Annotated in this window: 42 protein-coding genes; 18 read left to right on the top strand and 24 right to left on the bottom strand. The window is 43.3% G+C overall.

The window, feature by feature from the left end:
• Positions 1-282: 282 nt before the first annotated feature.
• From JMY08_RS11335 to JMY08_RS11315, 5 genes are all read left to right on the top strand, one after another.
• Positions 283-852 (top strand): L,D-transpeptidase family protein, encoded by a 570-nt coding sequence (locus JMY08_RS11335; RefSeq protein WP_201593416.1) that lies wholly within the window; start codon positions 283-285, stop codon positions 850-852.
• Positions 853-1,182: 330 nt separating this feature from the next.
• A complete protein-coding gene (gene clpB / locus JMY08_RS11330) occupies positions 1,183-3,780 on the top strand; it encodes an ATP-dependent chaperone ClpB (RefSeq protein WP_201593415.1) in 2,598 nt (865 codons plus the stop codon).
• Between the two features lie 209 nt (positions 3,781-3,989).
• Positions 3,990-5,255: a PQQ-dependent sugar dehydrogenase gene (locus JMY08_RS11325; RefSeq protein WP_201593422.1), complete on the top strand. Its 1,266-nt coding sequence runs from the start codon at positions 3,990-3,992 to the stop codon at positions 5,253-5,255.
• Between the two features lie 167 nt (positions 5,256-5,422).
• A complete protein-coding gene (locus tag JMY08_RS11320; RefSeq protein WP_189581353.1) occupies positions 5,423-7,066 on the top strand; it encodes a BCCT family transporter in 1,644 nt (547 codons plus the stop codon).
• 233 nt (positions 7,067-7,299) lie between these two features.
• Positions 7,300-8,955: a BCCT family transporter gene (locus JMY08_RS11315; protein WP_201593414.1), complete on the top strand. Its 1,656-nt coding sequence runs from the start codon at positions 7,300-7,302 to the stop codon at positions 8,953-8,955.
• Positions 8,956-9,300: 345 nt separating this feature from the next.
• Here JMY08_RS11315 and JMY08_RS11310 read toward each other — a convergent pair whose 3' ends face one another.
• Complete coding sequence (locus JMY08_RS11310) at positions 9,301-9,801, bottom strand: lactoylglutathione lyase family protein (RefSeq protein WP_010198723.1); 501 nt, start codon at positions 9,799-9,801, stop codon at positions 9,301-9,303.
• Positions 9,802-9,908: 107 nt separating this feature from the next.
• Between JMY08_RS11310 and JMY08_RS11305 the strand changes: the two genes are divergently transcribed.
• Positions 9,909-10,778 carry a LysR family transcriptional regulator gene (locus tag JMY08_RS11305; RefSeq protein WP_201593413.1) on the top strand — a complete coding sequence of 290 codons (870 nt, stop codon included), beginning with the start codon at positions 9,909-9,911 and terminating at the stop codon, positions 10,776-10,778.
• 64 nt (positions 10,779-10,842) lie between these two features.
• On the opposite strand, the gene JMY08_RS11300 is transcribed toward JMY08_RS11305, so the two are convergent.
• Positions 10,843-11,067, bottom strand: a complete 225-nt coding sequence (locus JMY08_RS11300) for a hypothetical protein (protein WP_201593412.1) — start codon at positions 11,065-11,067, stop codon at positions 10,843-10,845.
• Between the two features lie 246 nt (positions 11,068-11,313).
• On the bottom strand, positions 11,314-12,177 hold the full coding sequence (locus tag JMY08_RS11295) for a DMT family transporter (RefSeq protein ID WP_201593410.1): 864 nt from the start codon (positions 12,175-12,177) through the stop codon (positions 11,314-11,316).
• Between the two features lie 340 nt (positions 12,178-12,517).
• On the opposite strand from JMY08_RS11295, the gene JMY08_RS11290 reads away from it, so the two are divergent.
• Positions 12,518-13,897, top strand: a complete 1,380-nt coding sequence (locus JMY08_RS11290; protein ID WP_201593409.1) for a PLP-dependent aminotransferase family protein — start codon at positions 12,518-12,520, stop codon at positions 13,895-13,897.
• Positions 13,898-13,996: 99 nt separating this feature from the next.
• On the opposite strand, the gene rplI is transcribed toward JMY08_RS11290, so the two are convergent.
• The 5 genes from rplI to ppsA form a co-directional block, all read right to left on the bottom strand.
• Positions 13,997-14,506, bottom strand: coding sequence for a 50S ribosomal protein L9 (gene rplI, locus JMY08_RS11285; RefSeq protein ID WP_010198811.1), 510 nt, complete (start codon positions 14,504-14,506; stop codon positions 13,997-13,999).
• Between the two features lie 20 nt (positions 14,507-14,526).
• Positions 14,527-14,757 carry a 30S ribosomal protein S18 gene (rpsR, locus tag JMY08_RS11280; RefSeq protein ID WP_010198808.1) on the bottom strand — a complete coding sequence of 77 codons (231 nt, stop codon included), beginning with the start codon at positions 14,755-14,757 and terminating at the stop codon, positions 14,527-14,529.
• A 16-nt stretch (positions 14,758-14,773) separates the two neighbouring features.
• Positions 14,774-15,178, bottom strand: a complete 405-nt coding sequence (gene rpsF, locus JMY08_RS11275; RefSeq protein ID WP_010198801.1) for a 30S ribosomal protein S6 — start codon at positions 15,176-15,178, stop codon at positions 14,774-14,776.
• A gap of 303 nt (positions 15,179-15,481) precedes the next feature.
• Positions 15,482-16,471, bottom strand: a complete 990-nt coding sequence (locus JMY08_RS11270) for an RDD family protein (RefSeq protein ID WP_201593408.1) — start codon at positions 16,469-16,471, stop codon at positions 15,482-15,484.
• 127 nt (positions 16,472-16,598) lie between these two features.
• The gene (gene ppsA / locus JMY08_RS11265) at positions 16,599-18,983 is read right to left on the bottom strand and encodes a phosphoenolpyruvate synthase (protein WP_189581369.1); all 2,385 of its coding nucleotides are present in this window, start codon (positions 18,981-18,983) and stop codon (positions 16,599-16,601) included.
• 805 nt (positions 18,984-19,788) lie between these two features.
• Between ppsA and JMY08_RS11260 the strand changes: the two genes are divergently transcribed.
• The 3 genes from JMY08_RS11260 (at position 19,789) to sthA (ending at position 22,917) form a co-directional block, all read left to right on the top strand.
• A complete protein-coding gene (locus JMY08_RS11260) occupies positions 19,789-20,685 on the top strand; it encodes a pyruvate, water dikinase regulatory protein (RefSeq protein WP_227669839.1) in 897 nt (298 codons plus the stop codon).
• Between the two features lie 102 nt (positions 20,686-20,787).
• Entirely contained in the window at positions 20,788-21,195 is a 408-nt protein-coding gene (locus JMY08_RS11255; RefSeq protein ID WP_010198794.1) for a hypothetical protein, read from the top strand.
• A gap of 78 nt (positions 21,196-21,273) precedes the next feature.
• Positions 21,274-22,917, top strand: a complete 1,644-nt coding sequence (gene sthA, locus JMY08_RS11250; protein WP_227669838.1) for a Si-specific NAD(P)(+) transhydrogenase — start codon at positions 21,274-21,276, stop codon at positions 22,915-22,917.
• 198 nt (positions 22,918-23,115) lie between these two features.
• On the opposite strand, the gene JMY08_RS11245 is transcribed toward sthA, so the two are convergent.
• On the bottom strand, positions 23,116-24,324 hold the full coding sequence (locus JMY08_RS11245; RefSeq protein WP_201593407.1) for a transglycosylase SLT domain-containing protein: 1,209 nt from the start codon (positions 24,322-24,324) through the stop codon (positions 23,116-23,118).
• A 1,011-nt stretch (positions 24,325-25,335) separates the two neighbouring features.
• Complete coding sequence (locus JMY08_RS11240) at positions 25,336-26,157, bottom strand: Nif3-like dinuclear metal center hexameric protein (protein ID WP_201593406.1); 822 nt, start codon at positions 26,155-26,157, stop codon at positions 25,336-25,338.
• A 355-nt stretch (positions 26,158-26,512) separates the two neighbouring features.
• Between JMY08_RS11240 and JMY08_RS11235 the strand changes: the two genes are divergently transcribed.
• The gene (locus tag JMY08_RS11235; RefSeq protein ID WP_201593405.1) at positions 26,513-27,853 is read left to right on the top strand and encodes a S1C family serine protease; all 1,341 of its coding nucleotides are present in this window, start codon (positions 26,513-26,515) and stop codon (positions 27,851-27,853) included.
• Between the two features lie 120 nt (positions 27,854-27,973).
• Here the strand turns inward: JMY08_RS11235 and yfaE are convergent, their stop codons facing one another.
• From yfaE to JMY08_RS11170, 13 genes are all read right to left on the bottom strand, one after another.
• The gene (yfaE, locus tag JMY08_RS11230; protein ID WP_201593404.1) at positions 27,974-28,240 is read right to left on the bottom strand and encodes a class I ribonucleotide reductase maintenance protein YfaE; all 267 of its coding nucleotides are present in this window, start codon (positions 28,238-28,240) and stop codon (positions 27,974-27,976) included.
• 197 nt (positions 28,241-28,437) lie between these two features.
• On the bottom strand, positions 28,438-29,571 hold the full coding sequence (nrdB, locus tag JMY08_RS11225) for a class Ia ribonucleoside-diphosphate reductase subunit beta (RefSeq protein ID WP_010198779.1): 1,134 nt from the start codon (positions 29,569-29,571) through the stop codon (positions 28,438-28,440).
• A gap of 67 nt (positions 29,572-29,638) precedes the next feature.
• Entirely contained in the window at positions 29,639-30,022 is a 384-nt protein-coding gene (locus tag JMY08_RS11220; RefSeq protein WP_201593402.1) for a hypothetical protein, read from the bottom strand.
• Between the two features lie 94 nt (positions 30,023-30,116).
• Positions 30,117-30,404 carry a type II toxin-antitoxin system RelE family toxin gene (locus JMY08_RS11215; protein ID WP_010198775.1) on the bottom strand — a complete coding sequence of 96 codons (288 nt, stop codon included), beginning with the start codon at positions 30,402-30,404 and terminating at the stop codon, positions 30,117-30,119.
• Positions 30,394-30,645, bottom strand: coding sequence for a type II toxin-antitoxin system Phd/YefM family antitoxin (locus tag JMY08_RS11210; protein WP_020443322.1), 252 nt, complete (start codon positions 30,643-30,645; stop codon positions 30,394-30,396). The genes JMY08_RS11215 and JMY08_RS11210 overlap by 11 nt, the downstream gene beginning before the upstream one ends.
• Before the next feature lie 94 nt (positions 30,646-30,739).
• Entirely contained in the window at positions 30,740-30,994 is a 255-nt protein-coding gene (locus JMY08_RS11205; RefSeq protein ID WP_201593400.1) for a hypothetical protein, read from the bottom strand.
• Between the two features lie 197 nt (positions 30,995-31,191).
• Entirely contained in the window at positions 31,192-32,139 is a 948-nt protein-coding gene (locus tag JMY08_RS11200; RefSeq protein ID WP_201593398.1) for a DUF2971 domain-containing protein, read from the bottom strand.
• Between the two features lie 103 nt (positions 32,140-32,242).
• Positions 32,243-34,519 carry a class 1a ribonucleoside-diphosphate reductase subunit alpha gene (gene nrdA, locus JMY08_RS11195; RefSeq protein WP_201593397.1) on the bottom strand — a complete coding sequence of 759 codons (2,277 nt, stop codon included), beginning with the start codon at positions 34,517-34,519 and terminating at the stop codon, positions 32,243-32,245.
• A gap of 512 nt (positions 34,520-35,031) precedes the next feature.
• Positions 35,032-35,352, bottom strand: coding sequence for a YbeD family protein (locus JMY08_RS11190; RefSeq protein WP_051000722.1), 321 nt, complete (start codon positions 35,350-35,352; stop codon positions 35,032-35,034).
• A 357-nt stretch (positions 35,353-35,709) separates the two neighbouring features.
• Entirely contained in the window at positions 35,710-36,408 is a 699-nt protein-coding gene (locus tag JMY08_RS11185; protein WP_201593396.1) for a class I SAM-dependent DNA methyltransferase, read from the bottom strand.
• A 170-nt stretch (positions 36,409-36,578) separates the two neighbouring features.
• Positions 36,579-37,226, bottom strand: coding sequence for a thiaminase II (gene tenA / locus JMY08_RS11180; RefSeq protein ID WP_201593395.1), 648 nt, complete (start codon positions 37,224-37,226; stop codon positions 36,579-36,581).
• A 129-nt stretch (positions 37,227-37,355) separates the two neighbouring features.
• Entirely contained in the window at positions 37,356-38,282 is a 927-nt protein-coding gene (locus JMY08_RS11175) for a bestrophin family protein (RefSeq protein ID WP_201593394.1), read from the bottom strand.
• 129 nt (positions 38,283-38,411) lie between these two features.
• Positions 38,412-39,317 carry a LysR family transcriptional regulator gene (locus tag JMY08_RS11170; RefSeq protein WP_201593393.1) on the bottom strand — a complete coding sequence of 302 codons (906 nt, stop codon included), beginning with the start codon at positions 39,315-39,317 and terminating at the stop codon, positions 38,412-38,414.
• A gap of 100 nt (positions 39,318-39,417) precedes the next feature.
• Here JMY08_RS11170 and JMY08_RS11165 point away from each other — a divergent pair, with 100 nt between their 5' ends.
• The 3 genes from JMY08_RS11165 to JMY08_RS11155 all read left to right on the top strand — a co-directional run bounded on the left by JMY08_RS11165 (position 39,418) and on the right by JMY08_RS11155 (position 41,700).
• The gene (locus tag JMY08_RS11165) at positions 39,418-40,443 is read left to right on the top strand and encodes a zinc-binding alcohol dehydrogenase family protein (RefSeq protein WP_201593419.1); all 1,026 of its coding nucleotides are present in this window, start codon (positions 39,418-39,420) and stop codon (positions 40,441-40,443) included.
• A 96-nt stretch (positions 40,444-40,539) separates the two neighbouring features.
• Complete coding sequence (locus JMY08_RS11160; protein ID WP_201593392.1) at positions 40,540-41,361, top strand: PhzF family phenazine biosynthesis protein; 822 nt, start codon at positions 40,540-40,542, stop codon at positions 41,359-41,361.
• A 6-nt stretch (positions 41,362-41,367) separates the two neighbouring features.
• Positions 41,368-41,700 (top strand): YnfA family protein, encoded by a 333-nt coding sequence (locus JMY08_RS11155; protein WP_201593390.1) that lies wholly within the window; start codon positions 41,368-41,370, stop codon positions 41,698-41,700.
• 261 nt (positions 41,701-41,961) lie between these two features.
• On the opposite strand, the gene JMY08_RS14140 is transcribed toward JMY08_RS11155, so the two are convergent.
• Positions 41,962-42,084 (bottom strand): hypothetical protein, encoded by a 123-nt coding sequence (locus JMY08_RS14140; RefSeq protein ID WP_264623036.1) that lies wholly within the window; start codon positions 42,082-42,084, stop codon positions 41,962-41,964.
• Positions 42,085-42,500: 416 nt separating this feature from the next.
• Here JMY08_RS14140 and JMY08_RS11150 point away from each other — a divergent pair, with 416 nt between their 5' ends.
• The 4 genes from JMY08_RS11150 to miaA all read left to right on the top strand — a co-directional run bounded on the left by JMY08_RS11150 (position 42,501) and on the right by miaA (position 46,877).
• On the top strand, positions 42,501-43,124 hold the full coding sequence (locus JMY08_RS11150) for a 6-pyruvoyl trahydropterin synthase family protein (protein ID WP_194618758.1): 624 nt from the start codon (positions 42,501-42,503) through the stop codon (positions 43,122-43,124).
• Positions 43,117-43,686, top strand: a complete 570-nt coding sequence (gene tsaE, locus JMY08_RS11145) for a tRNA (adenosine(37)-N6)-threonylcarbamoyltransferase complex ATPase subunit type 1 TsaE (RefSeq protein ID WP_201593388.1) — start codon at positions 43,117-43,119, stop codon at positions 43,684-43,686. Before JMY08_RS11150 ends, tsaE begins: the two co-directional genes overlap by 8 nt.
• 87 nt (positions 43,687-43,773) lie before the next feature.
• Entirely contained in the window at positions 43,774-45,636 is a 1,863-nt protein-coding gene (gene mutL, locus JMY08_RS11140) for a DNA mismatch repair endonuclease MutL (protein WP_227679665.1), read from the top strand.
• A gap of 50 nt (positions 45,637-45,686) precedes the next feature.
• On the top strand, positions 45,687-46,877 hold the full coding sequence (gene miaA, locus JMY08_RS11135; RefSeq protein ID WP_201593387.1) for a tRNA (adenosine(37)-N6)-dimethylallyltransferase MiaA: 1,191 nt from the start codon (positions 45,687-45,689) through the stop codon (positions 46,875-46,877).
• Positions 46,878-47,228 lie beyond the last annotated feature (351 nt).

The following is a 47,228-nucleotide window of genomic DNA, read 5'->3' as shown; positions in this document are numbered from 1 at the left end:
TATTGGCAAAAAATAGCCCTGCCCTGAAAGGCTGATGCTAAAATCACCCCAAACGTTGTTGTAAACCTAGCTAAGGTTTCGACATTATCGTCGGTTTACGCCTAGTTTGATGTGATTTTAGCGATCAGCAGTCCTAATATTTGAATGTTCAACAGACCCTAGTTTCTTATAAAAAATAAGATTTTTGCGATATGATTCACGAAGTTTTCACAAAAATTGGCATGGTGCTTTGATATATTATGACTCACTGTTATTGAGCGTTGGTTATAAGGATTAAAGCCTATGTCATTTTTTCTTCCACATGCTAGCAAGCGTGCAAATTGGCTACTGATTGCAATAGGAATTAGCCTTGCTGCTATTATTAGCACTAGTGCCATTGCTGCGGTTAAGCATATTGTAGAAAAAAAGCAACCCATTGCTAATAACGTTATTATCGATAAAGTCTTTGTCGATAAATCTGAACGCCGTTTGCAATTATTGAGCGGCGATGATGTGATTCGTACTTATCATATTGCATTGGGCGACAGTCCAGTAGGTCACAAGCAGCAACAAGGCGATGAACGTACACCCATAGGCAACTATACTTTAGATTATAAAAATGAAAACTCTATTGCCCATCGCTCCATTCATATTAGTTATCCAAATGCGGCTGATAAAGCGCAAGCCAAATCACTTGGTGTCAATCCGGGCGGTGATATTATGATTCATGGTCAGATGAATGGCTTTGGTCATTTAGCATGGCTCAATCAAAAACGCGACTGGACAGATGGTTGTATTGCCGTGACCGATGATGAGATGGATGGAATCATGGCTGCAGTCAAGGTAGGTACCACGATTGAAATCGTAGAGTAGAGTGATTGAATTTTCGATGACACGGTTTAATTCTATATCAATCAGATAGGGTGTCAGACTCGCTTATTTTGTTCTTTGTTGTACTTTTACTCTCCTTCTGCTCGCTTTTTTATAGCACTGCTTTCCTCTTCATACCTTTTAATTCCTCTTAAAAATATACTTAAATGATATTAATCAATAGTCAAAGCTAAATATCATTGCTTATAGTAAGGTTTTATTCGATAATTGGCTTGAAATAAGAACATATATACCTTATATAAATGACAGATAACAGTAGTCGCTAGACTATAAAGCATCTGCTGTAAATACTAATTATAAAGGGATGTGAATATGAGATTTGAGAAATTTACCCAAAAACTGCAATCCACTATTCAAGAAGCACAAAGCCTAGCCCTAGGTCGCGATCATACAGGTATCGATCCTGTGCATCTGCTTGCCATATTGCTGCAAGATGAATCTAATTTGTCTATCTGCCAACAAGCAGGTGCGTCTATTCCAGCGTTAAAGAACGGTGTCGCAAAGGCATTGGACAATCAAGCGACCATTTCGGAGCCGACAGGTGACGTTAACTTAAACCCAAATTCAGTCAAAATCTTGAACTTGGCCGATCGGCAAGCGCAAAAAGAAGGTGATGATTTTATCGCCACCGAATGGGTAATGTTGGCACTGGCTGAACAAGGCGATACCAAAAAGATATTTGAGAGTGCTGGCGTGACGGCAAACAAACTAAAAGTCGTGATTGAGCAGCTACGCGGTGATGATACGGTGAATAACCAAAATGCTGAAGATCAGCGTGATGCACTCAATAAATATACGATTAATCTGACGGAACAAGCAGAGCTTGGCAAGCTAGACCCAGTGATTGGCCGTGACGAAGAGATTCGTCGTACCATTCAGGTGCTGTCACGCCGTACTAAAAATAACCCTGTGCTTATCGGTGAGCCGGGTGTCGGTAAGACGGCTATCGTCGAAGGCTTGGCGCAAAAAATTATTAATGGTGATGTGCCAGAAGGTCTACGTCGCAAAGAAGTGCTGTCGTTAGACTTAGGGGCGCTAATCGCTGGCGCAAAATTCCGCGGTGAGTTTGAAGAGCGTCTAAAAAGCGTATTGAGCGATTTAGCCAAGCAAGAAGGCAACGTCATTTTATTCATCGATGAGCTGCATACCATGGTCGGTGCCGGTAAATCTGAAGGTGCGATGGACGCAGGCAACATGCTAAAACCAGCATTGGCACGCGGTGAGCTACATTGTGTCGGAGCGACGACACTAGATGAGTATCGCAAATACATCGAAAAAGATGCGGCACTTGAGCGTCGTTTCCAAAAAGTGTTGGTCGATGAGCCAACGGTCGAAGACACCATTGCAATTTTGCGAGGTCTCAAAGAGCGCTATGAGCTGCATCACGGGGTCGATATTCAAGACAGCGCCATTATTGCTGCTGCGCGGATGAGTCACCGTTATATTACTGATCGCAAGTTGCCAGACAAGGCGATTGACTTAATCGACGAAGCCGCGAGTCGCTTGCGGATGGAGATGGACAGCAAGCCTGAATCGTTAGGTAAGCTTGATAGCCGTTTGATTCAGCTAAAAATGCAGCGTGAAGTGCTCAAAAACGAAGAAGATGCAGGTGCGCAAGCAGAGCGTAAAGCACTCAATGCACAAATTGAAGAGCTAGAAAAAGAATACGCTGATCTCAATGAAATTTGGCAAGCAGAAAAAGCATTGGTCAAAGGTAGTCAGCAGCTAAAAGACGAGCTGGATAAAGCCCGTATTGCGTATGACAAAGCCAGTCGTGAAGGCGATTATGAGACCATGAGCAAGCTGCAATACGAAACCATTCCACAGCTAGAGCGCCGTATCACTGAGTCTGACTTGGCAGAACAAAAAGAGCAGACAGGCGAAGGTAGTGGGGTAAAACTGCTACGTAATAAAGTCACGGATAATGAGATTGCGGAAGTGGTTGCGGCTGCGACAGGCATTCCAGTCAACAAAATGATGCAGGGCGAGCGTGAAAAAATGCTGGCAATGGAAGAGAAACTCCATGAGCGCGTGATTGGTCAAGATGAAGCAGTTGAAGCGGTAGCCAATGCGGTACGCCGTAGCCGAGCTGGCTTGTCTGATCCCAATCGTCCTTCAGGCTCGTTCTTATTCCTTGGACCTACGGGTGTCGGTAAGACTGAGCTGACCAAGTCATTGGCGAACTTCTTGTTTGACAGTGAAGACTCGATAGTGCGTATCGACATGAGTGAATACATGGAGAAACACAGTGTCAGTCGATTGGTTGGTGCGCCTCCAGGTTACGTTGGCTACGAAGAAGGCGGTGCGTTGACTGAAGCTGTTCGCCGTAAGCCTTATAGTGTGATTTTGTTTGATGAAGTCGAAAAAGCGCATCCTGATGTGTTCAATATCTTGCTACAAGTATTGGACGATGGGCGTTTGACGGATTCACAAGGTCGTGTGGTAGATTTCAAAAATACCGTGATTATCATGACCAGCAACTTGGGATCGCATAAAATCCAAGAAATGGTTGGTGAAAGCTACGAGGATATCAAAGCTGAAGTCATGGATTCTGTTGGTCAGCATTTCCGCCCAGAGTTCGTCAACCGTATCGATGAGATTGTGGTCTTCCATCCACTTGGTATGTCACAAATGGCAGGAATTGCTTCTATCCAGTTAGATCGTTTGCGTCAACGTTTACATGATCGTGAGATGGATATCGAGCTATCAGCGGATGCGATGAACAAGTTGGTCGCGGTCGGTTATGATCCTGTATATGGTGCGCGTCCGCTCAAACGTGCCATTCAGCAAGAGATTGAAAATCCATTGTCATTGAAGCTATTATCGGGTGACTTTGTCGCTGGTGATATCATCAAAGTCGATGTTGGCGCAGACGATAGATTGTCTTTTAATAAGCTAAGAATGAGCTAATCAATCTAGCATTGAAGTTTTTATGAGCTAACTATACTCTCAAACTCAACCCCTTATCTGCGAGCGTAGATAAGGGGCTTTTACGTTTAGGGGCGCGTTTTGCGCTACTATTCTTTTACTATTTAAATATCAGGACTATGCTATAAATGAATGAATGAATGAATGAATGACTAATAATATAAGTGCAAATTAGATAAAGAGGAAAAATGATGACAACCAATATTGAACGTCTAGGCAAACCTTTGACATCGCCCTTAATCATCGCGGCTCTATTATTCAGCACCTCGGCTTGCTCCAATCCTTCATCGGTAAATACCAGCAACGATGCGGCAGAATCCAAAGAGACGCAAACCTCTGAAGCCGATGTAAAAGTTAGTGATGCTCAAATCAGCGTAGACAAGCCTGACTTTACTACTGCCGAGATTGCAACCTTTGATGAGCCTTGGGCTATGGCTGCATTACCCAGCGCAGATAGCAAATCTCCTAGATTGCTGGTGACCCAAAAAACAGGTGAGCTGTTCATTGTAGATACCTCGACGGGTGCCAAAACGAGGGTCGATGGTGTTCCCGAAGTCGCTTATGGTGGCCAAGGTGGATTGGGAGACATAATAGTAGCACCAGATTTTGCTACTTCTAATACAGTTTATCTCAGCTATGTGGAAGCAGACACGGAAGGTGACAGCAATACATTTGGTGCTAAAGTCATCAAGGCAACGCTCTCAGGACTAGAGACAGATACGCCAACGTTACAAGCCATTACGCCAATCTGGGAGCAATCTCCAAAAGTAAAAGGGCAAGGACACTATAGCCATCGCTTGCTGTTTTCACCTGATGGACGCTATCTATATATCAGCTCAGGCGAGCGCCAAGAAAAAACCCCAGCTCAAGATATGAGTGTCAACTTGGGTAAAATTATACGCCTAAATGCTGACGGGTCTATCCCAGCAGATAATCCATTTTTGGACAATACGAATGACATCGCCAAGCAGTTTTGGACGATAGGTCATCGTAATGTGCTTGGCATGACATTTGATGACAGTGGACAGCTTTGGGCACATGAAATGGGGCCAAGAGGCGGCGATGAATTCAATCTCATCGAAAAAGGTAATAATTATGGCTGGCCAGTTGTGTCCAATGGACGCAATTACTCAGGTCTTGATATCCCTGATCATGACACAAAGCCTGAGTTTGCTGCACCCAAAATCACTTGGACGCCAGTCATATCTCCATCTTCCATCAGCATATACGCGGCGGGTAGTCATAATGACTTTCCTAGTTGGCAAGGCAATGCCCTGATTAGTGGTTTATCCTCTAAGGCACTTATCGTAGTCGGCTTCAATGAAGGCAACACCGCTGCTGAACGCTATCGCTACGATATGGGCGAACGTATCCGCAGTGTGCTGGCAGTAGATGGGCAAGTGTGGGCATTGGAAGATGGTAATGGGGGGCAATTACTTAGACTACTGCCTAAGTAATATCATAATAAAACCAATTTTGATTTTATATTTATGTAGTTATTCTAAAAAAAATTGTTAAGTCTTTTAGAGTAAATTAAAGGTTTTATCAAGTTTTATTTTGTAATTGATTGATAGTTAAGGCCTATTTTGTTAAGGTAATGTTCCTTGAATTTTGAGACTTGCACATGGAAGAAGTAAAAGTAGGCAGATTAGGACCTTTTCCACGGGTGAGTAAACCTGTGTTTATAACATCGACGTTGTTAATTGTCGGATTTATTATTTTTGGCGCTTTGTTTACGGAAACAGCAGGGGCGCTCTTTAGTTTTTTACAAAATTTTATTACTGACAAGTTCGGTTGGCTATTTATTATCCTAGTCAATACAGCGCTTGCCCTCTGTATTTACTTAGCAATGAGTCGCTATGGTGATATTCGGCTAGGCAATCAAACAGAGCGACCACAATACAATCTGTTTTCGTGGATTGGTATGTTGTTTTCTGCAGGTATTGGTATTGGTCTGGTCTACTGGGGTACAGCGGAGCCGTTGTATCACTTTATGGCACCACCAATGGGCGAGGCCGAAACGGTAGCAGCTGCAAAGCAAGCGATGAATATCTCATTTATGCATTGGGGATTACACGCTTGGGCCATTTATACGATTGTGGCGCTGTCTTTAGCCTATTTCCATTTCCGTCGTGGCTTGCCATTATCGATTCGATCAACCTTGTATCCTTTGCTCGGCAAAAGAATTTACGGCCGATGGGGACATACTGTCGATATCTTGGCCGTGTTTGGTACGATGTTTGGTGTGGTCACCTCGCTTGGGCTTGGGGTGATGCAGATCAATTCTGGACTCGAAAAGCTGTTTGGTACGCCTAACAGTCTTACGGTTCAGTTTGGCTTGATCGCTTTCATTACAGCGCTTGCAGCGGCTTCGGTCTTGATGGGTCTAGATAAAGGTATTAAGCGACTTAGTGATATCAATATTGGTTTCACCATCGTCTTATTGGCGTTTATGGTTATTTTAGGGCCGACACTTTTCATTTTTGATAGCTTTATTGAAAACATCGGCAACTATCTGACAGTGATTGTTCCTTTAGGTACGTGGGGCGAGTCTTATAGTGGAACGGATTGGCAGAGTGGTTGGACGATATTTTATTGGGCATGGTGGGTTAGCTGGGCACCATTTGTTGGTATCTTTATTGCCCGTATCTCTCGTGGTCGTACGATTAGAGAGTTTGTACTTGGTGTACTACTCATTCCTATGATGATTTTGTTTTTCTGGTTTACGACCTTTGGTGGCGTTGCTGTTCACATGGAGCTTGCCTCTGCTGTGTCTGGTATCAGTCCAGGATTGGTTGAAGCGGTACAAGCAGATACTGGTAGTGCGATCTTTAAATTGGTTGAGTACTATCCATTGGCAAAACCAATTACGCTACTGATTGTAGTGATGATTATGCTGTGGTTCGTAACCTCATCAGACTCAGCCAGTTTTGTCATTGACATGTTGACTGCTGGTGGCGATACCAATCCACCAAAAATACAGCGCTTGTTTTGGGCAACCACAGAAGGCGTTATCGCAGCTATCTTGCTGGCGGCTGGTGGACTGTCTGCCTTACAAGCGGCGGCTATCGTAGCAGGACTGCCATTTGCCTTAGTGATTTTCGTTATGATGTATGCATTGTTACGTGGTCTTAGTCGCGATCGCTTGATTCTATATCGAGCGCAGCAGCAATTCATCACAGATGAATCAGCAGACCATAATTCAGCGAACGAATTCGTTGATGAGCATTTGCTAAAAGGGCCACCCAAGATAGTGAAAGGTGACTAATAAGTAAAATAGTCATTTGAGCTGTTTTAATAGGAGCCCTAATTTATTCGTAAATTGGGGCTTCTTTATTGGATAAAGATATTTAAATTTATTCAGTCTAAATTCGAATTGTTGAAAATTAGTACCGAAGTGTTACCACCATTTCTATACATTTGGCAGTGTTTACAAAACGTTATATTTGATAATTCGTTCATACCTTGGTATGGTTACGCACTTTTTTTGGGGATATACCTATGGATCATGTAAAAGTTGGCCGATTAGGCCCTTTTCCGCGGGTAAGTAAACCTGTATTTTTGACTTCAGCGATTTTGATACTTGCCTTCATTATCTTTGGGGCATTATTCAACGAACAAGCAGAAGTGGTATTTAACCAAGCAAAAGCATTTGTCTCTTTACGCTTTGGCTGGTTCTTTATTGTGGTGGTCAATTTAACGTTGGTCATGAGTATTTATATGATATTTAGCCGCTATGGCGATATCAGGCTCGGTCATCAGAATGAGAGACCAGAGTACAATCTGGTTTCTTGGATTGGTATGCTGTTTTCAGCAGGTATCGGTATTGGACTGCTCTATTGGGGCACAGCCGAGCCGCTGTATCATTTCATGGCTCCACCATTAGGCGAGGCGGAAACAGTCGCCGCTGCTAAGCAGGCGATGAACATCTCGTTCCTGCATTATGGTCTACATGTATGGGCGCTCTATGGCATGGTCGCGCTATCCTTGGCTTATTTTCATTATCGAGTAGGATTACCATTGGCCATCCGCTCCACCTTGTATCCAATATTGGGCAAAAAAATCTACGGTGGTTGGGGTCATACGGTCGATACGCTTGCCGTATTTGGTACGATGTTTGGGGTAGTGACCACGTTAGGTCTTGGTGTTTTACAGATTAACTCTGGTCTTGAGACACTGTTTGGTGTGCCCAACAATATTACGGTGCAGATTATTTTGATCGGCTTTATCACTATGCTAGCAGGGTTATCCTTGTTCATGGGACTAGATAAAGGCATTAAGCGTCTCAGTGATACCAATATATTCTTCACGGTGATATTGCTAAGCTTTGTGATTATCTTTGGGCCTACTCAGTTTATCTTTAATAGTTTTGTAGAAAATATCGGTAACTATTTGCATGAAATTGTGCCACTAGGTCTGTGGACAGAGTCTTATAGTGGAGAGGAAAACTGGCAATCCTCATGGACAATATTCTATTGGGCATGGTGGATTAGTTGGTCACCATTTGTTGGAGTGTTTGTTGCCCGTATCTCTCGAGGTCGCACCATCCGTGAGTTCATATTAGGGGTGTTATTAATTCCTATCACGATTTTATTCTTGTGGTTTACTGCCTTTGGTGGTTCTGCGGTGAATATGGAGCTGATGGCAGCGGCAGATCCTAACCTTGTCAGTCCGGGTCTTATCGAAGCCGTTAAAGCAGATACCGGTAGTGCTATCTTTAAGTTAATGGAGTCTTATCCACTAACAGAGGCGGTCAACCTACTCATTGTAGTCATGATTGTACTGTGGTTTGTGACCTCATCAGATTCAGCCAGCTTTGTTATTGATATGCTGACCTCAGGTGGCGATACCAATCCACCGAAGATTCAGCGTTTGTTTTGGGCAGGTGCTGAAGGCGTTATCGCCGCTGTATTATTGGCAGCAGGTGGTTTAAGTGCACTGCAAGCGGCCTCTATTGTTTCGGGCTTTCCTTTTGCTATTGTGATTGTCGTGATGATGTATTCATTGCTACGCGGATTGAGCCGAGATCGTTTGATACTGTATCGTAATCAGCAATGGTTCACGACTGAGGAGTCAGCAGAGCACAATTCTGCTAATGAATTCCGTGATGAAGACCTACTTACAGGTCCACCAAAAATCATAGACTCTAATGATTAACACGCTTTAGATATTTGCTAAAAATCCCAGCCTTGTGCTGGGATTTTTTATGTCACTGTATTTTTATATTTTCAATAAGTGGAAAGCCATCATCTGCATTCATCTTTTGCGTAAACGATTGCTTCAGTGCTATATAGTTAAAGTATAGTCAGTGAAAAGTAATATCGATATATCAGCAGTATCGTAGCGTTTTTGAGGTATTTTGACTATAGTTTAAAGTGAGCGCAAGGCAACTGAGTGCAAGTAGATTACTGATAGACAACGCACGCAAATAAAAATAGCGTACTCAGGTTATGAGTACGCTATTGGTTTTTCAATCAGATATAAGCCAAATTTATACTGTACTTAGTATGCGCCTTCGCTATAGATAAGCTCGTAGCTATGGCTGTATATCTCGACGATGTTGCCGAACGGATCTTCCATATAAATCATGCGGTAAGGTTTTTCGCCCGGGTAGTAGTAGCGTGGTTTTTCCATACGCTTTTTGCCACCTGCTGCAACCATACGCTCAGCCAGCTCTTCAACATTTGGATCTTGAACACAGAAGTGAAAAATACCTGTTTTCCAGTATTCAAAGTTGTTTTCAGGATCTTCTTGGTTTTTAAATTCAAAAATCTCAACACCGATACGGTCACCAGTAGATAGGTGAGCGATACGGAAGCGGCCCCAACCTGAACCGAATACTTCAGTACACATTTCACCAATCGGACTATCATCTTCAACAATCTCAGTTGGTTCCATGATGGTGTACCAACCCATCACTTCAGTATAGAATTTTACGGCAGCGTCCAAATCAGGTACTGAAAGACCGATGTGCGAAAAGCTTCTTGGATAAACGTTGTTCATAGCTTGTGCTCCTGTTTGCTGTACTCTTGTTTAACGTGAGGCCAGTATACAAACGCACCGTCATTATGTAAAATTATCAAATATTATATAAATAAGTATGAAATGTAATGATGAATATCACATGGTTGCGTACTTTCTGTACGCTCGCGGAAGTTGGTCACTTTACGCGTACGGCTGAACGTCTGCATATGACGCAGTCTGGTGTGAGCCAGCACATAAGTAAGCTAGAAGAGCAGTTGGATACGAATTTGCTGATTCGACAAGGAAAGCAATTCTCATTGACCAATGCAGGTGAGCAGCTCTATAAGGAGGCAGGAGATATATTGCAGCGCTTATCCAATCTGGAGCAGCGAATTGGCGAGGATCCACCTTATGAAGGATTGGTGCGGTTGATGTCACCGGGAAGTGTTGGACTTAAGCTATACCCAAAGCTGTTGACGCTACAGCAGCAGCATCCAAAATTGGTGATTGATTATCGCTTTGCACCCAATGCTGATATCGAGCGGGCGCTTGCCAATCACGAGATCGATATTGGTTTTATGACGGATATCTCAGATGATGAGACAGTCAGTTGCCAGCCTATGGCGCAAGAAGCGTTGATACTGGTGACGCCAGCGAGCATGGTAGAGCCGAGCTGGGAGCAGCTCACTGAGCTTGGCTTTATCGATCATCCAGACGGTGCCCATCATGCAGGCATGCTACTGACTGCCAATTATGAGCAATTCCAGCATATCAATGATTTTGAGAAAAAAGGTTTTTCTAATCAAATTGGTCTAATTTTAGAGCCGGTCAGTAAGGGAATTGGCTTTACTGTTTTGCCAGCGCATGCAGTGGCAGCTTATCCAAAGCCTGAGCTTATCAACAGTCATTATCTGCCAGTTGCGGTTAGCGAGACGCTATACCTTGCGCTAAGACGACAGCATGCGCTCTCTAATAGAGTGCATACAGTCATTGAGGAAGTAAAAAAATGGCTATAAAGGTATGACAGGCGTATACAAATTTTCTTAGGCAAAGTATATAAATACGGGAATAAGGATTTTACTAAGCTATTTTATCAAACCAAGCCTTGCTGCTTTGAGCAGTCATAGAGTCGAAGCTTACATAAATCCCTTGGTCACCTAAAGTGGCATACCAATGATCATCGTTGCTACCGGTTAGCAACTGAAAATACTTATTGTTAACGATTCTACCTACAGTATAGACTTCGCCTTCTAAATAAAAGTCATTACCTTGTGTGCAGATTAATTTATCGTCAGTGCTTATCATATAGTTCTATCTCATTCATGAAAAGATAAAATGATAATAGCAACTTAACTAGTAATAATAAAGAGGCTTTGATAAGGAGTATCTTATTGTTAAGTATATGTTTTTTAGCTTATTTGTTGCTGAAACATATCATTATAAAATTGGGTGCAATAGTAAGTGATTGAGCATACAAACTTGAGCATATAGGGGTCTCTATGTTATCTGATTTTTAATAGTGAACGATTGGTTTTCATAAATAAAAGCTGCCTACACCGCAAATTTTTTCGCGCCGAGCACACAAGCTAATGCTCCCAATGTACTTATTACCATGCCAAGACTAACGGTCTCATGTAGTAATCCTGCCGCTAGCATAAGACCCATAAAAGGCTGTAGCAACTGTAATTGCCCAACAGCAGCAATACCCCCTAATGCCAATCCACGATACCAAAACAAAAATCCGATAAACATACTGAACAAAGACACATAGAATAATCCTGCCCAAGCGGTAATGTTGATGTCTGTGAATGTCTTTGGCCACGTTAGCCACGTGACGGGAAGTAGCATTGGTAATGATAAAACCAAAGCCCAACTAATCACCTGCCAGCTGCCAAGAGTGCGTGATAACCGTGCGCCTTCTGCATAACCTAGAGCACAAGCGATGACAGCGCCTAGCATTAGTAAGCCTCCCAACAAAGGCGTATGACTACTGCTCATAGCCGCGTAACCAGCGACAAAGGTGCTACCTAACAAGGCAAATAACCAAAATAAAGCGGGTGGGCGTTCATCACCGCGCCAAACGGCAAATATAGCAGTGAACAGCGGTAATATTCCTAAAAATACAATGGCGTGTGCCGAGGTGACATGCTGTAAAGCCAACGCGCTTAACAAAGGAAAGCCAATGACCACAACTAGAGCGACAACACTTAGAGCGGGTAGGTCAGCCTTGGTTGGTGGGTGCTGTTTGAATATTATTAAGACGGTGATAGCGAGCAACGCGGCTAACGTCGCACGCGTTCCAGTCAAAAATAGAGGATCAAAACCCATTACTGCTAAGCGGGTAGCTGGTAAAGAGCCTGCAAAGATAACGACACCGATAAATCCATTCATCCAACCTTGAGTTGTGTTTTTCATAAACCTACCACTGTATTTTTGATACGTTGATTAAAGCAAATGTTTGGTAGGTTATCTACGTACAATACAGTACAATTATACCGAACTGTTTGGTGTCAATAGCCCATACAGTATGAAGCGTATTTACTAAAGGTAGGCTGGTATAACTATGTTTGATCATTGAAACCAGATAAATGCTATTTTAGATTTATCTGACTTTGAGCCAACTCACGGTAGCCAAGCATAATAAATTTTTCGGCTAAGCATGACTTGGTAAAGCATAGATAATGGCATGGTAGAGAATAGAGAATAGAGAATAGAGAATAGAGAATAGAGAATAGAGAATAGAGAATAGAGAATTATGAAAATTGGATCGACTCGTATTGAGATGGTAAGAGCGGATGTAAAAGCAAAGATTGCTACTGTCATCTACATACCCGGTACACGTTTGCCTTCGGTACGCGCCGCTGCTAAAAATCACGGTTTTTCACCGTCGACAGTCGTAGAAGCTTATGAGCGGCTGCAAGCTGATGGGATTATATACTCGCGTCCAGGTGCTGGCTTTTACGTTGCCGAGTCTACGCCACCACTATCCTTGGCAGATATTGCTCCAAAGCTTGATCGAGCCGTAGATCCGTTATGGGTGTCGAGGCAATCGCTTGAAACTTCTGATAATGCTTTGAAGCCAGGATGTGGCTGGTTACCGCCTGACTGGCTATATGAAGAAGGTATGCGTCGCGGATTGCGTAGTGTGGCAAAGGGCAGTGCGAGTGTGATGAGCGAGTATGCCACGCCATTGGGATTATTAGAATTGCGCCAACTACTTACTAGGCGTATGGTAGGTTTGGGGATAAACGCGGAACCGTCGCAGGTCATGTTGACTGAGTCTGGTACACAGGCCATAGATTTGATTTGTCGTTTTTTATTGACACCAGGTGATACCGTAGTCGTAGATGATCCTTGTTACTTTAATTTTCATGCGTTATTAAAAGCACATCGGGTAAAGGTGGTAGGAGTACCTTACACCTCTACTGGGCCGGATGTTGATGTATTCGCTGCAGTATTAGATGAGCATAAGCCGCGCCTTTATATAACCAATGCTGCGATACATAACCCTACGGGCGCCACATTGTCACCAGCCACAGCCTATAAAGTGTTGCAACTGGCACAAGCCGCTGGGTTATATATCATTGAAGATGACATTTTTGCTGACTTTGAGATTACTCCAGCAACTAGGTTGGCAGCATTAGATGGTTTATCGCAAGTATTCTATATCGGTAGCTTTTCTAAAACCTTATCTGCATCATTGCGCTGCGGTTATATTGCGGCACCAACTGCTTGGGTAGAGAGTCTATTAGACTTAAAAATAGCCACAGGTTTTGGTGGTGGGCAGCTGGCAGCAGCAGTGGTTCTATCTGCACTGACAGATAGTGGTTACCGAAAACATATGAATGCTATGCATCTACGCTTGGCAAAAGCACGCTCGCAAACGTTACCACGCTTGGCTAAATTGGGTATAGCTCCCTGTCTATTACCACAAGCTGGCATGTTTCTTTGGTGTCAGCTACCTGATGGTAACAACGCGGCTGAATTAGCAAACGCTTGCTTAGCAAAGGGCGTGTTATTGGCTCCGGGTAATGTCTTTAGTCAAGCTCAGAACGCTGAGCATTTTATGCGTTTCAATGTCGCACAAGCATCAGACGCTAGGATCTATGAAGTGTTGGCTGAGTCATTGGATTAAGAGATTGAGCCGATGTGTGCGCTGAATGAATTGACATAAAAAAAGCCAGCAACACAAGGTTGCTGGCTTTTTATAGACTGAGTCTAACTATTTCAAAGATTACTCTTCAGAATAGTTGTCATTCTCGTCTGTAGCTTCTTCAGCTGTATCTTGGTCATCGCCATCTTCAGATAGGATAGTGACTAAGATGCTAGCAGTAACGTCATGATGTAGTTGAATATCAACATTATATTCGCCCACTTGACGTAGTGTGCCTTCAGGTAGCTTGATTTCAGCACGGTCTACTTCTAGACCTGAGTTAGTCAATGCTTCAGCGATATCGCGAGTACCGATAGAGCCGAATAGCTTGCCTTCGTCACCTGATTTAGCACGCATGATAACATTAACGTCAGTCAATGCATCAGCACGTTCTTGAGCAACAGCTACTTCTTTCGCTTCTTCAGCTTCAAGTTCGGCACGACGTGTTTCGAACTTTTCAATGTTAGCTTTATTAGCAGGTAGAGCTTTGCCCAATGGGATAAGAAAGTTACGTCCGTAACCTGGTTTTACATCGACAGTTTCACCGAGTTTACCAAGGTTGACGATACGCTGTAACAAAATAATTTGCATGAGTCATTCCTAGTTAACGGTTAACCCTGATGGTTATCAGTGTATGGAAGTAGCGATAAGTAACGAGCTTGCTTGATAGCAGTAGCTAGTTGACGCTGATATTTAGTAGATGTACCGGTAATGCGGCTTGGTACGATTTTACCATTATCACTGATATACTGTTTTAGCAATTCAACATCTTTATAATCGATGTGAGTGATGCCTTCAGCAGTGAAACGGCAGAATTTGCGACGGCGATAGAAACGTGCCATGAGTATTCTCCTTTAATTAGTCTTCACTGTTGTCGTTGTCGTCATTATCGTTTTCACGACTGTCTGGACGACGAGTAGTTGCTTTGCGTGCGCGTTTTTCATCGGCATTCTTGGCTAACTGCGACTCTTCAGTGACAGCGTCGTCACGGCGCATAACTAGACTACGAATGATCGCGTCGTTATAACGGAATAATTCTTCAAGTTCAGCTAAAGTCTCACCGTCAGTTTCAATGTTGAAAAGAACGTAATGAGCTTTGTGAATCTTGTTGATTGGGTAAGCCAGTTGACGACGGCCCCAATCTTCTAAACGATGGATAACACCGTTGTTGTCTTGAACTAACTTGATATAGCGTTCAACCATGCCGACCACTTGGTCGCTTTGGTCTGGGTGTACAATTAACACCAGTTCGTAATGTCGCATTATGACTCCTTACGGATTAGTAGCTATTAACCCTATGTTAATAGCAAGGAGATTTATAAGGTAAGCTGTATTCCCATCAAATATAACAAAATATAATAGGAAAAAAGCTTAGTTTATAAAGCGCCGTATTATAACAGTACGCAACGATTAACACAAAGGTTAATCGTTGCGCAGCTGCCAATAAAAACATGAAAACAATAAATTTTTCTGTATCAATGATCTGTATCAATAAAAAGCCACGATAAAAAGCTACTTTTTTGACATCATCTAAGACTTATTTTTGATAAAACGCTCAAAACGTTGCTATTTTACTTTGGGCTGTTTTACCAATTGACTGCTATCTGCTTTTACCACCAACGTTTTGGCAAGCTTGTCATGCCAGCCGATATTTTGCGGGCTTTTTGAGGCCATATAATAATGAATGGCGACAATCACAAAACCTAAAAAGCTGGTGAATGAAAACAGTAAGTTGTAGATAATGAACAATAGCAAAGTACGTGTGCCGATGAGCTTGATAAAAGAAGGCAGACGATGCGTGGTTTGATCCACGACGCGAATACCTGTAATCAGCTTGCCCAGTGATTGACCACGCATGGTGATAAATACTAACTGTAACGCAAACAAGCCAAAAACCATGACTTGCGATATCATCAATGTGCTGCTAGGAAGGCTCTCCATCAGCGTCATTGAATATTGATAAGCGGCATCCATGTCTTGGATATTTTGAAACTTGCTATAGTCTACATCCATTTTGGTTAATGCTAATCCAAGTGGAAAGATGGCTAGCAAGTACAATAAGCCATTGAGCGCAGTTGCCAATATGCGTGACATGATCGGGGCTAGTACTACATCGCCAACGACTTTATCTTTGGCTGTGATATTCTTATTAGCAGCCGTTTTATTTAATGACACATTATTATGCGGTGTGTGATGACGGTTGCTGGTCATATCTGCTTTGGCATTGTCTTTTGGACGTTCAGGCTTACCATATAGTCTGTCTAACGACACGCTTTTTCCGTCTTCAGTGCTACTGGTTTCAGTATCTTCGGGAAACACGGTGACATTATTGACAATAGAGTCATTAACCTCAGGGCTGCTAATGCTAGTAGGTCGATAAACCCCTTGATTGTTCGTCAAGTTGCCAACTCGCTGCCATTGGTCTAAGCCTTCGTGCCAAATCAAATCATCCAGTAAAACTTCACCAGACGTCAGCATAATATTGAGCTGATCCAAATTATATGGACCGGCTTGTACGTTATTTCGAGCTAAGAAAATCTGCATAATTGCCTGCATAGTTAGTCATATATTAAGTCGCTACTGTAAGACATAGTATTAGGGTCTATTCAAGATTTTTCAAATAGACCCTAATGGTTGTATCTTCAATGACTGTGTGAATTACCGCTGTGACTTAAATTACGGCTTACTTTGCTTCTTCACCAGCTAAGAAGAACCAAGTATCTAGTACTGAGTCAGGGTTCAATGACACTGAGCTGATACCTTGCTCCATGAGCCAGAACGCAAGATCTGGATGGTCTGATGGACCTTGACCACAGATACCGACATACTTACCCGCTTTGCGGCAAGCATCAATCGCCATAGACAGTAGCTTTTTAACAGCAGGGTCACGCTCATCAAATAGATGCGAGACGATACCTGAGTCACGGTCAAGACCAAGCGTTAGCTGAGTCAAATCGTTAGAGCCGATAGAGAAGCCATCGAAGTGTTCTAAGAACTCTTCTGCTAATAACGCGTTGGTTGGTAGCTCACACATCATAATGATGCGTAGGCCGTTCTCACCACGTTTTAGACCGTTTTTCTCGAGTAACTCAATAACTTGGGCGGCTTCGTCAACGGTACGGACGAATGGAATCATAATTTCGACGTTGGTCAGACCCATCTCATCACGTACGCGCTTTAGGGCTTTACACTCAAGCTCAAAGCAATCACGGAAATTATCAGAGACATAACGACTGGCACCACGGAAGCCCAACATTGGATTTTCTTCTGACGGCTCGTATAACTTACCACCAAGCAAGTTAGCGTATTCGTTTGATTTGAAATCTGACATACGAACAATAACTGGCTGATCCATAAAGGCAACCGCTAGTGTTGAGATGCCTTCGACCAATTTATCAACATAAAAGTCAACAGGTGAAGCATAACCAGCGATACGCTCTTGGATTGCTTGTGATATCTCACGTGGCAAGCTGTTCATGTTTAGCAAGGCTTTTGGATGCACACCGATCATACGGTTGATGATGAATTCAAGACGCGCAAGACCAATACCTTCGTTTGGCATTTGGGTGAAAGAGAAGGCGCGATCTGGATTACCAACGTTCATCATAATCTTGAAGGCAAGATCTGGCATAGATTCAACAGAGTTGGTCTGTATTTCAAAGTCAATTTGGCTTTCATAAATGAAACCAGTATCACCCTCGGCACAAGAAACAGTGACGTCTTGACCATCAACCAACAGTTCAGTGGCATTACCACAACCGACGATAGCCGGTACGCCAAGCTCACGGGCGATAATAGCTGCATGACAGGTACGACCACCACGGTTAGTGATGATGGCAGAGGCACGCTTCATGACTGGCTCCCAATCTGGATCGGTCATGTCTGATACGAGGACGTCGCCGTCTTGTACTTTGTCCATCTCGTTTAGGTTGCTAACGATACGTACTTTACCCGCACCAATGCGTTGACCAATTGAGCGGCCTTCACATAAGATTTTTGCATCAGTAGTATTGATGATATAGCGTTCCATGACATTGCTGTCTTGGCGGCTTTTTACGGTTTCTGGACGGGCTTGAACGATAAAGATTTCATTGGTATCGCCGTCTTTTGCCCATTCGATATCCATCGCTTGACCGTAATGCTTCTCAATGGTCATCGCTTGCTTGGCAAGTGAGGTCAGCTCTTCGGTAGATAGCGAGAACTGCATGCGATCTTGTTTTTCAACATCAACGGTTTTGACAGACTTAGTCGTACTGCCTTCATCACCGTAGATCATTTTCTTATGCTTGCTGCCTAGGTTACGGCGAATAACCGAAGGCTTGCCATTGGCGAGCAATTGCTTAGAGATATAGAATTCATCTGGGTTAACCGCACCCTGTACGACCATTTCACCTAGGCCATAGCTTGAAGTGATAAAGACCACTTGATCAAAACCACTCTCTGTATCTAGCGTGAACATCACACCAGCAGCACCGGTCTCTGAGCGTACCATGCGCTGTACAGCAGCAGACAATGCAACGCCTTCGTGCTCAAAACCTTTATGTACACGATAAGAGATTGCGCGGTCGTTATAAAGAGACGCAAATACTTCTTTAATGGCAATCAGAACGTTATCAATACCGCGAATGTTTAGGAAAGTCTCTTGCTGACCGGCAAATGAGGCATCTGGCAAATCTTCGGCAGTCGCAGAAGAACGGACAGCAACCGCGATGTCATCGCCGCCACTCATGGTTTCAAATGACTGACGCACTTCTTGCTCTAGATCGCTTGGCAGCTCTTGCTCAATAATCCACGTACGAATTTTTTTACCCGTTTCTGCAAGTTTTTTTACATCATTAACATCTAATGTTTTTAGCTCGCTGTTGATTTTGTCAAGCAAGCCAGTTTCGTTCAAAAAACGGTTAAATGCATTTGAAGTGGTGGCAAATCCGCCTGGAACACTAACACCCAAATCAGACAAATGGCTGATCATTTCACCTAATGAGGCGTTCTTACCGCCGACCATCTCAATGTCGTCTTTTCCTAGCTGATCAAGATTGATTACAAGTGCTGTAGATTGCGCTGCCATGATAACTCCAGAAAATAAGGTTATTTAGTAAAGATTATAACGGTCAATTATACCCCTATATTTGGATAATTTCGAGACCTAGAACCAAAAAATTCGTCAAAAAGATACAAATTGTCGGGTTTGCTACATAATTTACGTCAGCTGCCTGACGGTTTTACTTTTAAGACCGAGCCAAAATGTCAATGCTACCGAAATAATAGGGTGCCATAATTGTCATCAAAACCCCTAAATATGAGTAAAATCTGTCCAAAAATACTCCTAGGATTTTTACTACTATATATAGGACATAATATTGGGACTTATATAGGGTCTGTTGAACATTCAAATATTAGGACTGCTGATTGCTAAAATCGCATCAAACTAGGCGTAAACTGACGATAATGTCGAGACCTTAGCTAGGTTTACAACAACGTTTGGGGTGATTTTAGCATCAGCCTTTCAGGGCAGGGCTATTTTTTGCCAATACATGGCGAAATTGTCTACCCTAGAATGACTAGGCGTCAAAAATTTCACTGCGTATTGGCAAAAAATAGACACTGCCAGTACCACATTTGAATGTTCAACAGACCCTAGTCAATAAAACGAAATTGTGCAGGACAATATCGAAAGAAAGAGCGGGGTGTTTGTCGTCGCTTGTCGACAACATTGATTTCTATTGAGCTTCTATTATGCGTATAATGAAAAGTGAAACGCCCTGCGCGAATAATTGAATCAATCATTAAAATATGATGACTGATCAAAAGACAGTCAAAAAAATAAGCCAGTTACAGGCCAATATTAGGGTTTCAACCGAGGTATCAAAGTTATGTACTCAAGCAATCTATCTGAACAAAATAAGCCGACGATACAAAATCATGATGCGTTAAATTTAGACAATTCGCAAACCATAAGAAGTGCATTTTTTATCTCTGATGGTACGGCTATTACGGCTGAGACTCTTGGACGTGCTATTTTAAGTCAGTTTGCTTCCGTTCCTTTTGAGACGCGCGTACTGCCTTATGTCGATAGTTTAGAGCGCGCCGAAGACGCTGTTGAGCAAATTAACATGGCTTATCAACGTGATGGTGTGTTGCCTTTGGTATTCGATACCATTGTTAACTCTGAAATTCGCGAAAAAATCAACTCAGCGACCAGCTGTAACTTAGATATGTACGAGGGCTTGATTGGTCGTGTTGCCGAAGAGACCGGGGTGGAGCCAGATGGACACTCAGGTCATGCACACGATGACGTCGATTCCGAAACCTACAAGGAACGTATCGACGCGGTTCATTTTGCCTTGGACAATGACGATGGCGCACGCACACGTCATTATGACGCGGCTGATATTATTCTGGTTGGAGTCTCACGCTCGGGCAAAACCCCAACGTCATTATATCTAGCCTTACAATTCGGTATCCGTGCGGCCAACTATCCTTTGACCGAAGATGATTTGTACGACAATCAATTACCAAAAGCGTTGCGTGAGCACAAAGACAAATTGTTCGGTCTGCTCATTGATACCGATCGCTTGGTCAAAATTCGTCAAGAACGCCGTGCAGGCAGTCGTTATTCAAGCTATCAGCAATGCCAGCAAGAGCAGCGGGCGATACAAGGTATTTATATCACTCATGGTATTCCTAGCTTAGACGTCTCAGAGATGTCGGTTGAAGAAATTGCCACACGTATCTTACAGATGACGGGTCTTAAACGCCGTATTGGTTAATGCTGGTGGCTAATAAGACGTTAGCGTTGACAAAAATAATTTGTACCATTTTATATAGAACAATTTCACTCAAAACAATGCCTTTACCATATAGAGAATATTATGAGTTCATCTTATAAGTCTAGAAAGACACCTTTATTACTTACTAGCCTGTTATTAAGCGCCGCGACTTTGCTTAGTGCTTGTCAGACCTCGCCATTTGCACGTGAGCCGGTACCTGAGCCCCGTTATGTTCCAACGATTGTGTTGGGTGAAGCGCAAACGCTTACTGTCATGCCAAATCGTGTGGCGTGCGCTTCAGCGTTACCGATGCAGTGCTTGTTGGCCAAATCGAGCAAAGATGGCAGCGTGTTTCAGATTCCTTATGATTGGATCGATGACTTTAAACCGAGCCTTGGTACCGAGTATATAATTAGTGCACGTCCACAAATAGATGAAGGCAAACAAAGCTTGACAGGGCATTGGACATTGCAAAACATCCTATCACAACGTATGGTGGGCACTCCTTAGCAGCATGACCCTGACGCATCTTTGCATTGATTCATTCATAGCCTAAAGACAGACAAACAAAGAAATAAAGAGGACACAATGGGAAGCAAAAATACTAGCGATGCTACCAATGACACTGGTGAAGACATTCATACCGAAGTATCTAATAAAAAAAGCGGCGCCGCGCCAAATCCTGAACATACGGAAGACAAAAATAAAAAAGAAAAAATCGAACAAACACATGAGCAAGTCACCGACGACATCATGCACCACCCTGACTTGGTCAATCCGCTAGATGATACCCGTATTGATGTAAAGTCAGGATTTACTAGAGACTCTGAGCGTATCAAGGGTGACAAGCATCAGTTTGAATATGATGCGGTGGTGTTGGGTGCGGGTCCCGCTGGTGAAGCGGCCGCCATGAAGCTTGCTAAATCAGGCAAAAAAGTCGTGGTTATCGATCCGCGTGAGCAAGTCGGGGGCAATTCTACTCATGTCGGTACGATTCCGAGTAAAGCGTTACGCCAATCAGTATTTAACTTGATTAACTTTCGCCGTGATCCTATGTTTACCAAGGCGATGGAGTATCACCAAGTACCACTAAACAAGGTGCTTGCGAACGCTCGTAAAGTGATACGCAATCAAGTTAGCACCCATACTCGCTTTTATGAGCGCAATCAGATTGAAGTGATTCATGGCTGGGCAAGCTTTACCGATGCGCATACCATTCGTGTTGAGCTTGATGAAAATGTCTTTGAAACCGTTACCTTTAACAAAGCCATCATTACCGTTGGTAGCCGCCCTTATCGTCCTGAGATTTTAGATTTCAATCATCCGCGCGTTTTTGATTCGGATAAAATCCTGCAAATGGATTATGTGGTCAAAAAAATCATCATTTATGGTGCTGGGGTGATCGGCTGTGAGTACGCCTCTATCTTTACCGGTCTGGGCTACAAAGTCGACTTGATCAACAATCAGGGTAAGCTGCTCAGCTACTTAGATAGTGAAATCAGTGATGCGCTAGCGCATGATTTTAGACAATTTGGTGTCCTTATCCGCAATAACGAAGAGATTGATCATCTTGAGACTCATGATGACTGTGTGATTTTGCACTTAAAGAGTGGTAAAAAAATCAAGTCTGATGCGATTCTTTGGTCTAATGGTCGCTCAGGTAATACGGAAGGCTTAAACTTGGAGGCTATCGGCTTAGAGGCCAATAGTCGTGGTCAGCTAAAAGTGGATGATACCTACCGTACTGATATCGAAAATATCTATGCAGCTGGCGATGTGATTGGCTGGCCATCTCTGGCTTCTGCTGCTTATGACCAAGGTCGATGTGCAGCAGCCTTTATGGTTGGTGATAGCGACGCAGAGCCAGTTTCGAGTGTTCCTACAGGTATTTATACCATTCCAGAAATCTCCAGTATCGGTAAGACCGAGCAGGAGCTAACGGATGAGCAAGTACCTTATGAAGTGGGACAAGCCTTCTTTAAGCATCTCGCTCGCGCCCAGATCATCGGTGAGCGTACAGGGGTACTAAAGATATTATTCCACCGTGAGACGCTTGAGATATTGGGGATTCATTGCTACGGCAACCACGCCTCAGAGATTATCCATATTGGACAAGCGGTCATGAAGTGTAACAATACGCTTGAGTACTTCGTAAATACGACCTTTAATTATCCAACGATGGCAGAAGCCTATCGCGTCGCGGCGCTAAATGGTCTTAACCGCGTATTTTAAACGGTTATAAAGATTGAAATAACAATAAAAAAGCGCCTAACGATATCGCTAGGCGCTTTTTTTGTTGTGTATTCCATCCTAAAATAAATTTACTAAAAAGGTTTTTTTAACTCTATTTTAGAACGAGACTCACACAATGGGGCTGATAAAACGAGACTAAAAAACAATCACTTAAAAAATCACTCAGAAAACAATCACTTAAACAGTCTGAGTTTTAATAGTCTCAAGATAGCTTCTGATATTACTAACGTAGTGCATCGCTTGCCCATAACGGCTGTTGGACGCTCTGTTTTCAGCAAGGTAAGCATAGATATTTGCCCAGCTTTTGTCATCAATACCTTGAGCTCTCAGTTTACGTTGAATGCTTTTTACCGCATTCGGCCCCATATTATAGCCAGCAAGGGCAAACCAAATACGGTCAGTTTTGGGTACATCGGCAAAGTCTGACTTCATTTGCTCTAAGTAACGTGCGCCACCACCAATGCTTTGATAAGGGTCGACGCGATCTGAGACGCCCATGGCTTTTGCTGTATTGTTAGTCAGCATCATGAGCCCGCGTACACCTGTTGGCGATACCGCATTGGCGTCTAAATGTGACTCTTGATAACCCATGGCCACCAGCAATTCCCAGTCGTGATTGTAGTTACGCGCTTGCTCTTCAAACGAGGATTGATAATCAGGCAGTTTTTCCGTAAGCGTTCTTTGGAAGTGATCCTGACTATAAGCATCTTTTAGCAAGTTCTGATTATAAAAAGCCGCTAGCTTTTGGGTGTTTTCAAGCTTGATACTGTCGCACAAGAAGTAACTGGCTTTTTGCGATAGCGGATCATTGGCTGAATTGAAAGTCCAGCTGACCTTGGGATGTAGACCATTTTTGGTCAAGCTGGCATCATAACCGCAGCTGACATTGACGGAAGATAAATTTAGTTGGCTTTTTAGTTGGGTGCTGGCGGTCGTCAACGCCATGTCAGCATTACCTGATTTCACCGCTCTGAGAGCAGCTTTTTCACTGGCATAGGCTTTTAGATTGACGTCTACGCCTAGCTCATCAGCATAGGTACGTACCAGATCATAACCGAAGCCGTGCTGAAAACCATCCGTCGCAAAATAAGTGCTATCTCCAGGGACAGCGGCGATGGTTAAGGTATTCTCCAGCATAACTTGATCATAAGTTGGCACTTGTGAATCCATGGTAGTAAAACTCTCAGCTGGTAAAGAGAGCAGGGCAATACTAGAAACTTGTGCCAGTTTTTTGGTTCTGGCAAAACGACTTGAAGTAACAGGGTTAACGGATGTAACGAGGTTACTTTTAGTGTTCAGTAGGCGTTTAGATGGACGCAGTAAATATGAGATACGGCGTTTGGCCCCTTGCGCAGATACTTTTACACGATAAGTAATACGCTGCATGGATGTCTCCTAGTTTTAGCCATCCTTCTTACCGCAAAAACACGTACAAATATATGACCATAATATTGACATATATCGATATCGCATCTTAAATAAAGTCGCACCTTTTAATAGGAAAAATGCCACTCTATCTTGTTTGACTATAGCGCCACTAGCGTACTCTCTCTAAGAGTTAGTGGGGTAGTTTGTCGTCAGCCAGCTATCGGTGAGTTATCAAAGCGTTCTAAAATAATGTTTTTATATTAATTTTAAAAACTGGACGCACAACGACGCGAAGGATATAAATCAGATGATTCCTTCATCGATAACTAAATATGGCTAGTGGCCAAACAACTATATGTCAAACACAGGTAAGGTCATGATTAAGTCATTGAGACAAAGACATCGTGCAAAATATTGATGTAATCATTTGCTAATTAAGCAAATACATTCATCTGTTTTTACGATGCTAACTTTAATGGCTGGCTATACCTTGACTCACTAGTAATAGGATAGCTGGCTGTTAAAGTTTTTTGTCCAGCAATAAGGGTAAGTAAAATAATCAAGCTTGATAGTTTGTGTCACTTTTTATCAAACAGGTGATTTAATACCATCATCGCGACACTAAAAATAAAAAAATACCATGTTGCTAAAACATATAGTGCAAACATAGTATTTCAATGGATAGCAGTCTAAAGCCTTATCACTTATGTAGCATGATAAAGTCTCAAATGACTACCAGCATTATTTTAGTGCCATAACCGGAAGCTGTAATAAATGGGAAGTTTCATGACAAAACGTTCTTTCTTCAAGTACTAATATGCGGTTATATAGTGGATTATTCAAGTTAAGTTAAGAAAAGAGCGATAAAACTTAACAATTGGACTATAGACGGTAAGAAATGCCCTCATTATTGCTACATTGATCAAAACTTGATTAACCTACTTGATATTATGGGCTTTCTTACACTATATGTTTCAGTTACTACTGAGGTGGTTTTATGATGACTAAGTTTAATAACTAATTTAATGGTTAGGCTGGGTTATCGATGTCAATGAAAGTCACTGGTAGTCCAAATTTCTGGGCAACTATCTCACCTAGCGCTTGAATACCGCCACGTTCGGTTGCATGATGACCACAGGCAAAGTAATCAATACCAAGCTCGCGCGCGATATGCGTGGTACGTTCTGATATCTCACCAGAGATAAACGCATCGCAGCTCATCGTGGCAGCTTGTTCAATCATATCTTGCGCGCCGCCCGTACAAATACCGACACGTTTGATAAGCCTTTTATTCTCTGCCTCTTTACCAGAATTATACTCGGCCGCAATATGTAGCGGTGCACGCCCTAGTGCTTGCGTAATCTTTGCAATGAGACTATCCGCGCTTTGCGGTGTGCAAGTGGCGATGTTGCCAACAGGATGTGACTCAGCAGGATAGAGCGCACCAGTAATCGTCATATCCAACATGTCAGCGAGTCTTGCGTTGTTACCAGTGATCGGATGCGCATCAAGGGGCAAATGATAGCCAATCATAGAGATGCCATGCTGCATCAATTTGCGAACGCGTTGACCTTTCATACCAGTGAGAGGGGCAGGTTCGCCTTTCCAAAAATAACCATGATGCACCATGATGGCATCGGCATTGTCAGCGATGGCAGCGTCAATCAAGGCCTCACAAGCCGTTACACCGGTTACGATACGCTGGATCGGACGTCCACCATCTACTTGTAGGCCATTTGGCGCATAGTCTTTAAAGGTGCTGGCGGATAAGTAGTCGTCACAGAACTGTGTCAACGTCTGAGCGCTGATGCTTTGATTATTCGATTCAGCTGTCGTATGATTTGCAGTCATTATGTTTTCCTATCGTCAATAAAATATATGAAGTAAAGTGCAGTCGATCAAGTGAGCAAAAATTATGAGTTATTTGTAAGGGCTGTTTTTAGTTTAATTCTTTATCTTTTTAGTTTAATCCTTTATCAGAGTTATTTTAACATGCTGGTGTAAGCAAACAGATAAGCTGGATAACTGAAATGGTACACGATACGTTACTATTTAATAGTATTGCGGTTATAATTTATACATGTGAGTCTGCCTAGCTGATGGAGCAATTGATCACATGATTAGTGGGTCAATAGCAGCCCAGCAGTCACCATTGGCTCACTTCGTTTTTCACTGTCTGTGTGCATTAAATTTATAGAGGTTTTATATGTCGTCATCCCGGAACACCAATAACAAGGCGTCTTTATTAAAATGGTTACCTTGGGTCTTATTGCTGCTAGTATTGGCAGCGTTTATCTGGTTGTTCACGAGTATGAAGTCGACGTCGGAGGCCACGTGGGAGCCACCAAGAACCCCACCTGCGGAGCAGCAAGCGTCAGAACCAGTGGCAGATACGCCAGCGCCTATTTCTTCTTATCATAATGCGGTTGCCCGTGCCTCGCAATCCGTGGTCAATATCTATACCACCCAGACGATGGCAGAGCATCCGTATATGGATGATCCTATCCTGCGCCGGTTCTTTGAAGATCATAGCGGGCCTTCCCAAGATCAAGGATCAACCAACTTAGGTTCAGGCGTGATCGTATCAGAAGATGGTTATATCGTGACCAATGCTCATGTGATCGAAAAGGCAGATGAGATCACAGTCGCGTTTAACGATGGTCGTAAGAGCCGTGCCAGAGTCATCGGTACCGACCCTGATAGCGATTTGGCAGTGATCAAGGTCGATATGACAGGATTGACCCCACTTGGCTTCCGCGAAAATCCTATTCGCGTGGGTGATTTGGCACTGGCGATTGGTAATCCGTTTGGTGTCGGTCAGACCGTGACCCAAGGTATTATCTCAGCGACTGGACGTACGGGTCTGGGTGTCAATAAGTTCGAAGACTTCATTCAAACTGATGCAGCGATTAACCCAGGTAACTCAGGTGGTGCGCTGGTCGATGCTCGCGGTGAGTTGGTGGGCATCAATACGGTTATATTCTCGCGCTCTGGTGGCTCGATGGGCATTGGTTTTGCCATTCCAACAGCGCTAGTTGAGCAAGTAATGAATGCACTGATTAAAGATGGCAAGGTCAGTCGCGGCTGGCTAGGTATCGAGATACAATCGCAGCTACGTGATCCAACGCAGCTTGAGACCTCAACAGGCGTAGAAGTGCTAAACGTCATCGATCAAAGTCCAGCGGCAAAGAGTGGTCTACGTGTCGGCGATATCGTCCTGACCATCGACGGTGTGGAAATGACAGATGCCAATACTTTGATTCAGTACGTTGCTCGCAAAGCGCCAGATACTGAGCTTGATGCACAGATACTACGCCAAGGTAAGAATGCACAAGTAAAAATAATGCTAGAAGAGCGCCCAGCACAAGAGCCTATCGAGCGTCCTGTCGTCCTACAAGAGGGAAGCATAGGCGGAATGGAAGAGGGCGAGATGCCCGAGCGAAGCATTCAGAATGATGAAGAAGCGCCCATGATGTCAAAGGCTGAGCGTGATCGTATGCGTGAAGAGCTGATGAAGCTGTTTGAACAAGACACCGCAGCACAGTAATTTCTCATAACCATGTGCTGATTCATAATGTGTTTATGAGACAGCATATTCATTTAGCTAATAACATAAAAAAGCGCGCTATCTTATGTAGATAGCGCGCTTTTTTATGTTTGTTTTTCTCTATTTCTCAATAGGCTCATGATTGATATAAACGACCCCTCGTACACGGCAGCAGCAGGGCAGGATTTCATCTTCGTCAATCATAGCGAGTGGTTCAAACGGATAGTCAATGACGTGTGAGCTGGCGATACGTTTTATCCGGCAGCTGCCACAGTAGCCTTCCTTACATTGATAATTGACTGCATGTCCAGTGCGCAGCAGTCCATCGAGCAGACTTTCATCATCATGCAAGTAAAATTGCTTCTTACTCGTCATTACCCAAGTCATAGTTTTATCCTATCTTTTTATAATATGGTCAATCCTAAATAAAATAAGTACAATTATTATAACGTGCTACTGGAATAAATTTTACTTGCTTGCTGTGCCTACGCAGACAGAGGCTGCGCAAAACTTATCCCAGCAGCACTACACTTATTCTATGATGAATTGACTATATTAAAAGCTCAATCTTGAAAAACTATCTTCTACAACTCAAAGTCATCAAAATCGCTGTCTGATAAATCCGAGTCAATCTGACCAACCAAGTACGAGCTGATTTCTGTCTCTTGCGGCGCCACTTGCACATTGTCAGACGACAACCACGTATTGATCCATGGAATCGGGTTTGATTTAGAGTTCGGGAATACTGACGGCAAGCCAACGGCTTCCATACGCAAGTTGGTGATGAATTCGATATATTGGCAAAGAATGTCTTTGTTCAGACCAATCATTGAGCCATCTTTGAACAGATAACCTGCCCATTCTTTTTCTTGCTCGGCAGCTTTACGGAAGATCTCAATGCTTTCTTCGTAGCACTCTGCGGCAATCTCGACCATCTCAGGATCGTCACGACCATTGCGCATGAGGTTAAGCATATGCTGCGTACCCGTCAAATGCAGCGCTTCATCACGAGCAATCAGCTTGATGATTTTGGCATTACCTTCCATCAGCTTACGTTCAGCAAAGGCAAACGAGCAGGCAAATGACACATAAAAGCGAATGGCTTCTAAGACGTTGACCGCGACGATACACAGATACATCTGCTTTTTCAGTGATCTCAAATCGACAGTCACTTCCTCGCCATTGACGTTGTGCGTACCAGCACCGTACAAGCTATATAGCTGCGAGTTGCGGTACAGATCATCGTAATATTGGGCAATGTCAGAGGCACGCTCTAAGATGTGCTCATTTTGCATAATGTCATCAAAGATGATGTTTGGATCATTGACGATATTGCGAATGATATGGGTATAGCTGCGTGAGTGAATGGTCTCAGAGAATGACCATGTCTCAATCCACGTCTCAAGCTCAGGGATAGACACCAGTGGTAATAGCACGACGTTTGGGCTACGACCTTGGATAGAGTCGAGTAGGGTTTGGTATTTGAGGTTACTCAAAAAGATGTGCTGCTCATGCGAGGACAGGTTGCCAAAGTCCATACGGTCTTTTGACACATCAACTTCTTCTGGACGCCAAAAGAACGACAGTTGCTTTTCGATCAATTGCTCAAAGATTGGGTGCTTTTGTTGATCGTAACGCGCCACGTTGACCGGATTACCAAAAAACATCGGCTCTTTTAGCGCATTGTTTGGCGTTTGAGAAAAAATCGAGTAAGTCATGAGACTGCCTTTATAATTGATACGGTTATTAATTTATAGGGATTTGACTGGGTTTGATTGGATTGGATTACAAGTGCTCTAGCGATATCTGTGAGGACTCTTGTCCATCGTTCATATAGGCTTTGAATATCTCGCTCAGCTCCACATCATCTAATGCTTCCAATTCATCGATAGCACTCTTACGCAGCGCACTCAAACCCTCATCATCTGATAGTTGCTGTATTTCTTTCTGTACGTCTTTTTTGGTCGCTCTCTTTACTGGTTTTTTCGGTGCTTTTGCGGCGTCTTTCTTTAATACTTCTGGTTTTACCGCTATGCCTTCGCCTAATTGCTCACGGACGTTTGCGATGTCGACTTCCACTTGTACGATATGCGAGCCACCATCGTTTAGGTCTGAAAATACGTTTGGGATAAACAAACCACCGTCTTTGATGATTGCGGTATATTGCACATGACCTCCGTCGTTTTTATTGTTTGTGTGTTTCTATATTTCTATGATAGCGCTGGATGCCTTTTATGATAACTGTCTCAATATCTTAGCTTCATCATGGCTGGCGCGTCGCAAGATTGTCATATACTTTGTTGTTTTCTCTTTTGCCAACTGCCAATACATAAACCACCACCACATCATCTTTTACGGTGTATACCAGACGATACCCTACAGTGCGTAGCTTAATTTTATAAGTATCGGTATGTCCCGATAGTTTTGACGCAGGCACATGAGGGTTTGACAATCGCTGCTGTAATTTTTTCTTAAACTGCTGCTGAATATTTGGTGCTATCTTTTTCCACTCTTTCAATGCCAAAGGATGAAACTCAAGATTATAAGTCATCCAACGTTACCTTTATCGGTATCTGCCCATCATTCAATCGTGCGCTAACGGTTTGGCTCAATGCCATGTCGTCCATCGCTTCCATCATGCGCTCAAAGACGTCTGTCGAGACTAAGTAAGCCACGGGTTTATTGTGGTTTAAAATAGCAATGGACTCACCGTCTGACTGTTTGATCAGTGCCGATGGGTTGGCTTTTAGTTCTGAGATACTGGCTGTCTGTGTGGCAAATATTGGTTGCATGCTTCATTCTCCGCTAATATTACGCTCTAAATATAGGGCTGATTTTAGCACGAAAATTAGGTCTTATTTGTTATAGTACTAAACTTAAATATTTTTAGTAGCCAATCCCGCCTACCGCTTGTATCTGCTTGGCCGCTGGCGTGCAGTCTATCGTGTCTGACCGCATTCCTGTTGCCCCGATACTACGTCCAGCCACAGCCTGCATCGCCATCGTCGTCAGCAGGATACCGCTATAGTCGGGGCTAAAAAGCCTTGTTAGGGCGTCTTTCTTTTTTCTTAAGGACTCTTCTGATTGGACGTAATTTGTAGGGTGCGCCTCGCGCACCTTTAAACATGATTTCCATATCATCGGTGCTCTAGGCGCACCCTACGTTACGAGCAAACATAAGCTATAAAGTTGGATTTTTTTTTGCGTAGGCTGGGTTGAAAATCCAGCCTACAATAACCGCCACGATCTAAAGGTAGGTTGGTGTCGAAGGATGAGACCCAACGTATTATTCAATTAAAATCGTTGGGTGTCGCAAGCTCCACCCAACCTACGCTCGCTTAATCCATATCTTTAATTCTAAAAATTTTCTTACTGTAAGGAAAAATCGAATCTTTTTCTTTAAAATTCACATAAATTATGGGGTCTTCAGTAGTTGATATTTGTGAGAAGTCCATATCAGTTACTTCTATACAATCTGAATAAGACTCCATAAAGCTTGCTACCTTGTGGAAATAAGGTCTAAATATTTTATGATCATCCTTAATATGAGCTTCATTCGGAATTAGATGTTCATAATTAGTACTACTATTTAAACTTACTTTTTTATCAAATGTATTAACAATATCTTGTGTATGTAAGCTATAGCTTTTACCATCGTTTACTAACTGTTTGAACTTAATGTTTCTATTAGATAATAGCTTCATAAGCTTATTCTTGCTTTCGTCAGGTGTTTTTAATCCAAAAATTATGCCTCGGATAGCATCGGAACGATGATGGTTTTTACCCTGATTATCACAAACGATTCTAAATTCTTGTTCTTTATCCCAGTCCAGATGCTTTGTGCCAATCATTTTTTGTAATAGAACATCATTGCTAATATCGTCAACTCCAATATCAGGCGGAGTATCTGAGTACATCACATCCAAACATTGATAAAGACCTTTATTCCTACCTATCAAACCTTCTAAATCATACTCAATGCAAATCCCTGTATGATTCTGTGCGTAACTAGCCCATAGAGAGGAAATATTGTAAGACTTACTAAGGGAAAAAATGCCTGAATTTTTAATCATGTCTTGGATTGAATCAAATTGATTATGAAGCTCATTCTTATCTATTTGAGGAGCTATCAAGGAAGCGAAACTCATGAACGTATTATATGACTCAGTAGAATAGTAGCATTCACAAAGATCATTTAATGTTTCTTTCGAAGGTGCCCAAAAATAGTTTTCTTCCAAAGATTCACGTGTAAACTTATTCAACTCTCTATATTTGTATAAATTCAAAAGTTACCTCGCTTTATTAGGTGATAAGGTCACTACGAGTCTTAGAAATAGCGATGCAGATTAAACTAGGGTTTCATCTGCATCATTTATTTCGAGGTTGAATTTATATCTTACAAGCCCCACCTGCACAATCATCTTCCATATCCGCTTGGGCATCGTTCGCACCATCACGAGTGTTATGGTAGTACAACGTCTTCACACCCATTTTATAAGCGTTTAGCAAGTCTTTTAGCAATATCTTCATCGGTACACGGCCACCAGCATAACGAACAGGATCATAGTTGGTATTGGCAGAGATACTTTGATCGACGAACTTCTGCATGACAGCGACCAGTTTTAGGTAACCGTCATTGTTTGGCATTTGCCATAGTAGCTCGTACTGATCTTTTAGGGTCGTAATCTCAGGCACGACTTGCTTTAGGATGCCATCCTTTGACGCCTTGATAGAGACCAGACCGCGTGGGGGCTCGATACCGTTGGTCGCGTTGGCGATCTGACTAGAGGTCTCAGACGGCATCAAGGCGGTTAGGGTAGAGTTGCGTAGACCGTGCTCAGTGATCTCGCCACGTAGCGTTTCCCAATCGAGATGTAGCGGCTCTTGGCAGATTTTATCCAAGTCGGCTTTGTACGTATCAATCGGTAAGATACCTTGTGAGTACGTGGTCTCGTTGAACGCAGGGCAAGCGCCTTGCTCTTTTGCCAATTTGTTTGACGCTTTCAAGAGATAGAATTGCAATGCTTCAAACGTCTGATGGGTCAGACCAAGCGCGCTGTCATCTGAATAGCGCACGCCATTTTTAGCAAGGTAATAAGCATAGTTAATCACGCCCACACCGAGCGTACGGCGACGCATGCTGCCGTTTTGAGCGGCTTTGACTGGATAATCTTGATAGTCGAGCAGGGCATCAAGCGCACGGACGATTAGTTCGGCTGGCTCTTCGATATCGCTGACGTTTTCGACTTTACCCAAGTTGACCGCTGATAGCGTACAAAGCGCGATTTCGCCTTCTTCGTCATTGATGTTATCAAGTGGTTTGGTCGGTAGCGCGATTTCCATACATAGGTTTGACTGGCGAATCGGGGCAACCGTCGCGTCAAATGGGCTATGGGTGTTGCAATGATCGACATTTTGGATATAGATACGACCCGTACTGGCGCGCTCTTGCATCATTAGGCTGAACAAGTCTGCGGCTGGGATTTGACGGCTGCGGATAGCAGGGTCATTTTCGTACTTGGTGTATAACTCTTCGAACTTGTCTTGATCTTCAAAGAACGCATCATACAAGCCAGGCGTATCACCTGGAGAGAATAGCGAGATGTCTTGACCTTTGATGAGGCGCGTGTACATCGTTTTGTTTAACTGGACGCCGTAATCCATATGACGGACACGGTTGTCTTCGACGCCGCGGTTGTTTTTGAGTACCAGTAATGACTCAACCTCTAAATGCCATAGTGGGTAGAACAATGTCGCAGCACCGCCACGTACGCCACCTTGTGAGCAGCATTTAACTGCTGTCTGAAACAATTTATAGAATGGGATACAGCCAGTGTGCTGTGCTTCGCCGCCACGGATAGGGCTACCAAGGGCACGGATACGACCAGCGTTGATGCCGATACCAGCGCGCTGTGACACATAGCGTACGATGGCGCTAGTGGTCGCGTTGATAGAGTCTAAGCTATCACCACATTCGATCAATACGCACGAGCTAAACTGACGCGATGGCGTACGCACACCAGACATGATAGGCGTCGGTAGTGAGATTTTGAATTGTGAAGTCGCATCATAGAAACGCTTCACATAGTTCATACGCTCTGACTTTTCGTAACGGCTGAACAAGCACATACCAACCAGCATGTACAAGAACTGCGGGCTTTCAAAGACGGTTTTGCTCACGCGGTCTTGGACAAGGTATTTACCTGCCATTTGCTCAACAGCCGCATACGCAAGGTTCATATCGCGCCAGTGATCGAGATATTCTTCTAACTCGTCAAATTCAGCACGGCTATAGTCAGCTAGGATATGCTCATCATATTTACCAGCATTGGTCAGCGTTGTAACGTGATCGAATAGATGTGGCGGCGTGAATCTATTGTAAGCAATCTTACGCAGATGGAAAATAGCCAAACGAGCCGCTAGATATTGATAATCAGGCGTCGTTTCAGAGATAAGGTCAGCAGCAGATTTGATGATGGTTTCGTGAATGTCACGAGTCTTGATACCTTCATAAAACTGGATGTGCGACTTTAGCTCAACTTGTGATACAGACACGTTGTCCAAGCCGTGAGCGGCCCATTCGATTACCTTATGGATTTTATCCAAATCAATAAGTTCTAAACGTCCATCACGTTTGGTTACTTGGATTTTGTCAATATGTGTCATGCTGGCCTCTATTTTGATTGCTTATTGTGATGCTGCGCGCTGAATCGGCGGCAGACATTCTTTATAACGCTACGATGCTGGGTTGCGATAGCCAGTTTTTTTAGGCAAAAAACTACCGCTACTCATAATGATGATTAAAATCACTGAGTACTACATATAGCGTGTTTGTTAATTGGTAGGCACAATATAGCGGGAAAATTTTGAAAATACTATATTGATTTTAGACTAAAACTATGTTGCTGCGAGGTTGTGAGCTGTCCAGATTTGGGCAAAGGACGATGGGATAAGGGTTAGACGCAAATGCGCTCATCATAAATTTTTTGTAAAAATATCGTGACGATTTGATTTTTATTTTATCGGTTATTGTCGACTGATAATAGTGATCAGAGCGGCAATAATGCGGGCGCAGATTGTACACCAAACCATAAAAAATCGCCACCCGTATGTTATCAATAGTGAGTGACGATCTGGACGGAAAAGGGGTTGTTTTTTTCTAAACACCCATTACCTGTTTATACGACCATACGAACCGTTTTTGCATCATCAAGTGAGGCATAAAGCGTATTCACTTGATCGGCTGCTGTGAGATATAAATTGACACGCGCTGAATGAAAGCGACCCGTTTTAGATGGCTTAACTTCTATCGAGGCCAAATCAAAATCAGGGAACTGGCTACCGAGGATCAGCTTCACTTCATTAAGCAAGCTTTCATGCTCGCCTTCATGACCAATGATGCTCAAAGGGTAGTTCATTGGAAAATCCCACAGCTCTGGATTTTGAATGTCGGTTTTTTTGCCTTTTAAGACACCTTCATTGGGTGTCAGATCCGTCATGGTGACGTCTTTAGTGCTTTGGTTGGTGTTTTGGTTGCTGCTTTGATTAGTGTTTTGATTATCAGTATCTTTTGAATTATCACTCATGATATTTGCCTCGTTTTTTTAAATATGAGCTATAGTTGAATTCAAATAATTTCGATACAAGTAAACCGAGCGCAAGTTATACATTAGTATGCTTAGCGCGGATGACGATGTAGCGGATTTATATGGATTTGACTATATTTGGATAAGAGCTTTATTGCCCATTTATAGTGGCACTAAGCCTATTATTCAAGTCCTGTGATAGCGGCGACAGCACATTAGGGTATGTCGAACCTTCGGCTACGTTACGGACAGGGTATGGACAGTGACCGCTTATCTTTTATAACCACAAACCGCCACATAATCCCCACGGTCATAACCGTCGATGACCTCTTGTACCTTATCATTGGCATACATTGGATGGGTCAATAAGGTCTGCGCATACTCAAAATCGACGAAACCATTGGCTTGCATCAGCGCGATTTTTTCATCTGAAGTGCGCCAATTGGCTGACTTTACCAGTTCAATAGGATAAGGGTCAGCAGGGGAGATGTGCGCAAGTAGCGGATGCTCCCAAGTGCCTAACGAGCTGGCCAAATTGTATAAGCTGGCAAAGCCACTCTCTTTTGGTACATCGATGAGGATAAGCTTGCCGCCAGTTTTTAGAGCGTCAAATGCCTTTTTAATACAGGCATCCAAATCGTTGATATAGCTGACACTGCCGTTGAACATAATAATGTCAAACTTATTGGGCTCGATCTCGCAAGTTTCAGCAGGGCTGATATCTACTTGCAATCCGCGCTTTTCGGCGACGGCTGCCATGTCCTTAGAAGGCTCAATGCCATATTTGATATGAATATCATAATCTTTTGCTAGTAGTGATTCAAATAATCCGCTACCACAACCGATAGACAATATCTCACTGTCTTTATCTAAGAAATGGGCAACTAATTTTAGCTCACTGGTCAGTAAGTTTTGATTGTCAAAAAACCAGCTATCGTACGCGCTTGCGTGTTCATCAAATGCTGCCATGATATCTCTCCTTGAGTATTTTTTATTGTATCGTTAATCCACTATAAAAGAGTGACAGCGTTAACCTCGCTTAAAGTATTACTCATACATCTGCACTCGGTTGCCTTGTCACTCTGTCTCTTTTTTATATTGAACTGACTATATAGTTAATTCACGTTAAAAAATACAGGTTATGACAGATCTAATGCTTGCTGCCAAAAATTCACTTCCATCCGTGAAGCAGTATTAAATAACTGTTGGAACTTGTCTGCTTGAGCAGGGCTAGCGTGTGCCAGTAGTTCATTGATCTGCGCTTCGTTCTGTGCGGTAATCGCTTGAAACGCATCACTAGAAAATACATCAATCCATGGTTGATAGGGATTGCCCGTGATAAATCCTTCGGCTTTGATGCGTTTGCCAATTTCGCCATAGCCCATCAAGCAAGGGGCAATAGCAGCATAAAGCTCAGCCAGTGAGCCTGACAGGGCAGCGTCTAATATATAGCGGCTATAGGCGATGGTTACGGTAGACTCAGGCGCATTCTCGACGGTTTCAAGCGCTATGCCCCATTGGTGGCAGAAGTCCAAATACATGCCAATTTCCATATCGAGCATGGCATTGATACCCGCTTGACCGACGCGCATTTGCGCCAGAGTGTCGCTTTTATACACGCTCAGCGCCATCACGCGGGTATAGTGAAGCAGATATAAATAGTCTTGGACGAGGTAGTGGCGGAAGCTGTCAGGGGCGAGCGTACCTGCCGCTAGTTGCTTGACAAAGTCATGCTGAATATAATCATCCCAAGTTGGGCAATGGTGACGTAGCGTTTGGTAATTCATAGTGTTCACTTACTTTTATCAGTGCGAGTAAGCAGATGGTAGACGAACTCATGCATTATTAGCAAGGGATGCACCAAGTATAATGGCATCATACATTTGGACAGCTAAGTTTTCAATTGCTGATGCGACTTACGGTAAGTAGCCATTGATAGGCGCGATATCAGGCGGGATATCCGTGTCTCCTAATGCTTCTCGCAGATTGATTTCGATTGTGCGTGATAAGGCAGTCAGGGGTAGTTGGTTAGCTGCCAAGCCAAAAGGCTCTTCCAGCTCTTCGCTAAGGGCATCCAAACCAAAGAAGGTGTAAGCGATCACCGCAGAAATCAACGGAGTGGCCCAACCGAGTGAGGCCACCAAGCCAAAAGGCAACAGGATGCAATATAGATAGGTCGTGCGATGTACCAACAGCATATAAGCAAATGGCAGCGGCGTATTATGAATGCGCTCGCAAGCCGCCAATACAATCGTCATAGATGTCAGGCGCTCGTCCATGTTTTGGATGACTTGCTCAGACACCAGTCCTTGCCGCCGAATGTCACCGAGCTGCTTACCCATGAGGCGCATTATATAATCAGGTACGTTTTTCGCCTGGCGCATATTGTCATGATGCGTTAACGCTACAAATGGCTCGATATCTTCCCAAGGTGACGTACCACGTAGCCTGTGGCGCACAGCATGAGCAAAAGCGATCGCCAAGTGAATCATCGCTCGTTGAGTATCACGCCCAGCATCGGTGTCATCCTCTATAAAAGACAGCACTTGACGCGTTAAACTGCGGGAATCATATACCAGCTGACCCCACAGTCCTCGAGCTTCCCACCAACGTTGATAACTGGCGTTGTTCCGAAACCCAAGAAACAACGATAACGCGATTCCGAGCAAGGTAAACATCGCCATACCATAATAAGGAAAAGAGTCAGGAAGCCAGTGCTGAATAATCGTTATGAGTGTACTAAGAATAGTAATCAGCAGAATTTGCCGATAGACTTTTGGAATGATGGAGCCACGCAGGGTGAAAAATATCTTGAGGGCATTGGGGGTTTGGCGGACAATCATGTCAGCTTCCTAGCGATGGGGTATGTTAGTAGGCCGTGCATTATACAATAGCGTTGTTAAAATTTGAGTATTCTTGTTTTTGATTGCCCATCGGACACTGTGCAAAAAAAGTGAAACATAGCGTGCAAACTATATGGCTAAACGACTCAAAAGATCCTTGCATTTTTCTCTTAAGGTGTCTCTGAGCAGTCTGACGGCAGGGGTTATCGATTGCCTACTTGGGCAGATGAGCCAAAGCTCGCTTGGCTTTGCTTGATAGTCGGTCATGATATGAATTAGCTTGCCTTCTGATATGTCACTCGAAACATCCAAGCAGGATTTTACAGCAAGTCCTTTTCCTTCGACACACCAGCGCCTGACCAGATCACCATCGTTAGAGGCTCGATTGCCACTCATTTTTATTTTATAAACTTGCTTGTTCTTAGTGAATTCCCACACATCGTGAGTGATATCGTACAGCTGATAAAACAACCCATTGTGCGTCGGTAGCTCATGCGGATGCTGGGGTATGCCGTGACGTGTTATATACTCTGGCGATGCACAAAGCAACCCTGGGACATCACAAATCTTAAAGCCGTAAAGACTGGCATCTTTTGGCGAACCATAGCGTAATGCCATGTCTACAGAGTCACGATAAAAGTCTATATGACTATCGCTTAGATCGGTTCTCAAGCTCATGTTTGGGTGATGATCTAATAACTCATCAAGCCATGGTGTAACGATGTTGCGCCCCAAATCAGAAGGCAGTGCAATGCGCAGCTCACCATCGACGATATCGAGATCTTCTTTGATATTTTGCCTAGCTTGCTCAAGCAATAAGAGTGCTTTTTCACATTCTGGAATGTAGCGCTCTCCGGCACTCGATAGACGTAATTGACGCGTGGTACGAATGAATATTTCAGCGCCCAATGTTTTCTCTACCCGCTTGAGCGCAGCACTGGCAGTTGCCACACGCATGTCTAGATGTGCTGCCGCTGCCGTGATATTGCGATGTTGAGCGATTTTTAGAATAACTTCGAGATCAGATAACAGCATATTCTCAATTCTTATTTGATAATGTATCAAATATTACCCTGTTTATCTTGTCATAAGCCAGCGTTATGATGGCAGCCACTTAACGAACCGGAGCAGCATGATGAAAGCCATTGGATTTATACAGTCTTTACCCATTACTCACACGGACTCATTGCAAGATATTGAATTGCCACAACCTATCGCAGAAGGCTTTGATTTATTGGTCAAAATCAGCTCTATCGCGGTCAATCCTGTCGATTATAAAGTCCGCCAAAACATGCCATCCGAGGACGGTAGCCACAAAGTCATTGGTTGGGATGCAGTCGGTGAAGTGGTCGCTATCGGTGAGAAGGCGACACGCTTTGCAGTTGGTGATAGAGTTTACTATGCAGGCGAGCTCGATCGCCAAGGCAGTAATGCAGAGTATCAGTTGGTGGATGAGCGTATCGTTGGTATGAAACCAAAAAGTCTGTCGAATAATGAAGCGGCAGCATTGCCGTTGACCACTATCACGGCATGGGAGATATTGTTTGAGCATTTAACTATTAAACAGCAGCCAATCACTGATAATAGCAAATCTAATGAGGTTATCTTAGTCGTGGGCGCTGCAGGTGGGGTGGGTTCTATTTTGCTACAACTGGCAGCGACATTAACGGGGGCTACCATTATCGCGACAGCCTCACGTGAGCGCTCAAAGCAGTGGGTGCAGACACTGGGGGCAGATTATGTGATTGATCATAGCCAGCCATTAGCGGCACAAATCGAAGCGTTGGGCATTGGCCCTGTGACCCATGTCGCAGGGCTTCAGAGTACTGAAAGCTATTTCGATACCTATATAGATATCTTGACGCCTTTTGGGAAAATAGCGATAATCGATGATCCTGAACAGTTAGACATCACCAAAATTAAGTTCAAAAGCCTCTCATTTCATTGGGAGTTTATGTTTGCCCGCTCACTGTTCAAAGCCTCGGACATGGCAGCACAAGGTCAGTTATTAAACCGTGTCGCTGACTTGATTGATCAGGGTTATATCCAGACCACGGTTGGCGAAAACATGGGTATCATTAATGCGACCAATCTACGAGCGGCTCATCAAGCGCTAGAGTCGGGTACAACGATTGGTAAAATAGTATTGGAAGGTTTTTAATGTTTTAATATTCAACAGAGCCTAATAAAGCATGTCCTCGTTTTTATCACTATTTTTAAAATGAGGACATAGCCCAATCAAAAATAAGAGACAGATATGCAACTAGAAATCAATGTTATCGATGCTTTTACTGATACTGTTTTTAAAGGTAACTCAGCAGCCGTTATTATCACCGATAGCTGGCTCGCTGATGATCTAATGCAATCGATTGCTTTTGAAAACAATTTGTCTGAGACGGCATTTTTGGTTTTAGATGAGAGTGATGGTAAAGATATCTATCATATCCGCTGGTTTTCACCGCTTACTGAGATTGCCTTCTGCGGTCATGCAACCTTAGCATCTGCTTTTGTGTTATTTAAGAAAAATCCTAATTTAGCCTTTATTAAGTTTTCAGCCGACGCCGTTGGGATATTGACTATCGTGCAAACAGACGCTGGCAAAATACAAATGGATTTTCCCAATACTGAACCTGAAAAAGTCGATAATGTCCCTGATAGTTTGCTTTCAGGATTGTCTATTGCACCAGTTGAAGTCTATAAAAACACCCAAGCCTATTTCGTTATTTATAATTCTGAAAGCGATGTATTAAACGTAGAGCGTGATAACGAGCAGCTAAAACAGCTCGCACCTTTAGATGTGGTGGTGACATGCCAAGCTAAGTCTGCTGAGTTTAAAGACTACGATTTTGTGTCACGTTATTTTTGGCCAGCCAATGGTGGTGATGAAGACCCAGTGACTGGATCAGCGCACACAGGACTTGCGCCATTATGGGCTGAGCGTTTGGATAAAAATGAATTGGTCGCTTATCAGGCGTCAAATAGAGGCGGGGTACTAGACTGTGTTGTTGCAAAAGATAGGGTGTTTGTTTCTGGCAATGCCGTGCAGTATTTGACAGGATTTATCACGGTCGAGGAGTAGCAGGTTTTGACAGAATTAAAGACACTAGGGCTTTTTGCACTGACCGCATTAGCAGAGATTATTGGTTGTTACCTGCCTTATTTATGGCTGCGAGAAGATAAGTCCATCTGGCTTCTTGTTCCCAGTGTGCTGAGTCTGGCGGCCTTTGTTTGGTTGCTGACATTACATCCAACCGCTGTAGGCAGAGTCTATGCAGCTTACGGTGGGGTGTATGTGGCGATGGCGATTTTATGGTTGTGGACGGTGAACGGTATCAGGCCTACCACATGGGATATCGTAGGGTCTGCGGTTGCATTGTTAGGCATGGCAATTATCATGTTTGCACCGCGCAGTGGCTAGGGCGTGTCCTCAATTCAACCGATAGCGATCTAAATGGGCTAAAAGTGGTTAAATCTTGCCAAACATCGTCAATTAGCTAGGTAATATATCGATATTATCTGCGCTATTTTCCTTGTTTGACTGCCATTTACCTCACTTTTATCCTCATTTTTAAAATGAGGACACGCCCTAACATCAATGCAGCGCCTAACACAAAAAATGCCAATCAAACCGTGAGGTTCAATTGGCATAGCTTTAATCAGCGTAATAATGCATTAAATATTAATGTTTGCCTAAGATACTGCCACTGTCATCTTTCTTAGATTGTTTGGCGGCTTTCTTTTCTTTTGCCGTCAATAGTGGTTTCTTTTTCACATTTTTCTTACTATCTTGACCTTTACTCATGATTTTTTCCTCTTTAGGTAGCTTATACAGCCATAAGCCAGATTGGCTGACTAGCGGGCGGAATGGCTACAATTGACGCAGATGCTGCGTACTAGATTGAGTATAGCTCTAAGCCTGTGCAATAGATAGCGATAGCACAATTTCCCTACGCTTCAATGCGGTCATTCTATTTGGCTAAATTTTATTCAACGCCTCTTTTATATTGAAATTTAGAATATCTCAGTCAGATTGTCGGCTAAAGATATGTTCAAACGATGCGTTTAATCAATACCAATATCAATATTAGTATTCGTAAGTGCTTACTTACGGAGTCATCACGATTTGCTATAATGAGCCACAAGCCGATGAGTCGTCGCGGCAAACTTTTATAATATTCCTATTTAGCACAAAGATGCTTACTGTTTTGGTTGATTGTTATGCGTATCCGTAAACTTTTTAAATTTGAAAATGCACATATTGTGCGTAATTGCAGCTCTGAGCGTTGCAAACACTCTATCCATGGTCATAGCTATCAGATTGAACTGATTCTTGAGGCTAAGCGCTTGGATCATGGGCAAATGGTCTATGATTTTGGACTATTAAAGTCGTCTATCAAGGATATTATCGACAGCTTTGATCATGCGATTTGCTTTTGGAATAAAGACGATCCTGAATATATCGCTGCTTGCAAAAAATTCAGCGCGCGCTGGATAAGCTTGCCGGTATCGCCATCAGCAGAGCAGTTCTCTAGAGTCATCTTCTTTTGGGCGCAAGAAATTCTCAAGCAAACCCAAATGCAAAACGGTGAGTCTGATGTCAGCGTCTACTCGGTGATTGCACACGAAACCGCAACGGGTTACGCCCAGTGTTTTGCTGATGATGTGGCCAATGAGCAAATGGGTCAGCTTAATTTAGAAGCGTTTGAATTCAGTGACCAAGTCAGTGCCGAATGGCATGACACCGATCTGTATGCCAAATTGATTCGCGGTGAAAGTTTTACTAATCCAACGGTAACTATGCAAGTACAGACGCAAGTACAGGCAGGTATGCCTGATGCCTAATAGTACAACAGAAGACAAAAACGTCAAAACATTGACACTGTACTCTGAAGACGATACTCAGCGTTTGGCTGCGCAATTAGCAGCGTTGCCATTGACAGGTAGTGTATGGTTGGCTGGCGATTTAGGCGCGGGTAAAACTACTCTGACTCGCTACTGGTTACAGGCGCTAGGGCATACAGGCGCCGTCAAAAGCCCAACTTATACCTTGGTCGAGCCTTATAGCATCGAGCAAAACAGTATTGAGCAAAACAGTATTGAGCAAAACAGTATTGAGCAAAAAGACGGCTCAATCAAGCCAGTTTATCACGCTGATTTGTATCGTTTGCAAGACCCAGAAGAGCTATCTTTTATCGGTTTTGATGAGTATCTAGATGAGCCAAATGCGCTGGTCATTATTGAATGGGCAAGTCGTGCGGACAGCTATTTACCACCGCCGATTTTGTTTATCGATATGACGCAGGCTAATAGCAGTGATAAAAATCAAGAGTCTCGTCACGTTGAGCTGCGACTATCAAAGGCAGGACAAGCGCAAGGTTTGGATCTATCATCCTTTAAGATTTAATTATACCTTTAATATAAGTCATCAATATTCGCCAGCATTACTTATCACTACGCAAATTATCACTACGCAAAATAAAGATACCTCTTAATGCCGCAAATGCCAGACAATCATTTTAATACCCGCATCAAAAAACTATCGCCGCTGCTCATCAATCAATTGGCAGCTGGTGAGGTCGTGACACGCCCAGCCGCAGTGGTTAAAGAGCTGCTTGAAAACGCGATTGACGCTGATGCCACCAATATTGAGATACATATTACCCAAGGCGGCATGGGTATGATTGAGGTGATCGACAATGGCGTTGGTATTCATCCTGATGATATGGTCATGGCGATTACCCGTCATGCGACCAGCAAAGTCGCGGATGTGGCTAACTTGCATGGCATTACGACGTTGGGTTTTCGCGGGGAAGCATTGGCTGCAACAGCAGCAGTTTCTCGGCTGACGCTAACCAGTAGCCATGATGACAGTGGTATCGGTCGCCAGTTGCAGGTCGCGGGTGTGTTAGATGACATACCAAAAATGATACCAGTTGTGCATCATCGTGGCACGACCATTACGGTTAAGGATTTATACTTTAACGTACCAGCCCGTCGCGGGAATTTGAAATCTATAGCGACCGAGTTTGGTCATATCGAAACGATCGTGCGCGAAGTGGCTTTGGCGCGAGCAGATGTAGCGCTTAGTCTCTTTCATGACAATAAAAAACGGCTGTCACTGTCTTCAAATGCACGTGTGCTATTGGCAAATTCGATGCCTACAAGCGATGGATCTATCAGTGCCAATCCTTTACCATTGTCACGGCTGGAGCAAGCCACGAGTGCAGAGCTCACAGTGAACGCACTTGAAGTAATGATTGATTTGTCCAATTTGTGGCAGCCGTCTACAGAATACACGGATAGTACAAGCTCTAGTAGGCAGGCAGGTATCTATGGTTGGTTGTGGCCTATTAATAAGCAGGCGCAACAGCAGGACAGCTTACCAAAGCTACTGTACATCAATGGTCGCTTGGTCAAAGAGCCGATCATCAGCAATCAGCTTCGTCAACTCGCGCAGAGTGCTCATTTAAATGGCATCGGTTATGCCCTTTATTTTGATTTGCCGACTCAATGGCTTAATATCAATGTCCATCCGTCCAAACAGCGTATTAAGATCAGTCCATTAAATAATGTTATGGCACATTTAAGCCATGCCATTCATGCAAAACTGAAAACCATTACTACGATGGATACGGTCACATCCACCAGTTATAATAGACAGGCGCTAGACTATAACAATTCTCCAAGCCAGTCTTTTACTACGATACCGCGCAACGCATCGCCTACGACCCATTCAAGACAAAGCCAGCAAGTACAAGCGCCTAAACAGTTATACCAACTGTCGGTAAGTGCTCCTATTCTAAGCAATCCTTTTTTGCAACGCTCAAAACAGTCCTATTCAGAAATGTCTTATCGTGATGAATCGTCAGCACAGAGTATTAACGCGCTAAGTGAAGTTTTAACCAAGAGTGCCCAGACCAATAGTGCCGATATTTCAAATAGCTCATCAGTAGCAAGTAAGCCTTTGCCCGTCTGCTTAGATATAATTACCCACTTAAATGACATAGCAACCGAATCTGCTAATGCTAAGGACATGGATAGTAAATCGCTGCCTTGGTTACTATTTTACCATCAAGCAAAATGTCTGCTGATTAGTGCAGCAGAGTGGCAGTCAAAGCTAAGTTCGTTATTTGAGTCGCAGGTACTGAGTAATAACGTATCCAAAAAAGACGAGTTACTAAAGAGCCCAGCATATATCAATCAACAACTCGCTACCGTAAGCTCGCAAATGTCTGCGCAAGACTTGATCGTTTTCATAGAAGATATTGACTCCTTAATCACTGACAATGCAATCAAAATCATAGACAGTCATCAATTAGTAGCGGCAATGTTCTCACCTTTGAACAAACAATAGCGCCAAATTATATTTTTGCTACCCACCACCTCATTAGTAAAGGCAATCCTATGCGACATTCGTCTGACAGCTTATCTTATAGCTTGAGTCCCAATTTAGCGGATAATAGCGTGGTTTGCTTGATGGCGCCAACCGCGAGTGGTAAGACAGCACTGGCCTATGAGCTATATGATACAGGTCGTTATGAGCTTATCTCAGTAGACTCGGCGCTGATATATCGTGATATGAATATCGGTACGGCAAAGCCTACGTCTGATGAGCTGGCGCGTTATCCTCATCACTTAGTGGATATGATTGACCCTATGCAGAGCTATAGCGTCGCTGAGTTCGTCAGCGATGTCGCCCGTTTGATTGATAGCTGTCACCAGAACGGTAAGATACCGTTGCTAGTAGGCGGTACCATGATGTATTACATGGCGTTACTGGATGGACTATCCCCTGTACCTGATAGCGATGACGGCATTCGCGCGCAGGTAGAGCAATGGCGACAGGACGAGGGTATTAGCGCGCTATATGAGTATTTGAGTAAGGTTGATCCGATAAGTCACCAGCGTCTTAATGCCACTGATACTCAGCGTATTACTCGCGCCATTGAGGTGTATCTACAAACGGATATTTCTATAAGTGAGTGGCAACGTAAACCCAAACAAGCATTAGCAAATAACCCCAATCAAAATTGGCACGTATTGGCAGTGATGCCTGATCGTCCGTGGTTGCATGAGCGTATCGCCCAGCGTCTAGACATCATGTGGAGTGAGGGTCTGGTGGCTGAAGTAATCGGACTGCTTGAGGCGTATCCATTGACACCGAACTTACCTTCTATGCGCTGCGTTGGTTATCGGCAAGTACTAGAGTACCTTGTACATATCAATCACCCAATATTTGAGCAACCGCAGTTAGATAAGGCGCTTTTCTATGAGGCTTTTGGTGCATTAGATGAGTCAATAAATCAAAAAACAAAGCAGGACAAACTGTCTCAGCCTTTGATTGCATCAAGTTTGTCCGATAGCCAAACCGAGGTGCTTGCTTGTCAGCAAATGCAAAATAAGGCATTATATGCGACAAGGCAGTTGGCAAAGCGCCAATACACTTGGCTGCGTAAAGTAATACAATTGCCTGATAATGCAATAGACACGGCAACAAAATCTGACTCATTTAACGATGCGAATGACCCTATAAACCATGCATTAGAGATGAAGGTATTTACAACGATGGCACAGGCAAGAGGCTATTTGTTTTAGCCTATATAGATGACCATCGATTGAATTGAGGATATGGCCTAGTAGATTTATTGGCTTTTTTTACACTATCTTCTTAGAAACACAACACAGTAGTAACGCTTCATAAGTACATGAGAAAGTAATGACAATTAGTTTCAAAGTATAACGTGAATAACTGCTATAATTTAATACCAGAAAAGTGGTGGATTTTGTAGAATCACCATGACTTTGCCAATAATTATTGTCTAACGTTTGTTGGTAAAAACAGTTTATGAAACAAGTGGTTACTTAATTTTTTTACAATAATAATGTATTCGCGATAAAGTGGAATCACTTAAGAAGAACCGATGTTTATTTAGATACGTTTTATAA

Source organism: Psychrobacter sp. Pi2-51, assembly GCF_904846665.1.
Lineage (GTDB): Bacteria > Pseudomonadota > Gammaproteobacteria > Pseudomonadales > Moraxellaceae > Psychrobacter > Psychrobacter glaciei.
This window is presented reverse-complemented; position numbering and strand designations above follow the sequence as displayed.

What these genes read in the sequence shown, in the direction of transcription:
- ppsA (WP_189581369.1), bottom strand. Translation starts at nt 18,983, where the DNA reads ATGGCAGCGCAATCTACAGCACTTGTAATCAATCTTGATCAGCTAGGA.
- rpsF (WP_010198801.1), bottom strand. Translation starts at nt 15,178, where the DNA reads ATGCGACATTACGAACTGGTGTTAATTGTACACCCAGACCAAAGCGAC.
- JMY08_RS11215 (WP_010198775.1), bottom strand. Translation starts at nt 30,404, where the DNA reads ATGACTTATAATCTTGAGTTTCATCCTTTGGCATTGAAAGAGTGGAAA.
- mutL (WP_227679665.1), top strand. Translation starts at nt 43,774, where the DNA reads ATGCCGCAAATGCCAGACAATCATTTTAATACCCGCATCAAAAAACTA.
- JMY08_RS11240 (WP_201593406.1), bottom strand. Translation starts at nt 26,157, where the DNA reads ATGACTGCAAATCATACGACAGCTGAATCGAATAATCAAAGCATCAGC.
- JMY08_RS11165 (WP_201593419.1), top strand. Translation starts at nt 39,418, where the DNA reads ATGAAAGCCATTGGATTTATACAGTCTTTACCCATTACTCACACGGAC.
- rplI (WP_010198811.1), bottom strand. Translation starts at nt 14,506, where the DNA reads ATGCAAATTATTTTGTTACAGCGTATCGTCAACCTTGGTAAACTCGGT.
- JMY08_RS11300 (WP_201593412.1), bottom strand. Translation starts at nt 11,067, where the DNA reads ATGATAAGCACTGACGATAAATTAATCTGCACACAAGGTAATGACTTT.
- JMY08_RS11150 (WP_194618758.1), top strand. Translation starts at nt 42,501, where the DNA reads ATGCGTATCCGTAAACTTTTTAAATTTGAAAATGCACATATTGTGCGT.
- JMY08_RS11190 (WP_051000722.1), bottom strand. Translation starts at nt 35,352, where the DNA reads ATGACGGATCTGACACCCAATGAAGGTGTCTTAAAAGGCAAAAAAACC.
- JMY08_RS11290 (WP_201593409.1), top strand. Translation starts at nt 12,518, where the DNA reads ATGAAAATTGGATCGACTCGTATTGAGATGGTAAGAGCGGATGTAAAA.
- JMY08_RS11305 (WP_201593413.1), top strand. Translation starts at nt 9,909, where the DNA reads ATGATGAATATCACATGGTTGCGTACTTTCTGTACGCTCGCGGAAGTT.
- JMY08_RS11160 (WP_201593392.1), top strand. Translation starts at nt 40,540, where the DNA reads ATGCAACTAGAAATCAATGTTATCGATGCTTTTACTGATACTGTTTTT.
- JMY08_RS11245 (WP_201593407.1), bottom strand. Translation starts at nt 24,324, where the DNA reads ATGCAGCGTATTACTTATCGTGTAAAAGTATCTGCGCAAGGGGCCAAA.
- clpB (WP_201593415.1), top strand. Translation starts at nt 1,183, where the DNA reads ATGAGATTTGAGAAATTTACCCAAAAACTGCAATCCACTATTCAAGAA.
- JMY08_RS11325 (WP_201593422.1), top strand. Translation starts at nt 3,990, where the DNA reads ATGACAACCAATATTGAACGTCTAGGCAAACCTTTGACATCGCCCTTA.
- tenA (WP_201593395.1), bottom strand. Translation starts at nt 37,226, where the DNA reads ATGAATTACCAAACGCTACGTCACCATTGCCCAACTTGGGATGATTAT.
- JMY08_RS11310 (WP_010198723.1), bottom strand. Translation starts at nt 9,801, where the DNA reads ATGAACAACGTTTATCCAAGAAGCTTTTCGCACATCGGTCTTTCAGTA.
- JMY08_RS11315 (WP_201593414.1), top strand. Translation starts at nt 7,300, where the DNA reads ATGGATCATGTAAAAGTTGGCCGATTAGGCCCTTTTCCGCGGGTAAGT.
- JMY08_RS11185 (WP_201593396.1), bottom strand. Translation starts at nt 36,408, where the DNA reads ATGGCAGCATTTGATGAACACGCAAGCGCGTACGATAGCTGGTTTTTT.
- JMY08_RS14140 (WP_264623036.1), bottom strand. Translation starts at nt 42,084, where the DNA reads ATGAGTAAAGGTCAAGATAGTAAGAAAAATGTGAAAAAGAAACCACTA.
- tsaE (WP_201593388.1), top strand. Translation starts at nt 43,117, where the DNA reads ATGCCTAATAGTACAACAGAAGACAAAAACGTCAAAACATTGACACTG.
- JMY08_RS11335 (WP_201593416.1), top strand. Translation starts at nt 283, where the DNA reads ATGTCATTTTTTCTTCCACATGCTAGCAAGCGTGCAAATTGGCTACTG.
- nrdA (WP_201593397.1), bottom strand. Translation starts at nt 34,519, where the DNA reads ATGACACATATTGACAAAATCCAAGTAACCAAACGTGATGGACGTTTA.
- yfaE (WP_201593404.1), bottom strand. Translation starts at nt 28,240, where the DNA reads ATGACTTGGGTAATGACGAGTAAGAAGCAATTTTACTTGCATGATGAT.
- JMY08_RS11170 (WP_201593393.1), bottom strand. Translation starts at nt 39,317, where the DNA reads ATGCTGTTATCTGATCTCGAAGTTATTCTAAAAATCGCTCAACATCGC.
- sthA (WP_227669838.1), top strand. Translation starts at nt 21,274, where the DNA reads ATGGGAAGCAAAAATACTAGCGATGCTACCAATGACACTGGTGAAGAC.
- miaA (WP_201593387.1), top strand. Translation starts at nt 45,687, where the DNA reads ATGCGACATTCGTCTGACAGCTTATCTTATAGCTTGAGTCCCAATTTA.
- JMY08_RS11235 (WP_201593405.1), top strand. Translation starts at nt 26,513, where the DNA reads ATGTCGTCATCCCGGAACACCAATAACAAGGCGTCTTTATTAAAATGG.
- JMY08_RS11270 (WP_201593408.1), bottom strand. Translation starts at nt 16,471, where the DNA reads ATGCAGGCAATTATGCAGATTTTCTTAGCTCGAAATAACGTACAAGCC.
- JMY08_RS11260 (WP_227669839.1), top strand. Translation starts at nt 19,789, where the DNA reads ATGTACTCAAGCAATCTATCTGAACAAAATAAGCCGACGATACAAAAT.
- JMY08_RS11175 (WP_201593394.1), bottom strand. Translation starts at nt 38,282, where the DNA reads ATGATTGTCCGCCAAACCCCCAATGCCCTCAAGATATTTTTCACCCTG.
- JMY08_RS11295 (WP_201593410.1), bottom strand. Translation starts at nt 12,177, where the DNA reads ATGAAAAACACAACTCAAGGTTGGATGAATGGATTTATCGGTGTCGTT.
- JMY08_RS11210 (WP_020443322.1), bottom strand. Translation starts at nt 30,645, where the DNA reads ATGCAACCAATATTTGCCACACAGACAGCCAGTATCTCAGAACTAAAA.
- JMY08_RS11320 (WP_189581353.1), top strand. Translation starts at nt 5,423, where the DNA reads ATGGAAGAAGTAAAAGTAGGCAGATTAGGACCTTTTCCACGGGTGAGT.
- JMY08_RS11205 (WP_201593400.1), bottom strand. Translation starts at nt 30,994, where the DNA reads ATGATATGGAAATCATGTTTAAAGGTGCGCGAGGCGCACCCTACAAAT.
- JMY08_RS11255 (WP_010198794.1), top strand. Translation starts at nt 20,788, where the DNA reads ATGAGTTCATCTTATAAGTCTAGAAAGACACCTTTATTACTTACTAGC.
- rpsR (WP_010198808.1), bottom strand. Translation starts at nt 14,757, where the DNA reads ATGGCACGTTTCTATCGCCGTCGCAAATTCTGCCGTTTCACTGCTGAA.
- nrdB (WP_010198779.1), bottom strand. Translation starts at nt 29,571, where the DNA reads ATGACTTACTCGATTTTTTCTCAAACGCCAAACAATGCGCTAAAAGAG.